Below are 55,070 nucleotides of genomic sequence, written 5' to 3'. Positions count from 1 at the left end.
CAGGCTATTCTGGACCATGCAGCCGGGCTTTCTGCAACCGCGCGCGCAATCGCCGAAATTGACCTTGGCACAGCCTTCGCCGATCTGGCCGCCGAAGAAAACTGGGCGGAACCCATGGTAGACAACAGCCGCGCCTTCAAAATCGAGGGCGGGCGGCACCCCGTGGTGGAACGCGCCCTGCGCAAACAAGGAAATACGCAATTCGTCGCCAATGATTGCGATATCTCAGCAGGGGAAACCGCTGCAATATGGTTGCTGACCGGGCCTAACATGGCGGGTAAGTCAACTTTCCTGCGCCAGAACGCGCTGATTGCCCTGCTGGCCCAGGCGGGCAGCTTTGTGCCAGCAAAAAGCGCCCATATCGGCCTTGTCAGTCAACTTTTCAGCCGGGTTGGGGCCTCGGATGATCTGGCACGTGGACGGTCCACTTTTATGGTGGAGATGGTGGAAACGGCAGCGATCTTACATCAGGCAGATTCGCGCGCCCTGGTGATTTTGGATGAAATCGGGCGGGGCACGGCCACCTATGACGGGCTTTCGATTGCCTGGGCAACGCTGGAATATCTGCACGACAAGAACCAATGTCGCGCATTGTTCGCCACACATTACCATGAAATGACATCGCTGGCTGGCAAGCTTGCAGGGGTTGAGAACGCCACAGTCACCGTCAAGGAATGGGAAGGTGATGTGATCTTCTTGCACGAAGTTCGCAAAGGGGCTGCAGACCGGTCTTATGGCGTTCAAGTTGCCCGGCTTGCGGGGCTGCCAGAGGCAGTTACCGACCGCGCGAAGGTGGTATTGGAAGCGTTGGAGGCAGGCGAACGCGAAGGCAGCGGCAAGCAACGGGCGTTGATTGATGATTTGCCTCTGTTCCGCATTGCCCCGCCTGCCCCGGCAATAAAGCCCGTAAAGCCCTCGGATATCGAAGCGCAATTGCGCGCGGTGTTGCCCGATCAACTGACGCCGATGGAGGCTCTAAACCTTATTTATACGCTGAAATCACAGCTTTAGCGTTTCGACCTTAGCTTTAAGCACAGATCATTGTAAATTATTGCTGAGGTCAGGTCCGGCATTGGCTCGGCCGCCCTGGGTGATCCGGTCGAACTGGCAGCCACCGGCGCTTTTCAACTGCCGAAAGCCTCCACTGCGGTTCTGACAGTCGGCGCACGCCTGGCGTGGGACAACACGGCCAAGACCCTGAACCTGCCGGGCACAGGACGCTTTTCCGCAGCGATCTGGATGCCGGAAGCTACCCATTTCAGAACAAACGCGGTTCTGCCGTTGTCACGCGCAAGAATCGCTGTGTCAGACGGCACGGGTCAAGCCTCCATCAATTCGCAGGTTTTGGCCGGTCATGTAGCCACCCTCGGCAGAAGCCAGCCAGCCGATCAATGAGGACACTTCCGCCGCGCGCCCATATCGGCCCAGCGGGATTCGCGCGCGGCGATCTTCGGCTTCCGGCAGGCTGTCGATAAATCCCGGCAGGACGTTGTTCATCCGGATGTTATCGGCGGCATATTTGTCAGAATAAAGTTTGGTGAAAGCAGCGAGGCCAGCGCGGAAAACGCCAGAGGTCGGAAACAGGGGATCAGGCTCGAATGCCGCAAAGGTGGAAATATTGATGATGGCCCCACCGCCCTGCGCTTGCATGATTGGCGTGACCAGTCTTGCGGGGCGGATCACATTCAACAGATAAACCTCCATGCCGACGTGCCAGTCATCGTCAGAAATCTCCAGTACCGGCCCTTTCGGACCATGCCCTGCCGAGTTCACCAGGACATCGACGCGCCCCCAGCGATCCTTTGCGCCCTGCACAAGGGCTGCGATGTCATCAGCAGAGCGGTTCGATCCTGTTATCCCAAAGCCGCCAAGTTCTGCGCCAAGCGCTTCACCCTTGCCAGAAGAGGATAGAATCCCGACGCGGAAGCCATCCGAGGCCAGTCGACGTGCGGCATCTGCCCCCATGCCACTGCCACCTGCGGTAATGAGTGCGACTTTTTCTACAGACATTGAAGCCTCCTTTTATGCTTGCTCCCATATTTACAGCTTTTAATCTGAAATAGCGCATCAGGATTGATGTGTCGTGACAATAGGAATACTACTGGCAGATGACCTCACTTCCACCTCTCAATGCATTGCGCGCATTCGACGCGGCAGGCCGTCATCTCAACTTCCGGGCTGCGGCAGATGAGATGGGCGTGACCCAAGGGGCTGTCGCGCAACAGGTCCGTCTGCTGGAAGCACATCTGGGTATTCCGCTGTTTGAGCGGCTGCCGAAAGGTCTGGCATTCACGGCAGCCGGGCGTGGATATCACGCAAGAGTCACAACCGCCTTCGCTGATTTGCGATCAGCGACGAACATCCTGAAGCCCGAACCCGGAAAAGTTCTTGTCAGTGTGACGCCTACCTTCGCCGCGAAATGGCTTATTCCGAACCTGCCGGAGTTTTCGGCGACGCACCCGGAAATAGATCTGCGCATTCTGGCAACAGAGAAGGTTTCCAGCTTTCATGGAGACGGGATCGACCTGGCGGTGCGGCAGGCACAACCGCCCTTTGGTGCGGCCATAGACGCAATTCGCTTGTTTCGCCAAGACATCGTTGCGGTGGCCTCTCCTCAACTTGTCGAGGGGCTCGATTTGCCAATAGGCGCGGCGACCCTGTCGCATTTGCCAAAACTTCACGATGCGCATGATCTCTGGCCTAGATTCCTGAAAGCTGTAAACACAGAGGATCGGAGCGGGCATGGGCTTCATCTGAGCCAGACTGCGCTCGCCATAGATGCAGCCCTCTCTGGCCAAGGCGTTGCACTTGTCAGCAAGTTTCTGGCAGCCCGCGACATCAGCTTGGGGAACCTGGTGCAAGTCAGCGCTGAGGGGCTGTCGGGGAACCAGGACTTCTATCTTTTGGCGCAGCGGCAATCAAAGCGAAGCCCGGCGACGGAAGTTGTGCTGCAATGGTTCTTGGCTAAGGCGGGGCCGGACGCATAGCACCTTTCAGCGAAAAAGGCTGAGGTATTCGGTAACATGCTGAATGTCTTTCATCACCCATCAGCCCGCAAAAACACCATTACAAAAAGCCGATAACCGCCCGGATTGATACCTGAACAGGTGCGAACGCCGCGACTGCTGTTGTGCCACCATGCAATCAGAGGTCACAGGTGAACAGCACCGGCGAAATCGTCCTCGCCGCGCTTTACGCGCGGCTGCAAGCGCTTACCGCCCGCGTTCTGCGCGATGGCCAACAGGCGAGCCAGAGGTCACGTTGTCGCCATTACGCGACCATTGCCCCCTCTCACACATGCACGCATGTGGTGCCGGGCTGCGGGTGTTCCTTCAGACAGGTAAGTGCCCCTGTAGCTGTTGCAGCTTTGCGGTCGGTTTCAGGACAGGTCAAAATAATTCCAAGTAAAACCATCAGGAATTGACATATATCAAATCAAAGCACGAATTAAGGCGTTACCAGCGCCATACCCCCTCATACTCAGCCTTTCGCCAGGGAACGGGTCCACACGATACCGGCGAAAAGGACTGAAACGATGACCCCCTCGGGCAAGATTTTGCTGCGCGTGCTGCTATTGGGCACAGCGCTTACCACCGCAACGCCACTCCGGGCCGAAACCGATTATCTGAATCTGGGTTCGATTACCCTGATCGGCACCGGTCTTCCGACCGAAGTCATGGAGAATCCAGCTTCGATCGCTGTGATTGAAGGGGGCGACCTGAAAAAGACCGCGCCCGTATCAGTCGCCGGCCTGTTGCGCGATGTGCCCGGCGTCCAGATCAGCGAGGAAGGCATCGAACGGGTGGCCATCCGGGGTGAGACCTCGCGGCGCGTGGCGATTATGATCGACGGGCAAAAGCTGACGGACCACACCAATTATGGCCAGCCTGTCATGGTTGACCCCACCCAGATAGAGCGGATTGAAGTGCTGCGCGGGTCTTCATCGGTCGTATCGGGCAGCCGCGCGATTGGCGGGGTGATTAACATCGTGACCAAGAAGGGTGGCGACAAAGCGTTCTCTTTGACGACAACCGCCGGTTACATGTCGGCGACAGAGGGGTATCGCACCTCAATCTCTGCCGGGGGTATGGTTGATCTGGGCGCAGGCAAGCTGGATTATCGTGTATCCCTCGGCAAGATGAACCAAGGCAACCGCGATACGCCCGACGGAGTGCTGGCCCCCTCGGGCGTGGCCGATCAAACCGCAGCACTTGATCTAGGTTACCAGTTGGGCAACCATTCGTTCGGCATGAAAACGCAGGCCTACGACCTGTCGGCGGATGTCTATACCGGCGACCCCGATTTTATCATTTCCTTGCCACACCGCGATCTGCGCAAGGCCTCGGCTTTCTATGAAGGCACCAATCTTACCCCATGGCTGGATACGCTTCATCTGGATGTCTATCACCAGACGATTGATCGGGAGTTCAACAACGATGTGACGGTCGCATTCGGGCCAAGCGCAAGTATGAATGTGCTATCCACCTCGCTGGATGCGCAGAAAACCTCGGGGGTAAACCTGAGGGCGGAACTGCATTTCTCGGAAAATTCGCGCACGCTTGTGGGGCTGGAATATGAAGATGACAGCCTGACCTCGGATAAAACAACCGTCACCACAATCATGAGCTCTTCCACAGCACGGCGCTATGACAAGGCGCAAATCAAAACGATGTCAGCTTACGGTCAGCACGAAATGGACCTGAGCGACACATTGACCGCAACGGTCGGCGCCCGCTGGTATGACGTGACGGCCGATCATCTTGCCTCTACGACGAATGGGGTGGCAAACGCGCTTTCGTCCAATACAGACAGTCTGGTGCTGGGGTCGGCCGGGTTGGTTTGGTCGCGCAATGAAAACCTCGCGCTACGGGCCAATCTTTCGCAAGGCTATATCTACCCGACCTTGGGACAGCTGTTCCTGACCACCACGGGCGGCGGCGTGACTTTGACGGGAAATCCCGACCTGAACCCTGAAACCGCTACCACCTTCGAAGTGGGTGCGCGCTATCAAGAAGGCGGCAGGGTACTGGACGCAACGCTCTTCTATACCGACGCCAAAGACTACATTGCCACAGTCATTTCCGGCCGCAGCGGCACCTATCAAAACGTCGATGCAGCAAAAAGCTGGGGACTAGAGGTTTACGCCGAACAGGACCTGAACCTTTGGGGCCTTACGGCCTATGGGTCGGTTGCGGCGATGCGGCGCAAACTGGGCTATGCCAATGGATATGAGACGTTTGACAGCGGCACTCCGGCAATGGCGGGCAAGATCGGTCTGCGCAAGGGCTGGGAACGCGGCGATATGTCGGGCAGCTTTGATGTGTTTGTGCGCGGGGAAAGCGGTGTCGATTTCCGCAATGACGGCGGCACCGTTATCGGCTCGGCTGGGGGCTACGGCACCTTGAACATGCGCGCCGATATGGATCTGGGCCATGATCTGAGCCTTGTGGCCGAGGTCAACAACATCACCGACCGCAGCTACACATCATACGAAGAAATGAAAGGGGCAGAGCGTTCGATCAACCTGTTCCTGACAAAGACGTTCTAAGGGGGATGGCAATGCTGAAAACAGCTCTTTTGATTTTGACGATGGCCGGGGGCGATGCGACACGCGTCACCCTGACCGAAACCGAAAGCCTTACTGATTGTGAGGCGACTCTGGATGTGCTGGCGCAAATCCTGACCGAGGCAGGCACTCCACCTATCGCAGCACTGTGTGGCGAGACGGCTTTGCAATTGACACCCTTTGTCCATGGCACCCCAGCCGAGGCAGAGATTTACCGCTACCGGGTGGAATTGCCAAGCGCTGGGGGCTATCAGATTGTCCCGTTGGCCAAGGGCGAAACATGCACCCCAACTGCCGCCGATCCGGTGATCTATTGCGCCCGGTCGGGGCAAAGCGTTCTGACCGATGGCTGAGGTTGCATCCCCCCTGCACCCGCGCGGCGTTGCGGCGACTGTGCCGCCAACAGGCCGCCCAGCAGATGCTGGCCTGCCGGCTTTGGAAACCTTCTTCGCCGCACCCGGCGCGGATCCACTCTCGGGGGCCTTTCCCGGCAAGCGTGCCGTCCATCCGTTTTCCGGCATGGTCCCTATCCCCGAGGCCGAGATCGCAGAGCGCTGGACCGCGCTTCATAGCGTGCGGCGGCGCAACAAGGCCGTGGCCTATCTGCATGTGCCGTTTTGCGAAAATCACTGCCTGTTTTGTGGGTTTTATCAAAACGCATGGCGCAGTGGCGATGGCGCGCCCTATGTCGATGCTGTCATCGCGCAAATGCGGGCCTTTGCCGATACGGCCGCGCATGAAGGGCCACCTTTGCAGGCCGTCTATATGGGCGGTGGCACGCCCACCGCGTTGGCCGGACGCGAGCTGTCGCGGCTTATCACCGCGATCCGCACCTATCTGCCACTCGCCCCCGATTGCGAAATAACGCTCGAAGGTCGCATCCATTCCTTCGGGCTGGATAAGGCCCGCGCGGCCTATGATGCGGGCGCGACCCGAATATCTTTGGGCGTGCAAAGCTTTTCGGATTCAATCCGTCGTCCCTTGGGGCGCAAAGCCACCCGTGCCGAGGTCATAAACTTTCTGCGGCAATTGGTGGCGTTGGATCGGGGGGCCGTGGTTATCGACCTGATGTATGGCCTGCCGGGCCAACACCCCAAAGATGTGGCAACCGATGTCGCCCTCTGCGCGGAATTGGGGCTGGATGGCTTGGATCTTTATTCGCTGAACCTGATCGCCGGCACACCGTTATTGACCGCGATCGAAAAAGGCAAAATGCTGCCGGCTGGCCCCTCGGATCTGGGCCGTTTCTTTGCCGCGGGCGAGGACGCGGCCGAGGCCGAGGGGTGGGCCCCGATTTCGACAACCCATTGGCAAGGCAGCCTGCGCGAACGCAACGTCTATAACCTTGCGGTCAAGACAGGCGCCGATTGTCTTGCCTTTGGTGCCGGTGCAGGTGGATTTTTGCAAGGCCTCAACTACCGGATCACCAGCGATCTGCGCGACTTCGCGGCGCGCGGCGGTGATCCTTCCCACTGCCTGACCCGCGGGATGATGCAGTCGGGGCCAAGCGCGCCGATTGGCAACGCGCTGAAACAGGGGATGGAGCGCGGGCTGCTCGACCTCGCCCCGGCCGAGGCGGCTTTGTCGGCGCTGTGCCCGGCCACAAAATGCAGCATTGCAGACCATCTGGGCCCGCTGCTCGTGCAATGGACCTCTGCGGGGCTTTTGGCGCCGCATCACCGTTTTCACCGTCTGACCCGTGCAGGCCGCTTTTGGCAAGTGGCAATGACCGGGCGACTTCTTGGCTGGCTTGGCCAGCACCCTGACCTTAAGGACATGAAATGACGACAGATATGCTTGACGCACCCGTTGCAACGCCGACCACCCTTGCCGAGGCACTGGCGGCAAACCCCACCGCCGCGCTGGAAGATATCGCCCGCAGTGCAGGCACCACGCCTTTGGCCGTGTTAGAGGCCCTGCCCGCAGATGAGGTGACCCACCTGCCCGGCCACCAAATGACCGCCGCATTGGATGATATCGCGCATTGGGGCGAAATCACCTTTATCGTCAATACCGGCCCCGTGATCCTGGAGGTCAAGGCCCCCTTCGGCGGCGGCACCATAGCGCAAGGCATGTATAACCCCAAAGGCAAGCCAATCAGCGGGCATCTGAATATTGCGGCATGCGCGCGCGTGGCCTTCGTGCGCCGCAAACTGTTTTCGATGGAAACCCGCTCGGTCCAGTTTTACGGACAGGACGGAAGGTGCCTGTTCAAGGTCTATCTTGGCCGTGACGAAAAGCGTCAACTGCTTGCCGATCAGATGGCCGCGTTTGACGCGCTTGAGGCACGGCTGATGGCGGGCGCTGAATGATTGATCGCTTTGCGGGGCGGCATCTGCTGCTGATGGGGCCGGGCTATGCAGCCCGCGCGGTGGCTCTGCGGTTTCTGGCAGCGGGGGGGCAGGTCAGCGCGGCGCTGCGTGATCCTGCCCGCGCGCCGGTGCTGGCGTCACGCGGCCTGCACCCTGTTTTGATGGATCAGCACGGCGAATTGCCCCGCGGCGCGCTATCGGGTGTGACCGATCTGCTCGTCTCGGCGCCGCCGGGGGCAACAGGATGCCCGGCGCTGGCATCAATGGCGGGGGCCAGCGCCGGGGTGGGGCAAAAGGAAGGCTTGCGCTGGGTCGGTTACTATTCATCCACCGCGGTTTATGGTGATTGCGGGGGGGCGTGGATCGACGAATCCCGCGCCCCCGCCCCTGCAACAGTAGATGCCAAGGCCCGGCTGATCGCCGAGGCCGCGTGGCAGGCGGAAGCGGCGCGTATCGGGGCGGGCTTGGATATTTTTCGGATCGCGGGCATCTACGGGCCAGAAGGGCGCAATGTTCTGGCGCAGCTTCGCAGTGGCAAAGCGCGGGCCATTTTGAAGCCGGGACAAGTGTTCAACCGCATTCACCGCGACGATATTGCCGGCGCGACACTGGCAGCGATGACCGCACAACAGCCGCATCGTTTGACCAACCTTGCCGATGGCGTGCCCTGTCCCGCCTCTGACATCCTGATCGGCGTGGCCGCGATGCTGGGCCTGCCGCGCCCGCCAGAAATTGCTTTTGACGCGGCGGGCCTGCCTTCGGGTGCGGCCGCATTCTATGCTGAAAACCGGCGGATCAGCAATAAGGCGCTGCTCTCTCTTCCCGGTTTCGAACTGCGCCACAAGGACTGGCAGGCCGGCTATCGCGCGATGATCAAGGCCGAAACCATTTAGGTCCGGCCTGTGCTTTGTGGTGCCAGCATCAGCGCCGCCCCTATTCGGCGGCGGCGACATTTGGCAAAGGGGCCACGCGCGGCGCCTGTGGTACGATCGGTGTGACGGCTTGGGGAACCGAAACGCCCGACACATAGCGCCAAAAGACGGAAAGCCAGATCAGATAGCCCCCCGCCCAAGCCAATGATGCAAGCCCGTGCAGCGGGCCGGGAATGGCTACGCCAAGGTCGGGTGCCAGACGCATAACGACCGCCAGCGCCAAAACCAGCGCACCCAGCCGCACAGGCCGGCTTAGCCCCAGCGGGCGATTGGTATGCATCAGCCCTGCGATACAAAACACCGCATAAACCCCCAACCCCAAGCCCCCCATGAAGGCGGCATGCAGCCCGGTCACCTCTGACCAAGGGGCACCAAGCGCTGCGGCACCTGTCATCAGCAGGCCCGCCCCCGCGAACGCACCAGACCCCGCCAGCAAAAGAACCTCGGCGCGAAAGGCCTCACGGCCAATGAAGGCCTCGGCCACGCGATCCATAAAGGCGGCCCCCGCAGCCAGCAGCAGATAGCCATTGACAGCCGGTGACAGGTTCCCCATCTGGCCCGCAATCTGGCCGCCCATCGCAATCAACACCATGCCGGGTGCAAGGTTCATCCGGCCGGGATGGGGCCGAAAGCGCGAGCTGCTCTCGGACGGGTCAAGCACAAGGTTGGTCACCGGCACGGTAATCCGCGCCAACGCAAGCCCAAGCAGGCCCAGAAAGGCAAAGCCCACCAGATGCACCCAAGCCTGCGCCGCCGCAGGATCATCCACCAAAAAGTGATACCGCGTGGCGGCGGTGCAAACGGCCAGAAGCGCCAGCCAACACACGAACGTCAGCAACCGGTCGCTACGCTTTGCCCATGACAGCCGCAACATATAGACGATCAGCCCCCCCATCCAGGCCAGATCAGCAAGCGCGCCCATGGCACTCATCCCGTCCCAGCCAAGAAAACCGATCATGCGGCCCAGCGCCCAAAGGGCGGCAAGCAGCCAAAGCGGTCGGCCGCGCAGCGGCTCGGTATCGGTCCATTCCGGTGCGGCGGTGGTCAGAAACCCGATCAATGCAGCCCCGAAGGCCCCGATCAGCATTTCATGTGCATGCCACAGCGACGGCGGCACGCTGCGCGCCAACGGCAGATCAAACCCCATCGCCAACACCCAAAACAGCGGAAAAACCGCCGCATAAAGTGCTGCCAACGGAAAAAACAGGCGAAAGCCTTCGTCAGCAAGTATCCCAGGCAGCTGCGTGGCGCGGGGCCGTTCAGGCCCCAAAATGGCAGCAATGATCATGCGATTTGCCTTTCGTCAACGTCATGGATGTGGCGAAACAGCGGGTCGCGGCCAAGGGCTGCATTGACCCAATCTTGCACCATGGTTTCGCTGCGCGCACCGGGGGCACCCGGCACCACGCGGTGCCCCCGCACGCCCGCGCCATGCGTATCAAGCACCGCCACGCGATGCGCGATCCGGGCGGCCTCGAACAGGTCATGGGTGATGAACAATCCCGAAAGCCTGCCGCTGGCACAGGTTTCAATCACCAGATCCTGCATCCGGCGACGCAGTGCCACATCAAGCGCGGTAAACGGCTCGTCAAAAAACAGGAAATCCGGGCGCACTGCCAGGGCGCGGGCAATGGCAACGCGTTGCCGCATCCCACCCGACAGCTCAACCGGATATTTCGCAAGATCGCCCGGTTCCAGCGCAGCGGCGGCGGCGGCCTGTGCAATGCGGGCCGGACGCTCGGCCCGTGGCACCCGTGCAAGGCGCAGCGAGAAGCCGATGTTGCCTGCCGCCGTTGCCCAAGGCAGCAGCGCGGGATCCTGAAAAATCATCGCATGGCGGTGATAGCCCGCCACCACATGCCCTGATTTCGGCGTCATCAACCCAGCCGCGACATGGGCAAGCGTGGATTTGCCGCAGCCTGACGGGCCGACCAGCGCCACGATTTCCCCAGTGCCAACCGTCAGGTCAACGCGCTTGAGCACGGAACGACCCAGATAGGCATATTCCAACCCCGTTATCTGCAAAGCAGTCATCGTTTCACCCCCCACGGCTGTGCGGCGCGTCGCCAACGCTCAATCTCTCCCTTGACCGGATGCACCAGCGTATATTCCACCGTAATCAGCAGCCCTACCGCAATCAGCACCCACGCCAGCGCGGTTGCGATATCCAGATTGATCCGCGCATTGGCCAGCGCCCCGCCGATACCACCGGCATTGGCCAAAAGCTCGGCCATCACCGCGACTTTGAACGAGGTGCCAAGTGCAAGCACCAGCGCGGGGAACAATGTCGTTGTCGTCTGGCGCAAGCCCACCGTTAAAAACCGCCGCAGCGGCCCGGCGCCAAACGCCTCGGCCATGCGATCCAAGCCGCGGTCACGCGTGGCAATCCCTTGCGCTGCCCCCAGAAAGACAACGGGAAGGGCCGAGACGACGATCACCATGCGCACCGTAGCGTCAGAGCCGCCAAACCAGATCATCGCCAGCACGATCCACGCAATCGGCGGCACCCCCATCAGCACTGTGATCAAGGGCTGCACAAGGCGCATCGTGGCGGGTGAATACCCCGCGATCAGCCCCAATGCGATGCCAATCACGCTGACCAAAGCAAAGCCCGTCACCGCGCGCTGCAACGTCACCCCCGCCACCGTCCAGGCCGAAGGATCACCCGTCAAACGCCAGACGGCGGCGATCGTATCTTGGGGGGAAGTCAGGATGAACGGGCCGTAAGCCTCATGCCCCGCCTGCCAGACCGCTGCCAGCAAGAACAGCCCAGCCAAACCGGCCCAGCCGGACCACAGAAAATCCAGCACGCGCCCGGCACGTTCGGTCAGGCGGGCTGTAATCGGGCGGGCTGTGATCGGCGGTCTAAGAATGGTCGTCATGGCTGGCACTTTCTCGCTGGCATTTTCGGGCAGAATGGGCCGGGCGGCAAACCCGGCCCGAAAGGTCAAAGATAAAAACTGTCATCCGGCAGTTTGCCATTTATGGCGGCCATATCGGTGCCGGTCATGGCGGCCAGCATCCGCTCAATATCCGCGCGGGCCTCACCGGCCGCGCGCGCGACAAGGTTGGAATGGGGCACTGACGCGGCCAAAAGCGGCGCGGGCATTCCCAGCACCTTTGCCGCATTGCCCGCGGCAGTGGCAGGATCAGCCAGAACCTCATCATTCGCGGCCTTTAACGCCGCCAGAAGTGCGGGAATTGCGTCATTATGTTCGGTCAGGAACGCCCCGGTAATCGCCAAACCCGCCTGCGGCAAGACAGCGGCCGCCCCCGTCATTTCACCCCAGGCAGCCTGAAGGTCGATGGCGCGGCGAACCTGCTTGCCCGCCTGCTGCCCCGCAATCACAGCAGCAGTGGTCGATGGCTCGGCCGTCAAAGCCGCATCAACCCGCCCCGCCAGCAAAAGCTGCATCGCCTCGATCGGCGTGCCGGCATAGCTGATCTCTAGATCCGTTTCGGGGTTCAGGCCATGATGGGCCAAAAGCTGGCCAAACAGGATTTCAGGTGTATCGCCACGGAACGGAACAGCAACGCGAAGGCCCTTTAGATCAGGCATCGCAGTGATGCCATCATTGGCCGTGGCAACATACAGCAGCCCGTTTGTCATCACGTTGGCCAGCCGGATCGGGAAGCCGCGATTGTAAAGGTTTGCCGCCGCCTGCACCGGCACAACCGACAAAAGAATGCTGCCCGAGGTCAGCCCCGCCCGCAGCTCATCGGGCGTGCGCCATGCCGTCATACTGGCGGTATCTGCGATATCGGCAAAACGGTTCGTCGCCACCGCATGCGCCAATGTCACCGACGGCCCGGCGGGCGGCCCGTAAAGCGCCAGCGTTTCAATGCGTGACTGTGCCCGCAACAGGCCGGGGGCTGCGAGCATCGGCAAAGTGGCAAGCGCCCGAAACAAAACGGTGCGGCGGTCAGGTCCAAGAGGCGAGGTCATAACAAATTCCTTTTATGATGCGGTTTTTCCGTGCGAACAGTGCCAATGGTTTTCAGGCCAGCCCCTCGCGCAACGCCGATCCAAAAAGGATCGGCACTGCCGTAGGAATGGTGTAAAGTTTCAACGCGCCCGCCAACCCAAGCGCGCCCAGCGGCATGAAGCCCAGCGCCGTGCCAAACCCCCAATGAATTGCCATCATCACCGACACGGCCAATGGCCAAAACGCCAGCCGCCAAAGAGCCCTTGGCAGCAAAGCGGAAATCACGGCAAAAGCCAGCGCGGCGGGCCACCAGGCAATCGCCAGCATCGCCAGACCGGCCCCCGTAATCAGCGCAGAAAACCTCGGATCAAACGGCCAAAGACCACCCGAAACCGTGGCCAGAGCAATCGCCGCCACCAGCAGACAGATCAGCGCCAGCAGGTGCAGGCCAAATCGCAAAGCCTTGGCCGTTTGTTTGCTATTTGTGGTTGTCGTGCGTTCCACCTGCCAGCCCTCTGTTTACATCAGCAAATCAGCGATGGCTGGAACCGGGCCATCATCATCAAGGCCGATCCATTGCAGGCGCAGCGCCCCACCCCGGCCGGGAAAGGCTGCAAGCGCGGCCAGAAATGCGGTCTTCATAGGTGCTTCCTTATTGAAAGTCGGTTGGGTTTTACTGAACCGGATCGGCCCAGCACAAAAAGCGCGGGCGTGGCGATGTTGGGCAAAAATCAAATGACACAAAACGGGCTGCTTGGGGTGTCGGTGTGCATCACGATTCGTCCTCTTGCCTTTATTTCCTACTGTTTAAGTCAGAAATATACTGCGAGCAATATAAACCTAGTTAAACACTCAGGTTTCAGCGAGGGCAAAAATGACCAATGCTGATCAGCGCCGCCAAAACAGCAGGATGATATATTCAAGCCAAATCATAGTGTTGAACCCAAAATAACCAGAACGATTGCAGGGCAGATCTGTGTTGCGACCTGCAATCTGTGGCTGCATCCGATCCGACAGGCGAACAGCGGCAAACCGTCGCGCCCAATGACAAAAAAGCATAATGCCAACAGCGCCGACAGCTCAGTTCTTTCCTATGAATTCAAACGCAAAATTCCGTTTGGCTGAGGGCGGCGGCGCGGGGAATGGGGCGGCGCGGCGGATGTGATCTAATGCCACCTGATCAAGCCTTGCATCGCCAGAAGATTTCGCGATGCGCGCAGATTGCAATGTGCCGTTTCCCGATACTGAAAAACTGACAACCACGCGCCCTTTCGCCGGGGATTTCGCTTTGCGAGTTCTGGAAATCTTGCGCAACACAGACGAGGCATAGCTTGCCGCAGCTTTGCCCCCATCGCCCTGCTGGTCTGCGGCCTTGCCCTTGGCAACGGCGGATTTTCCGGCGATCTGACCAGACACACCCCCTTTTGTCCGGTTCTGATCTGAATTCCCGACCGCTTGCGGCTTGGGCTTGGGCGCTGGCTTTGTCTTTTGGGGTCGCGGTTCTGGACGCACCGGAACCGCCTCGGGCACGAGCACGGGGCTGATGGTCGCGTGCGTTTCGGGTTTGGTAGTATTTTGCGGGGCGGGTCGGGGCGTTTTCGCTGGCTCAACCGGCCGCGCGACCGCAACCACGGGCTGCGCTTCCATGGCAGACACCTCTAGCGGGGCCAAAGGCGTTGCTAGCGCTTTGGGCGAGATGATTGGCGCCACAGGTGCCGCCGCCCCCCCCGCTGCCATATCGGCAAAACTATCCCCAAGCAGCGGGATCGCCTGCCCGCCACCCGCGCTGAGGTCCGGCACAGCGCCTTTGGAAAGTGCCAGATGCCCCACAACTGCGGCATGAAGCGTGCCAGAAAGCGCAATCGTCGCCGTAGCAAAGACCAATTTGCGAAGGCTCATTCTGTCGTCCTTTCCGTCATCAGCCGCACCTCACGCGCGCCCGCTTGCCGCAAGGCCCGTGCCACGGCGATAAGCTGTTTGGCGGGCAGATCGCGGTCTGGCATCACCCGCGCAATACCTGCGGCATCGGCGGGCAGCGCCGCGACAAATGCCGCAGCGTCCATTGGCCCGTGTTGCGAAAGCGTCTGTCCCGTTGCGTCGATCACCAATATATTGGGGGGAATGGCGGCCTTGTTCCCCGCGACTTGCACCAAGCGTACTTCGGTTGGCACAGGCGGCGCGATGGTGCCTGCAACCAGAAAGAAAATCAGCATCAGAAAAACCACATTGATCAGGGTGATCGTCGGTTCCGGCTTTTTGCGTTGGAAACGGGGGGCGCGCATCTGCTAGCCCAACACATGCAGTTGCGCGCCGGCCAGCCCTTGCAGGGCCGTCAGCACATCGGCCAAACGCTGCGCGGTCACGCCGGGCTGCGGGCTGATAAGAACGATGGGGGTTGGGGACAGCGCGGCAATGGCGGTTGCGACCTGACCCAGCGGGATTGACGCGCCATTGACCGACACATCATCAACCGCCAACCGCAGGAAAATCGGGGCTTCGGCAATCGTACCCCCTGCCCCACCCACGCTGAGTGCCAAGTCACCCGTGCGGGTGAAGGTGGTTGTCAGCATGAAAAACAGCAGCAGCAGAAAGATCACGTCGATCAGTGATGTCAGCGACAAGGCCCGCCGCCGCAGAGGGGCTGCGCGGCTAGGCATGGGCCAACCGCTCCACGGGATGCGCCGTGGTGTTTGCCTGCGGCAAGGCGGGGCCGCACAGGGTTTCAACCATCGCCTCGGCCAGCCGCCGCTGTGCCGCCACCCGCGCCTCAAACCATGTCAGGATCAGGGAAACCGGCATCGCAATCGCCAACCCAACTGCCGTGGTCAAGAGCGCAACCCAGATGCCCCCCGCCAAAATCGACGGATCGACCGAGGCCCCCGCGCCTTGCAAGGCCTGAAACGCCTCGATCATCCCCAAAACAGTGCCGAACAGCCCCATCAGCGGCGCGATCTGGACAATCGCATCCAAGGCGCGAAAGCCCGACTCCAACCGCACCATCAGCGCTTCGGTTTCCGCATAGAGCCTGTCGCGCAGATCGGGCGAAGGCGCGGCCATCGCCTGCGCGGCCAGTTGCCCTAGCGCGCTTGGCGATCTGGCCAAGCTGGCGCGGGCGGCCGGTTGTTGGCCCGCATCCCACAGGGCCAAAGCCTCGCGCAGCATGGTATCACGGCCAAGCCCCTGAAACTGCCACAGTTTCCACAGCACCAGCGCCCCCGCCAGCACCGAGAGCGCCAGCAACAGCCCCACAACCCACCCCCCAAGCGCGATAAACCCTTGCACTGCGATGGCGGTTTGATGCAGCCAATTTGTCATCCTGATACCTCTGTTCCCGCGACGCGTGATGTCACCGCAAGCCCTTTCATACAGGCGCCGGGGTCCACCCCCTCGCCCGTGCAGGTGTTGGCCGCGTTGATCAACAGTTGGGCCACACTGTCACAGGCCACGCCCGGCAGATCAAACTGGCGCACTCGCTTGCGCCCCTGTGGCAGGTCTTGGAAATCCAGCAAGGTCAGGCGGTCAACCTGTCCCTGAGCGTTCAGCACGACCACCTCGAACACCACGGCTGACAGATCCGCCCCCAGCTTGTTTTCGGCCAGAAAGCTGAGGCGGCAGGCCATGCCGGTTGTGGCACCCAGATCCTCGGCGGTGTTCAACTCGACAGCCAAGGATTGCAAGGATTGCGCGGCGGCAGGCCCCGCAATCAGCACACAAAACGCCGCGACCCGCATCACCATGAAAAGCTCTTTCCGATAGACAGTTTCGCGCTGCGTCCGGGGGCGGCATCCAGTGACAGATTGTTGCGATAATCAGCATCAAAGACATTGGTCAGCGATAGGTTCAAATCCAGCCCCGCCAAAACCCCATCCTGCGGCTTCCACGTCACGAAAACATCATGCGAGTCATAGGCAGCCCCCGATGTTGTGGCGGATGACGTTGTGATCTTGTCGAAATAGGCCGCACGCCAACCGATGGTCAGGTTCTGGTCGGGCAGCTTTGCCCCCAGTGTCAGCGCCACGTTTTCGGCCGGCGTATCGGCCAGCGTTAGCCCGGTGCTGCGGTCTTTGCTGCGGACATTGGAATAGGCAAGCTGGGCAAACCATCGGTCGGCATCATAATCGGCCTCAACCTCCACCCCCCACAGCTTGGCCGCCGCGATATTGCTGAAATACGGCACCGCCGCGCCACCCGCCACGCGCGGGGTTGTGGCGATCATGTTGGTGACATCGTTGTGAAACGCCGTTGCCTTCAACTGCAACCTGTCATCTGCTGCAAACAGGCCAGTGCGTTGATAGGTAAAGCCCAATTCGATCGTATCGGCGCTTTCCTTGGCAAGGTTCAGACTTGGCGTGCGCGCCGGCAGGCTGCTTGCCGCTTCGGATGAATACAGCTCATCCATGGTTGGCATCCGTTCGGTGCGGGCAACCGAGCCAAAGACAGACCAGCTATCATTCACCTTATACATCACAGCCAGTTTTGGCGAAATCGCGCTGTCTTTTTGCGCCGCGCCCCCTGCCGCGATTGCCGCTGCACTGGGGGTCACATCACCAAAATCCACCCGCACGCCGGGGATCAGGGTCAGCCGGTCATTCCAGACAAATTCACCCTGCACATAGGCGCCCAGCTTGTTATCCTTGCCTTCGGGATGAAAGGCCAGCGGCCCGGCGATAGAGGACGCGCTGCGGGTTTGCTGCGAGACTTGCACACCAAAGGTCAGAAAATTCTCCCACGCGCCCGCCGACAGATCGGCAGTGTTTTCCAACCGCAGGCTGGTGGTCTTATACCCATAAGCGCTGTCACACAGAACAATAGACCGCCCCGGCGCGCACATGGACCCGAACGAGAAGTTGTCTTTTTCAACCCGTGTATTGGTAAAGGACAAGGCGGCGCTGACATCCCAGAACGTGCTGTCACTGACCGGGTTTTTCCACGTCAGCGCGACAGTATCATCAATCGTATGCACATCTGCCGTGCCAAAGCCCGCCACAGCCGCGCCGCCCGTTTGGGCCACCACAGTATCATCCAGATCGCTATCGGTGCGCGACATGGACAGGGTCAACGATTGTTCCTCGCCCAAGGCCCAAGTGCCCTTCAGCAGCCCCGACACATTTTCATGCGCGGTGCCGGGCAATACCTTGCCAGCACCGTCCTTGACATCCTTGCCGGTGCTGTAATTCAGCGCCCCCAAATACGCAGCCCCGCCCTGTTTGGTCGCAAAGATCAGGCTTTGCTTGCTGCCATTTCCATTGCTGTCATAGGCCGATTTGAACCGCAGGGTCGTCGTCTTGTCCTCGGGGATAAAGTCGCTGGCGTCCTTGGTGGTAAAGGCCACCGCGCCGCCAATCGCGCCCGAGCCGTAAAGCGTGGAGGACGCAGGCCCACGCAGCACCTCGACCCGCTTGAACAGCTCCAGATCGCCAAAGAAAGACCCCATGCGGTATTGCTCAAAGAATTTGGGCGCGCCGTCTACAGTCACAATAATCCGGCTTTCGGATGCCGTTTGTTCGGAATTGCCGATGCCGCGAATGTTGAACGCCTGCCCCAATGGCCGCGCAGAAGCACCGGCACCTTGCACCCCCGGCACGGTTTTGAACAGCTCGGTCAGGGTTTCGGGCTGGTCACGGTCCAAATCCTCTTGCTCCACCAAGGTTACGGCCTGCGGTGTGTCCATCGCCACTTTTGGCTGGCCAGCGCCAAGAATGATCCGCCCCAGCAGCGGCACCTCATTGGCCGTTTGCGCGGCCAGGGGGCCAGCGGCCAAGGCGGCAATGGTAACGGATGCCATCAGGCGGGCAGACATGGATATACGGTAAGTGCGATGTGCAAGCATGGGCGTCCCTTGACGTGTTATCTGCGAAAGGGGGCTGGCCTGCGGCCCAAGACAGGGGCGGCATCATGCTGGCGGGCAGAGCGTTTTCATTTTCTGACTTGATCTGTCAGGAAAAGGCTTTTAGGTAAGCTGACAATAACTGTCAAGTATTACAGTTTTGAAAAACCGCTCCAGCCACCGCCTTTCTGCGGCCGCCAGACACAGCCCCCCTTTGACATAGAGAGGACCGCCGCGATGGCCATCCAACCCGCAGACCTGCGCGCATTGCGCATCGAAAACCCCACAGCCCGCGCCCGTGATTTCGCCCATGCTCATGGTATAACCGAGGCCGATCTGGTCGCCGCCCATGTCGGCCATGGCGCCACCGCGATCAACGCCACATTGGACCGTTTGATGCCCCTGATCGAAGGTTTGGGCGATGTCATGGCGCTGACCCGCAACGACTCTGCCGTGCATGAACGACGCGGGGTTTACGCGCCCTATCACGGCGGCGCCCATGCCCAAATGATCGTGGGTCCGGAAATTGATATGCGGATGTTCCCGAAACATTGGGTCTTCGGTTTTGCCATGGATGAAACGGGGCCAGATGGCCGCAAATGCAGCCTGCAAATTTTTGACGCGGCGGGTGATGCTGTGCATAAAATCCACCTGAAACCCGAATGTGATTTTGCAGCTTTTGATGCGCTGGTTGCGACCCTGCGCCTGCCCGACCAGTTGCAGACCTTGACGCTTGCACCCCGCGCGCCTGTTGAGGGGCCAAAGGGCGATGCGGCCCGCGCCGATGCCCTGCGCGCCGATTGGGACGCCATGACGGATACACATCAGTTCTTTTCGATGACAAATCGCCATAAAATGAACCGCCTTGGCGCATATCATGTTATCGGCGCGCCGCATGTGCAACGGCTGGACGTGTCGGCCGTGACACAAACCCTGACCACCTGCGCCACCAAGGCCATTCCGGTGATGATTTTCGTCGGCAATGCGGGCTGCATTCAAATCCACGGCGGTCTGATCGAAAAAATCGTGCCGATGGGGCCGTGGATCAACGTCATGGACCCGCGTTTCAACCTGCATCTGCGCGCCGATCACATTGCCGAGGCCTACTGCGTATCCAAGCCCACCAAGCGCGGAACCGTCCACAGTGTTGAGGCATTTGACAAAGACGGCGCGCTGATCTTGCAAATCTTTGGCTATCGCAAAGATGCCGCCCCCGATGCGTGGGACGCGATGACGGCACGCTTGCCCCGATTGGTGGAGGAAATGGCGTGATCCGGCCCAGCCTTGCCAGCCTGCACCTTGGCCTGATCGCGGGTCTTGGGGTGGCGGCGCTTGCCACCTTTGCCCTTGCCGACACCCCGAAACCCCGCATCGTCTCTTTGGGCGGTTCAGTCACGGAAACAGTTGTCGCGCTTGGCGCGGGGGATTTGCTGGTTGGGCGGGATTCGACCTCGAACTACCCCGAAAGCGTTTTGGCCCTGCCCGATGTCGGCTATATCCGCGCGCTTTCGCCCGAAGGGGTGTTGTCGCTGACGCCGGATCTGATCTTATCCGAGGAAGGCGCGGGGCCGGTGGAGGCGGTGGCGGTATTGCAGGCGGGCGGCATTCCCTTTGTCACCATGCCCGGTAGCTTTAGCGCCCAAGGGGTGCTGGACAAAATCACCTCCGTCGCAGCCGCGCTGAACCTTGAGGCAGAAGGCGCAGCCCTTGCCGATAAAACCGCAGCGGGCTTTGCCAAGGCCGCCACGCGCGCCGATGCCGTGACCGCCCCGCAATCGGTATTGTTTGTGATATCGCTGCAGGGTGGCCGTGTGATGGCAGGGGGCGAAGGCTCATCGGCGGCTGGCATCATCGCGCTTGCGGGCGGGGTGAATGCGGTATCAGGCTTTGAAGGCTATAAGCAGATCACGGATGAGGCGGTGATCGCCGCCGCCCCCGATGTGATTTTGATGATGGATCGCGGTGGCGATCTGGCACTTTCGGCCGAAGATGTGCAGGCCACGCCCGCGCTTGCCGCAACGCCTGCCGCCAAGGCCGGGCGCATCATCCGGATGGACGGGATGCTACTGCTGGGCTTTGGCCCGCGCACGCCCAATGCGGCACTGGCATTGAACGCCGCGCTTTACGGGGGCTGACATGGTTATGCTGGCCGAAACGGTGGATGTGCAAGACCGGTCGCTCCGCGCGGCGCGTGTGACGCAAGGGCTGGCCTTGGCTCTGGTTGTGGCCGGGCTGGCCTCAATCGGGTCGGGGGCGACGGGGGTGTCGCTCTTCGATATGCTGGATGGTTTGACTGCGCGTGAAGCGTTAATTCTATGGGATATTCGCCTGCCCCGCTTGGCAATGGGCGCATTGGTGGGTGCTGCGCTGGCAGTGTCGGGGGCGTTGATGCAAGGGCTGTTTCGCAACCCGCTGGCGGATCCGGGGATTGTGGGAGTAGGGGCCGGTGCTGGCCTTGGCGCGGTGCTGGCGATTGTGCTGGGTGGGCTGCTGCCTGCAACCCTCAGCGCATGGATCGGCCCGCAACTGGTGCCGTTTGCAGCGTTTCTGGGCGGCTGGGCGGCGACCCTTGCACTGTATCGTTTGGCCAGCCGCGGCGGCAGCGTATCGGTGGCCACGATGCTATTGGCAGGCATCGCGCTTGGCGCCTTGGCCGGGGCTGTGACGGGCGTGCTGGTTTATATGGCCGATGACCGCCAGTTGCGCGACCTTACCTTTTGGGGCATGGGGTCGCTGGCGGGCGCAAGCTGGGCCAAGATCACGGCCAGCTTGCCCTTGATCGTGCCGGTTCTGGCGCTTTCGCCGCTGCTGGCACGCGGGCTGAACGCGCTGGCCCTGGGCGAGGCGCAGGCCCGCCATATCGGCATTGATACCGAGCGTTTGAAACGCATCACGATTCTGGGGGTGGCCGCCAGCGCCGGGGCGGCCGTGGCGATTGCGGGCGGCATCGGCTTTATCGGCATCGTCGTGCCGCATCTATTAAGGTTGGCAACCGGGCCGAACCACCGCTTTTTGCTGCCCAATGCGGCCCTGTTGGGGGCAAGCCTGCTGGTGCTTGCCGATATCTTTGCCCGCACGCTTTTGGCCCCGGCCGAGCTGCCCATTGGCATTGTCACCGCCCTTGTCGGCGCGCCGGTGTTCTTATGGATATTGCTGCAACGGCGCGGTATCGGGGGGATGTGATGCTGGAAATAAGCGATCTTTGCGTTTCACTCGCAGGAAGTCGGGTCTTGCATAGCATCTCCTTAACCGCGCAGCCGGGGCAAATCACGGCCATCGTTGGGCCGAACGGGTCGGGCAAGACAACCCTGCTGCGCGCTATAACCGGCGATGCCCCATTTCACGGTCACGCCCACCTGAACGGGTTAGACGTGGCGCAGGCAAAGCCGTGGCAACTGGCTGCCATCCGCGCCGTATTGGCCCAAGCGACCCAGCTTGCCTTTCCCTTTACCGTGGCCGAGGTGGTGCGCCTTGGCCTGCAGTCAAGCGTGATGGATGCCCAAACCGACCTGCCTGCGCGCGCCTTGGCTATGGTCGGGCTGGCATCCTATACCAACCGCGCCTTCCAGGACCTATCGGGAGGCGAACAGCAACGCGCCCATCTTGCCCGCGTTTTGGTGCAAGTGTGGCAACCGTTGGGGCCAGACGGCCCGCGCTGGCTGTTTCTGGATGAGCCGGTGTCCAGCCTTGATATCGGGCATCAACTGATGGTGATGGGCATCGCACGGCGTTTTGCCGATGCGGGGGGCGGAGTGGTGGCGGTGATGCATGATCTGAACCTGACCGCGATGTTCGCCGACCAGATGGCGCTGCTGCACAGCGGCCGCCTTGCAGCATTTGGCAACCCGCATCAGGTGATGACGGACGGCACCTTGTCTACGGCCTATGGCTGCCCCGTGCGCGTGAACGCCACCCCGGATAATGGCCCGTGGCTGGTGCCGCAAGCGATGCCGGTTTAGAAGGCGATAAGGTGGTTATCCCATGCCGCAGGGGGCTGTTCCAGCAAGGCCAAATCCTGATCCGGCCGCCATGTCACGCCTTGCCCATCGGTCACGACAAACCCCGCCCCCATCGCCGCCACGCCGGACAGATCCGCGCGGTTATGGCTGGCAATCGGGCGGCCTGTATCATCCACACCACCCGCGCCGATGTCACAGCAATCCGCCCCGCAGTGGCCGCAATCGACCCGGCATGGCCTTTCATCGCATCCGCAGCCGGGCAAAGCCGCGCCGCCTGCCCCGGTTGCCACAGACCCAACAGCGGCACAGGCTCGGCGGGGTCACCCTCCGATTGCATGGCAAAGGCGGTGCGGTCAGGCAACAGCGCAAGGTGACAGATCAAGTTTTGGTGGTATTCTGCCGCCAATTTCATCTGACCCACAATCACGCCATCTGCCAATACCGTCAGGTTCGGGCGCATGGTATCAACGTTCAGTTTGGTTCGGTCGCTCGGGTCGGTCACGATGCCCCCATTGACCACAACCAAGCAGCCATCGCTCAACAGCTTGATATCATGCGGTAATGCCGCCGAAACCCCACCCCCATCCGGTGAAAATCACGTGCATCCCACAGGCCAGGGGGTAATCCCCCCAAAAGTAAGGGGCTGGGCGTCTTCGTTGCGGGAAGTGAAGGCGCGGATGCGACCGTTGTTCACGCAGGAGCGTGTGGCGGCATCAGCAGGACAGTTTCTAGATGGCTTGCTGGGGGACGAAAGACGCAAGACGGGATGGATGCGTGCGGAAGCGGCGGGCGATCTCGGCCCTTGGCGGCAACAGGCGATCCTGGGACGCGGATTTCTTTGCGCGACATCATGCGTGATTACGCGCTTGAGACGCTGGCCGATCCCGATGCCGTTCTCGTGCTTGATGAGACCGGTTTTCTCAAGCAGGGCAAGGCATCCTGCGGGGTCGGTCGGCAGTATACAGGTTCGGCCGGCAAGATCACCAATTGCCAGATCGGTGTGTTCGCATCCTATGTCTCCCGGCATGGTCATGCCATCATTGATCGGGCGCTCTATCTGCCAAAGGGCTGGGCGGATGCCCGCGACGACCTGCCCCCGCTGGACCCGACAGACGCCGCGCAAAGCCGGGTTTGGCGCATTGAAGTTCGCGCAGGCAAAAAGCAGCTCAAAGACCGTTGGCAGGTCAGGACTTGGGCTGAGCTCGATGCCCTCTTTGGCGATATCGTGGCCGAGGCATTTCAAAAGGTCCGCTATTGCGACCCGCACCCGACCGACACCAACCGCGCCCGCTGGCCCAATGCCGCAATCTGGGACTTGGCGCAGTTTGAGGCGCAAGGCGATCTGGACGAAATGCGCAGCCATGTTGACCCCGACAAGGTGAAATACGTTCACCGCCAAGAGCATATCCGCCTGATGATGGCCCAAGTGATTGGCAACACCACCACGTTAGCGGCGCTGGAAGGGGTGCAGGAGTCCGATCTACCCGATTATGTCAGCGGACTGGCCGACCGCATGGCAATGGCCCTCAGCGACGACCCTGAGCGGGCAGGCTTAAAACTGGAAGCCGCAAGGGCTAGGTATCGGTTTATTGAGGCGTGAAGAGTGGAATGCGGACTTTCTCTAAGGGTGCAAAGTCGTTTGGCAATATGCGAGCAAGCTGGCATTCGAATTTTCTTTGAAAAACTAGGGCTTGTTGAGATTCAGGATTCACAATTTGGCTGACTTCTGATTCACTCCTTCAAAAAAGGAGGTTTGGATGTTGAGCGAGCGTTTTGTTATCAACGATACCCAGTGGGCTTTGATGGAGCCGCATTGTTTTGGCAAAAAAGGTGACCCCGGTCGCACGGGTGGGGACAGTCGCGTTTTCATGGAGGCGGTTTTGTGGATTGCCCGAACCGGTGCCCCGTGGCGTGATCTTCCAGCTGAATTTGGCAACTGGAACACCATTTTCAAACGCTTCCGACATTGGGTCAAAGCCGATGTTTTCAAACGGATATTTGACGCCGTGTCGGGTGATCCAGACATGGAATGCGTCATGATTGATGGCACAATCTGCAAGGTTCACCGCCACGGACAGGGCGCAAAAGGGGGACTCAAAGCCAGGCTATAGGGCGATCTCGCGGTGGAATTACCACAAAAATTCTGGGCCTGACTGATGCGCTCGGCAATCTGGTTTCATTTCGTCTGATGCCGGGGCAAGTCCATGATCTGCGCGAAACGGCGGAGATCATTGAGGGTATTTCCTGCAAAATGTTCCTTGCGGATCGCGCATTTGACGCCAACTGGCTGCGCGAAACCCTGAGTGTTTCAGGAATTATTCCGGTCATCCCGCCAAAATCCAACCGAAAATTCCCGCCAGAGTTCGACAACCATAGTTACAAATGGCGGCATCTGATTGAGAACTACTTTCAAAAACTGAAGGAATTCAAACGTATAGCCCTGCGGGCCTGTAAAACAGACCAGAGCTTCGCTTCAATAATCTATCTGGCCGCCGCTATCATCAACTCTCGATGAATCTCAACAGGCCCTAGGTCTAGGGATAAATTCTGCTCACGACAATCTTTTATTTATAATCAATGCATTACATCTATCTATGCGTTGCTGTGGGTTGCAAGGAAGGGATAGGCTGCGTAGAGGGCGCTCAAACATCTTCAATCCCTCAGCGCAGGCCTTCAAAACAGGCATTCACAAGGCTACCTTTGGGCTGAACGCTTTTGAAAGATATTCGCTTAAAGAAATGCGACAAAGAAAATGACAAAACAGGCAACAGTATCCGCAGCTCTATCTAGGCTGTTTTCGGCTGGAGTATTCCATGAACTAGCTAGCGTTGGTCGTTCGCCGCTGTTTGCTAGACTTGTTGAACAATCTGAGCTGGGAGCCATTGCTGGGAGCGCGCTGACTGTTGGTGAAGTGTTTAACGAAGCATTCGAACGCTTACGGAAAACCAACCTTCGAAACGAATATGTGTATCGAGCCGCGTTGGTGCGCAACATCCTAATGGGAACACACTCTCTCAAGACGGCAAGTATGCTAACAGAATTCAGAGCTGGAAAAAGCAAGGCGGATTTGATCATCCTGAACGGAACGGCAACTGTTTATGAGATCAAGTCCGAACGGGATACGCTCTCACGATTGGAAAAGCAGGTAACAGACTACCAGAAGGTATTCGCTAAAATCTATGTGATTGCTGGCGCAGATCACGTCGAAGGCATTTCTGATTTGGTACCCGATAGAGTTGGGGTGATGTGTCTGAGACGATGGAACAGAATTAGCACTATTCGCGAGGCTATCGATTGCCCCCACTTGGTTGAGGCTGCTGCTGTGCTTGGTTCGCTTCGTTCAAATGAGGCCGCTTCGATCCTGAAGGCGCTCGACATCAAAGTACCCGATGTCCCAAATACAAGATTGCGCTCAGCGTTATTGACTGAATTTGAAGCTCTTGATCCGACTTTGTTGCATCGGACTATGGTGAGCGTACTAAAAAAAACACGCGACATGTCTTCACTTAATGATTTTGTCGGAAGCTTACCGTTCTCATTGCAAGCCGCAGCTCTTACGTACAAGATCAAGCAAGGCCAGCAGCATAACATTCTTGCCGCCGTTTCTTCACCTATGGATGTAGCACTGACTTGGAAGTAGGGAAATCTAATGTACTATCCATATTTTAGAGGCAAGCAATTCGAATTGATTGCTATTCGGGACACAGCTGAATTGATGGCCGGAGCAGGATTTACGCCAATTATTGAGCCAGTGAAAGCGCAATTAAAGGGGCTACAGCGCGCATTGGATGCGGTTTGTACCGCTGGCGGTACCGTAATCGTGGTCGTAAACCCTGAATATGGCGACCACGCAGACGATGGAGAAAAAATATCAACGCTCTTGAGAGATGAATATCTTGAGTTAGAAAACGTGTACGCAGGACTTTTGTTAACAGAAACCACGAGCTTGGGCGACGCGGTCAAACTTTACAACAACCACAAAGAACACCAACCAGTCTTTATTCATGCTGGGTTCATGGATGCAAAAGCGCTTGCCGAGAAAATTGGCGATAAGCTTGAGAAAACACGCCATGTCTTTTTTGAACAAAACTGCAAAAAACTTTATCGAAAACACTTTGATGGGGCGCATCGCGTCCTGTTGCGGGATGGCTTTACGAAACGGCGCAACGCGGATCATTTATCTATTCCTATCGAAGTATTTTCAGATTTACATATCACCTATACTGATGAAGGCATGGATGGATTTGGCGACTTCCTAACCGTAGGTTCCGAATTCACTGAGGGCGGCGGTCCAGCCTATGCCGTCGCTATCCACCTCACGTTTATTGACGCTGCTAAGGACGACGAGATGTATATCCATCACTTCGTTTCTGATAGCAAAGATACGCCCACTGACCCTGCTGGAAAGTTTGCCGAAGCATTACTAAAACTTAGAATAACGTACGATACAGGCAAATCTGGATTATTCCTTGGAAAGGCGTTGACCCAATTTCTTGAGTTGCAAGAAAAGGAACACTTTCCGGGGTTAGGGCAAGCTAAGAAGCTTTCGATGATCCATCATATTGAGACCATCAACAATTTTTTGCATTGAGGAAAAGCCGTGCCACGTAAATGCTGCCCGAACTGTTTCGGGGACAGAGGGCTGAGAAATAACATTTTCCCTACCCTCTCCCTAACTGAAGGCAGTTGCGGCTATTGCGGACTTCATAGCAAGAGCCTAGGGCCTGTTGGGTTTATCAGAGCGGTTTATGATAGCGGGCGGCCAGATAGATTATTGAAGCGAAGCTCTGGTCTGTTTTACAGGCCCGCAGGGCTATACGTTTGAATTCCTTCAGTTTTTGGAAAGGAGTTCTCAATCAGATGCCGCCATTTTGTAACTATGGTTGTCGAACTCTGGCGGGAATTTTCGGCGGGATTTTGGCGGGATGCACCCGGGATATTCCCGAAAACACCCCAGGGTTTCGCGCAGCCAGTTGGCGTCAAATGCGCGATCCGCAAGGGACATTTTGCAGGAAATACCCTCAATGATCTCCGCCGTTTCGCGCAGATCATGGACTTGCCCCGGCATCAGACGAAATGAAACCAGATTGCCGAGCGCATCAGTCAGGCCCAGAATTTTGTGGGGACTCCACCGCGAAATCGCCCTATAGCCTGGCTCTTCGAACCCCCCCTTTTGCGCCCTGTCCGTGGCGGTGAACCTTGCAGATTGTGCCATCAATCATGACGCATTGATTTGACACCCGACACGGCGTCAAATACCGCTAGAAAACCGCTTACCCATGTCGGAAGCGTTTAAAATGGTGTTCCAGTTCCAAATCACTGGAAGATCACGCCACGGGGCACCGGTTCGGGCAATCCACAAACCGCCTCCATCGCGACTTCCCCACCCTCGACCGTCCCCTTTTTTCCCATCCCCTCCCCCTTCTTTCCCCCCCTCCACCTCCTTTAAGATAATTATTCATTTCCCATCCTACAACCCTACTACCTCCAATTCCTTTCCACACTACAAGAGGACATACCGCAAACACAATATTAATGCTATTAGGATTGTTTATCAAATATTTACCCGCTGCCAACCACTCTTAGCTCTGACATTCTTGATGACGGCGAAATAATCAAGAGAAGGGCCTTCAAACCACTCAAGCCCCCAATGCAACTGAATCTACTGTGGTTGCAAACTGGGAAACTCTTAGAGACGAGCTTCGTTACAAAAATCGATATTTTTTAGATGAAGAGCTTAAGCACGACCGCTTAAGAGAATTGCTCGACTACCTTATATCCGATCCTCTGCCCACTGAATGGTTCCGTGCGCGCATAATGGCGAATGATACCATTTTCGAGCTTGGAGAAATGGGCGCCCCTCCAAAGGGCGTAGCTTCGCATGGGAGAGCTAACCCATCTGGAATTCCCTACCTGTATGTCGCATCAACGCCGCAAACAGCCGTAGCCGAGGTGAGGCCACATACTGGCGAGCAAGCAAGTGTTGCAACTGTTCGTATCCCAAAGGACACTAAAGTTGTCGATCTAAGAAATCCGAAGAAGCTGGTTTCACCCTTTCTTTTGGCGGAAACGAGTGATGTGGCCAAACTGAGAGCAGATGTTCCGTTTTTGGCGAAGCTTGGGGAAGAACTGACTAGGCCCATCTTACCAAGAAGCGCCGCTATCGACTATGTTCCCAGCCAGTTTCTTTGCGAGTTTATCAAGAAGCAGGGTTTCGCTGGGGTCCTCTACAGCAGTTCCGTAAGCGACGGCATTAACCTTGCTCTATTCAATGTCGATAGTGCCGAAAGGTTGAGCGTTAGGAAGTTCCTGATCGACAAAGTTTCGGTGGATATCTCGGAAGTTGATGCATAGAAAACGAGCCGTTTTACGCACCAAGGTGCATTGCAGCGCCAGAGACTTCGCAAATGTCCTCGGGCCGCAAGCTGCGCTTCGCTCCAGAAATGGCAAGGGCCTAGAGTTACATTTACATCACACCCCATTTTACGCCCTTGCCTGCTTCCACAGTGCTTCCACGGCTGGATTTGGAACGCCAAAAACCTCGCGTGTGTTAATTGCCACTGAGAATTGACCCGGCATTTTCACCGAGATCTGACCCACCTAGTTGAGAGGTGGTCGCGGGAATTCGGACCAGTTGTTAAGATGGATTTCTTAATGAGCGAGATGATCCAGAATGACGAAGAGAAAGAACCACGCGCCCGAGTTTAAGGCCAAGGTTGCGCTTGTGTCAACGGCAGAGTAAAAGTGAGCCAAAGGGCAGCGCAAAATGTTGCCACTTTGGGGTTGCAAGATTGCCGGTTAGGCGTGCGCCAGCATCCGGGCGACCGCGCTTATCACAGAGCTGGCGGTTGCCCGGATGCTTTGGCCCGTGAGGGCCAACTGCTTTCGATGTGCGTGTGGGTTAAGCCTTGTCTTGTCGCGCCTTGCTCTGGCCCAAGCGATAGCTTTCGCCGTTCATCTCAAGGATGTTCACATGGTGGGTCAGGCGGTCGAGAAGTGCGCCGGTGAGGCGTTCTGACCCGAAGGTTTCGGTCCATTCGTCAAATGGCAGATTGCTGGTGATCAAAGTTGCGCCGCGTTCATAGCGTTGCGAGATCAGCTCGAACAGCAGCTCAGCGCCAGTTTTGCTGAGCGGCACGAAGCCCAATTCATCGATTATCAGCAGCTTGTGGCCGACCATTTGCTTTTGAAGCCGCAGCAATCGGCGCTCATCGCGTGCTTCCATCAATTCGTGGACGAGTGCTGCGGCGGTTACAAAGCCGACAGACAGGCCTTTCTGGCAGGCGGACAGGCCAAGACCGAGGGCAATGTGGGTTTTGCCGGTGCCCGATGGGCCAAGGGCGATGACATTCTCGCGTCGCTCGATCCATTCGCAGCGTGCCAATTCAAGCACCTGCATCTTGTTCAAGGCCGGGATTGCCTTGAAGTCAAAGCTATCAAGGCTTTTGACGGCCGGGAACTTCGCCGCCTTGATCCTGCGCTCGATCATCCGGCGTTCCCGGTCGATCATCTCCAGCTCAATGAGGCGTGCGAGAAACTGAACATGGTCCAGCCCTTCCGCCGCTGCCTGCTTGGCCAGTTTGCCGTATTCCCGCAGAACGGTCGGCAGCCGCAGCGATTTAAGGCGGTGGTTCAACAGGATTTGGGGCGCGTCGCTCATGCTGCCTGCCCCTGCTTCATTAGGGACATGTAGCTGGCCGCCGATGTCGTGCCCACATTAGCCTTTGGCAGAAAAGGGTAGACATCCAGATCCAATTTGGGCGGTCGCCTCTCGACCTGACACAACACGAGGTGTTTGACGGCATCGAACCCGATCGCCCCCATACGAAGTGCATTTTTGACGGCAACCTGCAGGTCTGCCATCTCGAATGTCTCCAACAAGCGCAAGACCTGCACATACTCGCGCCGACCCGCCTTTATCATCCTGGCCTCCATCAGGCGGCGCAGGGTCGCAAACTCTGCCGGCGAATCCCAACTGGCCAAAGGGGCTGCCTGATCAAGGGCCCCCACTTTTTGCTCCAGCAAGGGCAGATAATGGACGGGGTCGAAGACCATGTCTTCGCGATCCCAGCATCTGGGGTGGCGGGCGATAACATCACCGCCACAGCCAATGACCACCAGATCGACATAACCGCGAAGCCAGACGTCACGATGACCATAGGCAACCGGCACCGAGTAGTCGTTGGTCTTGTAGCGCACCAAGGACTGCGAGTTCACCTGACCGGTGGCCTGATCGCAGGCGTCAAACGGTGATGCGGGCAGATCCATCATGGCCTCAAGATCACGCGCCAAGCGCTGCCCGATTGTCTCGGCATGACCGCGCAAACATCTGATTGGCGCTTGCGGCATTGCTCTTCCAGCCAAAGATTGAACGCTGCCCACGTCGCAAAATGAGGAATGGGCACCATGAAGTTGCGCCGCGCGTATCCGACCAAGCCCTCGACAGCGCCTTTATCGTTCCCCTTGCCCGGGCGACCATAGCGATCATGGATGAAGTAATGCGACAGGAACCCGCTAAACAGTTTGGTCCGCTTGCGCGACCCGTCCGGCAGGATCTTCGCGACCAAGCATCGGTCATTGTCATAAGAAACCGACTGCGGAACCCGTCCGAAGAATCCAAAAGCATGGACGTGACCGTCAACCCAAGCTTCAGACACCGCCGCAGGATAAGCCCGCACAAAGCAGGCGTCACTGTGGGGGAGATCAAGTGCGAAGAAATACGCCTTCTGCTCAACACCGCCGATCACAACCATTGCTTCGCCAAAATCAGCTTGGGCGTGGCCGGGGGAATGCGCCAGCGGCACAAACATCTCCCGACTGCGGCGCCCATGTTCCCGGACATAGTTCTTGACCGTCGAATAGCCCCCTTGGAATTGATGCTCATCCCGCAGACGCTCAAAAATGCGCTTGGCGGTATGGCGCTGCTTCCGGTTCCGGCTGAGATCGTCCTCAGCCACTGATCAATGAAGCCGGTGAACCCGTCCAGCTTGGGCCGCTTGATCTGCGCCGTTCGCTGATAACCGGGCGGCACCGAAAACATCATCATCTTCTTAACGCTTGCACGAGATATACCGAAATGGCCTGCTGCCACCCGTTCGCTCATACCGCCCCGACGCGCGAGGCGGACCTTCAAATATAAATCCACGACTAAAATCTCCCGCCCTCCCTGCAAACAGAAAGGGCCAAAGTGGCAACATTTTACGCTGCCCGCAGCGAGATTATCACGCCACTTCCGTGGCTCACTTTTGCATTGCCGTTCTCAGTCTCGACGCAGCCTGTCGACTTCAGGAAAGGCCATGATGGCCTGGCAGCAATTGTGTCGTCTGTGCTACGCAAGGATCCGTTCACCGGCACGGTCTTTGTGTTCCGCTCGCGTAAGGCGGACAGGTTGAAGCTGCTCTTCTGGGATGGCACTGGCTTGGTGATGGCCTACAAGCGGCTGGAGGATGCGACATTCACTTGGCCCGCGATCAAGGATGGGTGATGGCGCTGAACCACGCCCAGTTCGAGGCGCTGTTTGCGGGTCTCGACTGGCGCAAAGTAAAGGCATTGGAGGCACGCCCGCCAGCTGCGGCAGAGTAAATCAACCGCTTGGTTTGGCGTGTTTTTGCGGGGGTTTTTATGGTAGCTTCAGCCCATGCAAACCGCACCCGTCATCGACCTTTCCGCCATCCCGGCCGCGCAACGCGCGGCGGTGCTGGCGTTGATGGAAACGGTGGCGACACTGACAGAAATCACCCGTCGGCAAGAGCATCTCATCGCCGAGCTGAACCACGCCCTGCATGGCAAGCGGTCAGAAAAGCTGTCTGAAGATGAACGCCAGCTGGCGTTCGAAGACCTGTCCATCGCCTTGGCCGAGGTTGAGACAGAAAAGAAAACGCGGGCCGCCAAGGCGGACAACGGGACGACCAAGCCTACGCCCAAGCGCACCATCGGCAACCTGCCAGCCGCGCTGCCGCGGATCGAAGAGATCGTTGAGCCCGCCAGCCTGATCTGCCCCTGTGGCTGCGGTGTCATGCACAAGATCGGCGAAGACCGCAGCGAGCGGCTGGACATCGTGCCGGCGCAGTTGCGCGTCATCGTGACCGTGCGGCCGAAGTATGCCTGCCGGACCTACACCGACGGGGTGACCCAAGCCCCAGCACCCAGCCATCTGATCATGGGCGGCCTGCCGACCGAGGCCACCATCGCCCATGTGCTGGTCAGCAAATATGCGGACCATCTTCCCTTGTATCGCCAGAGCCAGATCATGGCACGGGCGGGCCTCGATCTGCACCGCGCCGTGCTGGCCGACTGGGTCGGCAAGGCTGCGTTCCACCTGAAACCCATCGTTGACCGGCTGGCCGACCACCTGAAGCGGTCATCCAAACTGTTCATGGACGAGACAACAGCCCCGGTGCTGGACCCGGGGCGCGGTGTGACAAAGACCGGATATCTCTGGGCGCTCGCCCGTGATGACAGGCCGTGGGGCGGCGAGGACCCGCCCGGCGTCGTCTACTTCTATGCCCCCGGCCGCGCGGGCGAGAATGCCGAAACCTTCCTCACCGGCTTCGATGGCATCCTGCAGATCGATGGTTACACCGGCTACAACCGCCTGACCAAACCCGCGCGCAAGGGAGGTGCGCCCATTCGGGTGGCGCACTGCTGGGCGCATGCCCGACGCAAACTCAAGGAGGTCTTCGATCGCGACGGATCGGAGATCGCCGCCGAGGGTCTGCGCCGCATCGCTGAGTTCTATGCCGTCGAGGCCGACATCCGCGGCGTCTCGCAAGGCCAGCGCCTATCTGCCCGCCAAGCCCGCACCGCGCCGTTGGTGGCCGCATTCGGTGACTGGCTGCAGACCCATCGCCGCAAGATCTCCGCAAAATCCCGCCTGGGCGAAAAGCTGACCTACATCCATAACCACTGGGACGGGCTGCAAACCTTCCTGCAGGACGGCAGCGTGGAGATTGACTCCAACAGGGTTGAAAACCTGATCCGCCCGATAGCCCTTAATCGCAAAAACGCGCTCTTCGCCCCCTCTCGGGATTTTGGCCTTGCCAAAACCCTGCCGGGCAACGGGGCATGACGAAGGCGGCATCGCCTGGGGCCGCATCGCCTCGCTCATCGAGACCTGCAAGATTAACGGCATCGAGCCCTTTGCCTATCTCAAGGCAACCCTGACCGCGATTGCCAACGGCCACCCACAAAGCCGCCTAGACGACCTGCTGCCGTGGAACTTCACGCCGCCAAGATAAGGTGACAGTGCTACCCAGCGACCGCTTACATCAAGCCTACAGCGGATAGCAAAAGATTGCATTGCCCCAAACAGCCGCCATCCGCCAGTTGGAAATGCTGCGCGATGCAAGAACGGCAGAAATGCGAAAACTGCGCTGCGGCGTCATTACACCGTGGCAATGGCCGGTTTGGGCCGGCCGCATCTCCAACATTTTCTCAGGCGCTTGCCAGGTTCCCTGCCGTTCTTCCCGATAGCAGCGCGTCGACGAACGTAACCAGGCCATTGATACCGCAGCTTATGCGGCTTGACTGTCCGTCACGGATGCCAATGATGCCCAATTCCACGGCAGCAATTCATCCAGCCTGTTGATCTTGTGATCGTGGATGCGGTCGAAGATGTCAGCCAGATAGGCCAGCGGGTCGAGACCGTTCAGCTTGGCGGTTTCAATGACGGTCATCGCACGAGCGAGGGTTTCTGCACCGGTATCCGCCCCTGCAAATAACCAATTTTTTCTGCCGATTCCAATCGGGCGCAGAGCGCGCTCGGCGGGGTTGTTGTCGATGGCCACGCGGCCGTCAGACAGAAACAGGCTGAAGGCGTCCTGCCGGGCGATGCCATAGCGGAAGGCCTTGGCCAGATCGCTTTTGCCTGGAATGCGCAGGAGCTGCTGTTCGGACCAGGCAAAGAAGGCCTCGACCTTTGGTCGGCTCAGCTTTTGCCGCGCCGCATAGCGGACGTCAGCGGGCTGACCGTTGATGTCGCGCTCGACATCGTAGAACTTGCCGATCCGGTCGAGAGCCTCACGGGCGATCTCGGACTTGGTCGAGGTCCAGAAGTCATGGAAGTCGCGTCGTAGGTGGGCCCAACAGGCCGCCTCGCGCAAGCGCGATTTGCCATCGGGTTCAGGCGCATAGAGCTTGGCATAGCCCTTGTAGCCATCGGCCTGGAGGATGCCGCGCGCATCGGACAGGTGGTCAAGAACGTGCTCTTCCTTCCAGTCTGGCGCAAAGCGATAGACAGCGCCCGGTGGCGATGACCCCGCCCAAGGGCGTTGATCGCGCACATAGGCCCAGATACGGCCTTGTTTGACCCCTTTGCCAAGCCCCTTGTCGCGCAAAGAGCGATCCAGCACCCGGATCGGTGTATCATCCGCATGCAGCAGGTCGCTGCCCATAATATCGGCCTCAATCCGCTCTATCAGCGGCGACAGGGTCTTCATGGCGCGACCACACCAGCCCACCAGCGTAGTCTCGGGAATGTCCGCGCCCATGCGGGCGAAGATCTCGTGCTGGCGATACAAAGGAAGGTGGTCGTCAAACTTCGAGACCAGCACATGCGCCAGCAGGTTCGGCCCCGCCATACTGCCCGGAATCGGGCGGCTGGGGGCTGGTTCCTGCACCATTTTCTCGCAGCGGCGGCAGGATTTCTTGATCCGGGCAATCTGGATCACCTTCATCTGTGCGGCGATCATGTCCAGCAACTCGCTGACATCCTCGCCTACCACGCGCAGGTCGCCGCCGCAGTCAGGGCAGCAGGCACCAGGATCAAGCTCACGGCGCTCGCGGCGAGTTTCATCCGGGACACGCGGCCGACGGCGCAAAGCGGGCGCATCGGCAGTGCCTGGTGACGGCTCATCACGCCCTTCGTCGATGGGCGCATCATCTTCCTCGGCCACCGCAACCAGCAGGTCTTCGAGCGCCAGTTCCAGTTGCTCGATCTCGCGCTCGATTTTCTCCGAGGATTTGCCAAAAGCCAGTTTCTGTAACTTGGCGATCCGCAGGCGCAGGGCCTGCACCAACTGGTCATGAACCCGCAGCGTGGCCGATATCTTGGCGTTCTCCGCCGAGATCCGCGCGTTCTCGGCCTGCAATACCGCGATCATCGCGCGCAATTCAGCGGGATCATCAGGCAGATTTTCAGCAGGCTTTGACATGCGGCTGATTACCAAAAATCAGGCCGAAGCACCATATGAATAACGTAAATCCCGGCGCAAAATCACCCCACCCTCGCAGGCGGAGCACCCCAATCCGGACGCCGCCAGTCGATACCCTCCCAGAGCATCGCAAGCTGCGCCGAGGTCAGCCGCATCGCCCCATCCTGGGCATTTGGCCAAGGGAAACGGCCCCGCTCAAGCACCTTGTAATAGAGGCAAAACCCTTGCCCATCCCAGAACAGAAGCTTGATCCGATCACCCCGACGGCCTCGAAACGCAAACACCGCCCCACTGGTAGGCTTTTGTCGCAACACGTCCTGGGTCAGCGCCGCCAGCCCTGCGATCCCCTTGCGCATATCCGTGACACCGCAGGCCAGATACACACGCACACCGGTGCCCGGGCCGATCATGCAGCGTCAACCACACGGATCAGCGCCGACAGCGCAGCAGGATCAATCGTGCTTTCAAAATGCAGACTACGCCCCCCACGCAGGCGCAATTCAACAGCAACTGGAGGCGGCAGCTCAGCGACCGGTGCCTGCGCCACCGGCACTCCTGCAGTCACGGGCATGTCCAGCGGCAAGAAAAGCGCCCCGGCATCGGGCGACCACAAGCCTTTCTTCTTCAGCTCATGCCGCCACGCGTAAATTTGTTGTCGCTTAATCTCATGGCGCTGCGCAACCTGCGTCACACTCGCCCCGGCAATCCCAACCGACGCGACAATCTCAAGCTTTTCGTCGTCATGCCAAAAGCGTCGCCGCTCCGCCCCAAGAATTTCGCCACGCATCCCAGACCCCGTATAAGAGACGTCGCTAAAGACGTCATTAACGACGTCTCTTAGATCATCGCACGAGCATCAGGCAGGCGGTGCCAATGGCGCGGTTACCGACGAACCGTTGCGGCTTTCGCCCGGGGCCGAACCAGACAACCGTAGCGTTCTTCGGGTGCCGGTGTTTCGCAGGGGCGGGCGCTAGAGTGGCTTTCACTTCGGCACTGAAGAGGTCAGCCAGGGAGTAGTCCAGTTCTCTGGCGAAGGCTTCCACCTTTGTGCGGGCCGTTGCCCGCTGCCGATCCTCGTAGGTGGAGATAACCGAGCCGACGCCCTTCTGCATTACTTCAGATCCTTGAGTGACAGCGCCGCGAGACCGCAATCAGCCATGCAGAGCCTCGTGTCTTGAATGCTCCGGTATCGATGCCTGAGTCGGCATAGCCCACAACTCCGGTTAGACGTGGCCACGGTTGGCGGGGGTTGATTATCAGCAGTCGCCGCCAAAGAGGTGCAGTGATTAGGTTCAGACAAATCCGACTGGCACGATGACAGGATCTGGCATGGGCTCCCCGCGCCTCTCTGTCCTCTGGGCCATCTCTTCGCCTGACAATCCCCTAATCCCGTTCGGTCTCCTGCGCGCAACCCCGCGTCAGTCCGGGCCGTGTTGACCTGTGCCAGGCCCGCCCGCTCCACCCCGGTCCTCTGGGGGTTTCCGGCGTCCATGCTGTCCACCGTGCACGCGTCACCCGACGGGCTTTTTCAGGGTCTTGTCGAAGGGACGGTCCCGAAGACAGGAAACACAGGAGCTTACCATGCAGAACATCGTCATCCTCGCCGGCAACATCGGCCAGAACCCTGAAGCGCGCACCACCCAAGGCGGCACCCAGATCACCAACTTCAGCCTCGCCACCTCGCGCCCCCGCCTCGCGGAAGGCCGCGTGCTGCGCGACGACAACGGTTACCGGGTCATGGACACGGAATGGCATCGCATCACCTGCTTCAACGGTCTCGGCAAGACGGTCGCAGAGCATTGCGAAAAGGGCATGAAGGTCCTCGTCCACGGCCGTATCCACTACAGCAAGTGGATCGACAGCTTGGGCAATGACCGCTACGGCTGCGAGATCATCGCCGAGAAGGTCGACTTCCTCAGCCGCCCGAAATCAGCCGAGGGTCAAGACCCCGAGCTGGTCGACCGCGACGACGAGATCCCGTTCTGAAGAACGGGGTCTCCCCCCTCAGGCCCGGCGGGACAACCCGCCGGGTTCGGGGTGCGCCGTAAACGGTTAGGTCCAGTCTGGCGCTGGCGCACTTATTGACAAACTTTGGCAATCTATGCCATCCTCATGAGAAAGGAGATCAAGATCATGGCCACGATGAATGTCTCATTGCCCGATCCGATGAAGACCTGGGTCGAGGCGCAAACCAAGGATGGGCGCTACAGCAACGCCAGTGACTACGTGCGCGATCTGATCCGCCGGGACCAGGACCGCCATCAAGCCATTGCGGAGCTGCAGCAGCTCGTCGATGAGGGCATCGCCAATGGTCCCGCGCGGCATTTGGATGTCGAAGCATTCCTTGCCCGCAAGCGAGATCAGAATGCCGACACCAACGGTCACTGAATACCGACTGTCTCCTGCAGCAGTAAGCGATCTGGACGCGATCTGGGATTACACCGTACGTATCTGGTCTGTTGGCCAGGCCGAAACCTACATCCGCGCGATTGCCAGTGATATGTCCCTGCTGGTCCGACACCCTGAAATTGCGCGCGAACGGCTCGAAATTCGCCCACCGGTGCGGGTGTACCGCTCAGGGTCCCATCTCATCATCTATCGGATCGAAGACAGCTGGCTGGACGTGCTGCGTATTGTGCATGCGCGGCAAAATTGGACGGCTTATCTCAACGAATGATCCTGTCCTTATGTCCCACAAGCCGACAGCCGATATTTATCTACCACATGAGGATTTGACCATGAAGCCCGCTGACGAAGACCGCATCGCGGCCAATCTTGCGAAGATCATGGCCATGATCTGCATCCGCAATTCGTGCCTCGAAGACCTGCACGCAGGCACGGTGCCAACAACCAGGACGGGGGATTATACCGATGTCCTCGTGATCGATGCGGAGGGCCGCGAAATACCATGGCTTGAGGCCGCCCATATCGACGACGCCCAGATGGCAAGCCTGATGCGGGACATCGTCAATCGCCTGTTCACGTTTCACATCAAGAGCGACGATCCGGGTTTCCGGGAGGACCTGGATCGTTGGATGGCTGTCGCTGGAAAATGGGACGATCCGGTGCTGGATCAGGCCTTCCTTGATGCGGTGGCTAGCTTGAAGTCTAGCTCCAACAATTAGATCAGCGCCCGGTGTCACTGTGCCTGCGCCGGGCTGCTTGGCAACAGGCGGTGCTCCCACATCAGCCTGCGTTTGAGAGTAAGAGCGAGGCTGGTTGCTTTCGCGATGGGTTGAAGGCTGGGAGAGTGGCTTCCAGCGCCTGTCACGGAGGAATAGCCAATGGGCATTGTGGAAGTTTTGGACCCTGTGCAGCCCGCACGGACGGGTGGCTACAAGGTGGATGTGAGCCGGGGTGAGCGGAACGGGCGTGTGTCGTCCGAATGGTTCAACCGACCCGATGACGAGCGGTATCTGTCGCTCGACGATCTCTGGGCGAGCGTAAAGGGTCGCTCCGAGCGCAGCCGCAGCCGGGTGGTGCAGACCGCCGATATCCGGGTCGAGGCCGCCCGCGACAGCGCCGACCGGCTGCATCTTGTGCTGCCAAAAGCGCAGGAACCGGTGGCCCCGACGCATTGGGCCTTTGGTCAACTCGCGAGTCTCGTTGGCGCGCCGGCCTCTTACCTGCGGCAGCTGCCCGCGCCTTTGGCGGGGATCAACCTGCAATACGGTCTGACCAATCACCGCGCCGAGCAGGTGAAGACCTTCGAGACCGAGGATGGCCGCACGGAACTGCGTGCTGTCACCGGCCCCGACTATGGCCGCATCCATGATCACGAGTTGGTTGAAGCGGTGCAGCGGATTGCAGGCAATGGCACCGGCGACACGCGCTGGAAGGTACCGGGTGTCCTCGACTGGTCGACCGGGGTCTACAATCCCGATGTCGAGATCAGCCGCGACACGACCACGCTTTATGCCTCGGACCGGGACGTCTTCCTGTTCCTGTTCGACGATCGCAACCCGATCGAGGCTGGTAAGCTGCCCGATGGCTCCCCCGATCTATACTTCCGGGGCTTTTATTGCTGGAATTCCGAGGTGGGTGCCAAGACGCTCGGCATGGCCAGCTTCTATTTGCGCGCGGTCTGCCAGAACCGCAATCTCTGGGGCGTTGAGGATTTCCAGGAGATCAAGATCCGCCACTCGAAATACGCGGCTTCCCGCTTTGCCCACGAGGCAGCGCCCGCGCTGACCCGGTTTGCCAATTCCTCGCCGCAAAGTTTCATGAATGGCATCAAGGCGGCGCGGCAGCAGATCGTGGCGCGCAGTGACGAGGATCGCGCGGATTTTCTGCGCAAGCGAGGCTTCTCGAAGGTGGAATCCGGCAAGATCATCGAGAAAGTGCTGATGGAAGAGGGCCACCCGCCCGAGAGCATCTTCGATTTTGTGCAGGGGATCACACGGCTCGCGCGTGAGAAAACCCAACAGGGTGCCCGTCTCACCCTGGAAGGCCACGCCAAGAAGCTTCTCGACCGGGTCGGCTGACGCGGCTCGATTGTCAGCGACCGCCAGCATCTGCGGCGGTCGCTGACCTTACTTCCATTTTCGCCGATGGTCTCGCCCCGCGAGGGCAGGGGCTTCAGCGCACTCATTTTCAGCGAGAGCCCTATGACCCCACAGGAAGAAACAATCATCCTCAACGCCCGCGAGATCCTCGGTCGTTACCTCAGCCAAAACCCGGTCATCGGCAGCTGGCAGGCGGTGCGTGACTATTGCGCGCTGACCGTTCGTGGGCCGGTCGAGCGGTTCCATGTCCTCTACCTTGACCGCAAGAACCGCATCATCTCTGATGAGCAGATGGCGGTCGGCACGGTGGACCACGTCCCGGTCTACCCGCGTGAAGTGATCAAGCGGGCACTGATGCTGAACGCCAGCGCCCTGATCCTGATCCATTATGTGGCGCGCCACATAATGCACCTTTTGTGCCCCGTTTTCTTATGTGCCCCGAAGTCAAGATCGGTAGCTCTATCAATGGCTTCTGAGGCAAGGCTGGGCACATAACGGTGCATGCTTGTTGGCATCAGGTGTTTCTGGTTTTGGGCGACAGATGATTGTCGAGACACTGGGCGGCCAATCATGCCGCCCAGTGTCATATCGCTACAGGGATGAGAGCCACGCCAGCATGGCCGCGTCATCTCGCCATGCGGATTTTCGTGCTTTGCCACCAGCAACCGGCTCAAGCAGTTTCAGGGCTTCCGCCTTCATGCGTATGGTTATCTCGGCGTAGCGATTGGTCGTCTCCAGATTGACATGCCCCAACCAGCCCCGAATGACGTTAACCTCCACCCCTGAACTCGAGGAGATGGACCGCCGTTGTGTGCCGAAACACGTGGGGCGTGATGTGGGTGCGTGAGGCTTGTACGCCCGCCGCCTCCCAGAGTTTGGCGTAATGGCGAATACGCTTGTAGATGCCGAAACGGGTCATCCCGCCGCCTGTGCCGCCGACGAACACAATGGTATCTGGCGAAAGAACTGTGGCGCGTTCATCCAGCATGTCCTGCAACGCCTTGGCGGTCTGGCTCCAAAGAGGGCAGGTTCGCCACTTTGACCCTTTGCCGAGCAGCCTGACCCGCGCCGGTGAGGCTAAATCGAGTTGGCCCACCTTCAGTTGCGCGACCTCTGAGACGCGCGCACCGGTGTTGTAGAGCAGCATGAGGAGCGCGCGGTCGCGCAGCGAAAGACGATCCTGGGCGGGGATGCAGGCAAAGAGCGCCTCGACCTCATCACGTGCCAGAAACTTCATCTCTGGGCGCTGATGGCGCTTCATCGGTATGGCTGCAACCTTGGCGCTGACCGGCAACATCTCTGGTGCGGTCCGGCAGAGATATTCGAAGAAAACGTGCAGGGCCGTCAGGCGCTGGTTGCGCGTACTGATGGCGTTGCCGCGCTTGACCTCCATGTTGTTTAGGAATGCCTGCACAGCAGAGTAGTCCAAATGCTCGAACCCGAGGCCACTGACCCCGATCCGATTGGCATCCGCAACGAAGATCAGGAATAGACGCAGGCTGTCTCGATAACTGCGGATCGTGCTGGATTGCAGGCCTTTGTGGCGCGGCAGATACTCCAGAAAGTAATGGTGAACGGCGGTGGGAAGGTTCAGCTGTGTCATGCTTGGCCTCCACCGCTCAGCGTCGGTGCGAAGGCCTCGAAACGCTGATTGGCGGCATCGAAAAGATCGTTAGTGATGGTCAGATAAACTGCGGTGCTGCTGGGATTGAGGTGCCCCAGAAATGTGGACAGATGATGGAGGCGGTCTGCCGGCGTGATCCCTTGGCGGTACCAGTTCAGCAGGGTGCGCACCGCGAATGAATGGCGCAGGCCATGAACGTGGGGACCGAAAACTCCAGGCGGGATCACAAGGGCGAGTTGCGGCAACAGGTCATCGCGAAAAGTGTTCCGGATGCTGTTGGTGCTGATCGGTGTACGGCCATTCCAGGAAAATAGGTAATTGGTGCCCGAGCAGGCGAACCCATGTTGCTCGCGTTGCGTCAGGTAGCTGCGTAGCCTGGCGGCCAACTTGGGGCCAAAGGGCACAAGTCGATCCTTGCCAAACTTGGTATTGCGGATCTCCAACACTTCGCGGGTCAGGTCCACATCGCCCCACTGAAGGCGAGCGACCTCCCCGACCCTCAGCCCAAGGCCAGCGAGCAAGGCAAAGATCATCTCGTAGAGAATGCCGCGCTGTGGTGCGCGTGAATTATCTGGCAATGCTGCGGCCAAAGTCAGCAGTAGCCGGATAGTCTTGTCAGAAAACAGGTAAGGCAGCTGTCGCGCTGTTTGCGGCTGAGGCTTGATCGTTACCGGTGAGGCACCAAGGATTTGTTGGCTGGCGATCCAGTCGAACAACCGTCGAACATCTCCGAGCAGATTATTGTAGCTCCGCGGGTTGGTTCGGTTGCGGGAATCCAAGAAGTCCTGCAGGCACTGTGCGTCAATCGCCTCAATGCTTTCCACGCCGCGGTTGTTGAGAAATCGATCGAGCAGCCGAAGTTGGCGATCTTCGCAGGCGAACTTGCATCCCATGGCGCGTTTTGCACGCAGGTATTGTTCGATCTGAGGGGCCAGGATGCTTTGAAAGCTGTTCCAGGGGGCGGTCATAGCACGTCCTCCCCTTGGGCAATGACCATCTCTCGCAGCTTGTGCACCGCCACCTTGCCATAGACCAATGTGGATGCGGGGTGGCGATGACCGACGTAATCGCCAATGACTTTGAAGGGCAGGTCGGCTTCTACAAGGTGCTGAACGCAGGCATGGCGCAATGTGTGCGAGCCGGCACGTGCAACCTGAATGCCAATACTGCGCATGCGGCCAGAAACCATGCACGACACCCCCGTATGCCTCATAGGTGTATATGGCGATCTTGCGGCCAAGAAGACTTGGCGATCGGCGATATCCGTGCGCCGAACGTGCAAATAGGCGATTATGGCTTCGCCGACGGTCGCTGACAGCGGATATCGGGTCGAATGGCCGCCTTTGCGCATTGGGATGCTGATCTGGTCATGCACCCAATCAATATCATCGAGGCACAGGGCCGCGATCTCTCTTGCACGCAATCCGTAGCTGGCCAGCAATGTCAGAATGGCATAGTCGCGTTTGCCCACGTCGGAGCGGCAATCGACGCTGGCCAGCAGGCGCTCGACATCAGGCCATGAAATGGCACGTGGAATGGATGCTTGTCGATAGGCGCGGCCGCGCGGAAGACTGCGTGTGAGATCGTTCGCAATGATGCCTTCACGGTGCAGATAGGCGAGGAAGACGCGCAAGGCGCCGGTCGTGCCGAGCATGCCGGACTTGTGCAACGTCTCCGCGCGGGTGTTAATGAAATCAGTGATGGACGCCGGGGTAAGCGCCGACAGGGTTATGCCCGTCTGCGCCAAGTATAACTCGAACGGGCGCAGGGTGTAGGTGTATTTGTGTAGCGTGGCTTGGCGCAGTCCTTTCTCGTTGAGAAGGAAAGGGAAAAAACCAGGTGCGCTGACACAGAAGGGCATGCGGGGACGATGGCTCGGACGTGTGAAACCAGGCAGAGCTAGGCAAAGCATTCGCTCCACAGGCAAACGGCTTTGGGAAGCGATTGCCGCCCGGTCCTGTGCGCTCTTGCACCACTTGCCGTGTTTAGCAAACCAGTGGCTTACAAACGCATCTACGTGATCTGGAAGCTGATCAAGGCGTTGAACACCACGTCCAACGACGAACTCGTTGAAGTGTCCGAGGGCCCGAACATTCTGCTGAATAGTAGCGGTACCGGTATGTAACTCATCAAGCGATTGAACGTAGCGCTCGATCTGCGGCCCAAGCCACTGGGCTCTGATACGGTCGATCACCTTGAGCGACCTGAAATGGCGTTCCAACATGACAAGCATCCTTCTGGAAAATTGCAGGAGCTGTCATGTTGCACGACGTTTGCCGTTATGTGCCGGGCTTTAGCTCAGAAGCCATTGAAAGAGCTACTGATCTTGACGGCGGGGCACATAAGAAAACGGGGCACAAAAGATCCACAACCACCCCTCGGGTGATCCGAGCCCGTCGGAGGCCGATCTCAGCATGACCAAGGAGATCCAGAAGGGCTGCAAATACCTCGGCCTGACGCTGCATGACCACATCATCGTCGGGGCCGGAACGGAGTTAAGTCTGCGGGGTCTCGGCAAGATCTGACGTCTCGCATTGAACAATCGCTGTCGCCCCTTTCGAGGAAGAGGGCGGCGGTTTGGTTTTTGACGGATGAGGTGGGGAGAGAGGCTTCCCGCGCCGTCGGAGATATTTATATGTTTGACCTTCCCCTCCCAGTCCCGCCGACCACACGCCAAACCGGCTTTACACCGAGCTTCCCGAGTGCGGTTGCAGATCACAGCTTGCCGTTCGCCCTGACGATGGCAGCCCGAGCACCTGCCGCCATGATGTCGGGGCAGGCGCGTCCCAAAGTTCTGGGACGTTTCGCCACGCTGGCCGAGGCCATGCGGGGTGCGATCGATTACGCAGAGCAGCTCGCGCCCGATAATGCGCTGCAAATCCTGGCGATCCTCGACCGCGACGAACGCCTCGTTCTGGCCGGGGCTGCCACTGACGGTGCTGTAGCATGGCGTCATCCTGTCGCGAACGCCGCCGAGGCACGGGCGGTTGTGACCGAGGCAAGCCAGTTGCGGGCGCAATCCCTCCGCGCCGCTGACTGGCGCGAGGCCGATCTTGCGCAGCGGCTGCGTCACCGCGCCGATCTCTTTGAGGCGCGTCTTGTCGATCCGCTCTGGCGTAGCTTTGCAGCACGGGCTCTGCAGATTGCCGCGTGACGCCCGAGAGGCAGAGGAGGGCAGGGGGAGGGTTTGAGCCTTCAGGGGGCGAGAGAAAGCCCCCGGTTCACACCCTTCCACCTTTCCAGGAGAAACCCCATGACCCAGACTGAACCCACCCTCGCCGCCCCGATGGCGCCGTCCAGGATCGATTTCGCCGCGATGCTGGCACAACAGGCAGAACGCGATGCGCAGGTCGCGGCCCTGCGTCCGGCGAACAAGGAGCGGCTTTTTGACGGTCTTGCCGCGGCGGGCATCACCCATGTCACTGTGGTCTTCGACGGTTACGGCGACAGTGGCCAGATCGAGAGCATTTCGGCCTGGGCCGGCGAGACGACCGTCGACTTCCCAAGGACCCAGATCCCCTACGCCGCGCTGACATGGGATGATCCTGAGGTCGAGATGCGGCAGCTCTCGCTCGAGGATGTCGTCGAGCAGCTGGCTTACGATTTTCTCAGCGACACCCACGGAGGATGGGAAAACAACGACGGCGCCTGGGGCGAGTTCTGTTTCGACGCCGCGGCGCGCTGCATCCATCTGGAGTTCAACGAGCGCTTCACCTCGTCCGAACTCTACACTCATGAATTTTGAGGGGGCGAGCATGGCACATCCCTATCACCACGCCCTGTCCTCCGTGAAGAAATGGGGGGCACGGTCGGCGATACCTTGGCCGTGCACGCCTGGTTCGATGCCTCCAAGGAGATCACCGCAGATTTTCGCCACCGGGCCCTGCGCCACCATGCCGAGGGCATTTTTATGGCCGAGACGATTTTCGGCCCTACGCTGACCCTTTCGACGGGGCGCGTGATCCCGACCCGTTGGGTGGGCGAACAGCACGTGAAGGAAGACCTCGGCTTCATCCCGTCATTTGCCGATTGGGTGAAGGCGATCCGGCCCGAGCCGTGGATGGGTCGGACGGAGAAGATCGAGGCACAGGTTGATCCGCATAGGACCTCACCCGTGGTCGGAGGGCACCTGAAATGAGCGACCCCGCCTATCTGCGCCTCGACGTGCCACCGACGGCTTCCGCCTGCGCCGTCGTCCGCGCGGCGGTCCGCGCCCTTCATCCGGACACGTTGGCGGTGCGCAGCTTTCGGGAGGCGCGCAAGCGCTTCTACCGCGACATGCTCCGCCAGCATGCGGCGCGGCAAACATCTGCGGAACCCCGGTCCGGCTGACCGTCGGGTCCAACCGCATCAATACAGTTCATCCCCAAACCTTGCCCGGCCCCTCGGCCGGGCTTCTTTCCATCTGGAGACCCCCATGGCTGACTATTTCAACCGCTTCTCGTGCCCCATCGATGTGGGCATATCTGCAAACGCCATCCGTGCGATGGACCTCTTTGGCCAATTGCGCGACGAGGATGATTTGACCGACGATCCTCGGTTCAGCGGCTTTGATCTGTCACGACAAGACGGGCTAGAAAGCAGCGTCCTCTGGATCCACGACGAAGACAGCGGGGACGTCGAAGGCGTTATCGCCTTCGTGCTGCGCCTTGCAGAGGACCTCGGTCTGACCGGTCTCTGGGGATTTGAGTATGCCAACACCTGTTCCCGACCCCGATTGGATGCGTTCGGCGGTGGCGCACATGTCATCGATCTCGGCGCACGCACGACCATCGGCTGGACCAATACCAATGAATGGCTTGCCGCAGCGCTAAACGGGGAGGAGGTCGATGCCTGAGATCATTTGCACCACGGTCTACCAGTTCCCGGAACTGTCCGACGCGGCCAAAGACCTGGCCCGCAGTTGGTATCGTGAACTCGGGCCGCATGACGACTGGTGGGATGCGGTCTATGATGATTTCGAGCGCATCTGCGAAATCCTCGGCATCCGCCTGAAAACCACGCCCGTTCGGTTGATGGGCGGCGGCACGCGCCAGAAACCCTGCATCTGGTTCTCCGGCTTCTGGAGCCAGGGGGATGGCGCGTGCTTTGAAGGGTATTTCCGCCATGCCAAGGGCGCGACCAAGCGCATCCGCGACTATGCCCCGACGGATGCGACCCTGCATGGCATCGCCGACCGGCTGTTGGCTATCCAGCACCGGAACTTCTATCAGCTCCGCGCTGAAGCGAGCCACCGGGGCCGATACTATCACGAATATACTATGTCCGTGGACGTCACACGCGACAGCGCGACCTGGCAGCCGCCAACTGAGGACGCCGACGAGATCGTCACTGAAGCGCTGCGCGATCTTGCACGCTGGCTCTACCGCCAGCTTGAGATCGAATACGATCACCTCACCTCCAACGAGGCCATCGAGGAGGGGATCATCGCCAACGAGTACACCTTCACCGAAGCCGGGCGGCGATTTGGGTGAAGCAGAAGTTTCGAAGATCTTTCCAGATCGAACACTTGAAGTGTACGTCAATTCGGCGTACATAGTGAGCAACGTAACAGGAGGTAACCATGCCTGGTTTCCACGACACCACGCGCGCCATAGATGAGCGTAATGAGGCCCGAATGAATTTCCGGACCAAGCCGCGGATCAAGAGCGCGATCCAGCAGGCTGCGGCGCTGTCCGGAGTTGATGATTCCGTCTTCACGATGAACGCGGCTTATCAGGCAGCTCTGGCAACCATTTTCGGCGCATGAGCGCACCGTGTTGCAGCCCGTCGATCATGACGCATTTTTCATGGCCCTCGACGCGCCCGCAGCGCCCACTGATGCTTTGCGCGCGGCTTTCCGCAGGCACAGCGAAACCGTCACTTCGAAATAATGGCGTCCGCAGAGCCTGTGGCATTGTAATTGAGCCGTTCGATCCCTCAAAGCATGATCGAGCGGCTTTTTCTTGTGGCGTCGAGCAGGTCGATAACTACTTCCAGAAGACGGCCAACAAACTCGCCAAGGCGGACAATGTTCGCCTCTATGTCATGGTTGCCGCTGACGGTATGGTGATCGGCTTCTATGCCCTCAACGCCCATGCCGTTGACTATGAGGATTTGCCCGCGAAATACGCCCGCACCCGCCCCGCGCACGGCAACATCCCGGCCGCATACATTTCAATGATTGGCCGCGACCAGAACTTCCGCGGTGGTGGCTATGGCGGTGATCTGCTCGTTGATGCCTTGCGCCGGATTGCTGCTGCGGCGGACGCCATCGGCGTCGCGGTCGTCATGCTGGATGTTCTGGACTGCGGTGATCCAGACCGGGTCGCGCGCCGCAAGGCACTTTATAAAAGTTATGGATTTCAGTCGCTGCCATCAAGCCCGCTGAGGATGTTCTTGCCCGTCAGCGTCGTGCGCAAACTGATTGCGGAATAGACGCCCCTGGTTCAGCAATTATTTGACTCACTGACCGGCGAGTGCCGAGCAGAATGTCACCTGTTCCCGTCGATCCACTTCGACATCAGCCCCTTGTCGCGAAAGCACTCATCCGGCACGGAGCGGCGTTTGATCCGGGCAAGACGCTCGGCGAAGGCCACCTGCTTTGATGACGGCAGGCTGTCGAATGTGGAGGTGGATTTCAGCTGCGCCTGTGCCTCGATCCAGGCACTCAAGCTGCGGCGATCCTGCTGAACCTCCCATGGCAGGAGGGTCTGATTCCGCAGGGCCAAAGAGCGCGCATAGGAAATCTGGCGCGGCGTGGCGGGCAGGGCAAAGGTGGTGCTTTCCATGAGATGCCTCCCTATTCTGGGCTAACTTCATATATAGAACATAACAGGAACAAAATCAAGATACCCGTCGGGAGTATGAGGATCTGAGAGGTGTTAATTGCCACTGAGAATTGACCCGGCAACTGCCAAAATTGTCACTGAGAACTGACCCATGTGCAACCTTGCCCCAGCTTAAACCAGTTGGGGGCATATGGAGTGATCGAGATGGGATTTTTGAAGGTTATCAGGACATGGGCGCTGCGAGACAAGATGCCCATTCGCGAGATTGCGCGGCGCACGGGCATTTCGCGTAACACAATCAAGAAGTATTTGCGGGAGGGGATTGTTGAGCCTGCGTTTCAGACGCCGGATCGTGCGAGCAAGCTGGATCCGTATGCCAGTCAGCTGACAGGATGGCTGGTTTCGGATCAGCGCAAATCACGCAAAGAGCGCCGGACGGCGAAGCTGATGCATGCCGATTTGGTGAAGCTGGGATATGAGGGTTCCTATGAGCGAGTTGCGGCCTTCATTCGGGAATGGAAAGGCGAACGGCAGCGGGCGCATCATACGACGGATCGGGGAACTTTCGTGCCGCTGGTGTTCGCTCCGGGCGAGGCATTCCAGTTCGATTGGAGCGAGGACTGGGCCTATGTTGGCGGCGAGCGCATCAAGCTGCAGGTTGCCCACATCAAGCTGTCTCACAGCCGCGCCTTCCTTGTGCGAGCGTATCTTCTGCAGACGCATGACCCTCTCGTGACATTTCCTGCAGAAATGCACTGCCGGGCAATGGATGCTGTTCGACGCGCATTGGCATGGCTTCCGCTTCTTCGAGGGCATCCCGCGCCGCGGCATCTATGACAGTGAGGCTTGACCGCCATGGGTCCGAGGTCAGGCCGAACGAAGACCGCCGTCGACAAGGTCGGCATTGGCAAGAAGCGCGATGTGAATGCGCGGTTCACGGCGATGACCAGCCATTATGTCTTCGATCCCGAGTTCTGCAATCCGGCCGCAGGATGGGGCAAGCCATTGGTGCGCCATTGGTTCAAGCCCAATGGCGGCGGGCAAGTCGAGAAGAATGTGCGCGATGCTCGTCACCGCATGTGGCAGCTGATGCCGGCCTTTCCTGATCTGGATGCGCTGAACATCTGGTTAGAAGATCGCTGCAAACTGCTGTGGACTGAGACGGCCCATGGCAGGTTGCCTGGAAGCATCGCCCCTCTCATGTTTGCATCCCCCCGCATGGATGTGTGGGAAGCTGAGAAGCCTGCGCTGATGCCGCTCCCCACAATGTTTGATGGCTTTGTCGAGGAAAGAAAGCGCGTCTCGCCGACCCGCTGCCCGGCAGCGCATGCTTGCATGCGCGAGAGGGGGCTTGATCAACTTTGATCGCACCCGTTATTCTGTGCCCGCCAGTTTTGCGAACCGCCCCGTCAGCCTGCGCATTTACCCTGAGCGGTTGATGGTTGTGGCCGAGGGGCATGTAGTCTGCACGCATGAGCGAATTATTGATAGATTCCACCGTCAGCCGGGGCGCGTGATCTATGACTGGCACCACTATCTGGCGGTAGTGCAGCGCAAGCCCGGGGCGCTGCGCAATGGTGCCCCCTTCGTGGAAATGCCCGAACCTTTCCGCGTATTACAGGCAAAGATGCTGCGCCAACCCGGCGGGGACCGCGAAATGGTCGATATCTTGTCACTTGTCTTGCACCATGATGAGCAGGCGGTGCTCTGTGCCGTGGAAATGGCGCTCGAAGCAGGTGTGCCGACCAAAACCCATGTGCTGAACCTGCTCCACAGGCTGCTGGATGGCAAGCTGACCGACCAGCCGGATGTGAACCCTCCAGCCGCCTTGTCGCTGAGCAAGGAGCCTGAGGCCAACGTCGCGCGCTATGATGGGCTGCGCACCCAGAAAGGAACCCGTCATGCGTCATGATCCCGCGGGTGCTGCGCTGATCATCATGTTACGCAGCCTGAAGATGCCAGGCATGGCGCAGGCCGTGCAGGATCTGCATGAGCAAGGCTCGCCTGCATTTGAAGCTGCCATGCCGATCCTGTCGCAGCTGCTCAAGGCCGAAATGGCCGAGCGCGAAGTGCGCTCGATCGCGTATCACATGAAGGCCGCCCGCTTCCCGGCATACAAGGACTTGTCCGCCTTCGACTTCGCGGCCAGTGAAATGCGTGAAGCTCTGGTCCGCCAACTTCATCGATGTGAATTCCTGGATGCCGCAGAGAATGTGGTGTTGATCGGCGGCCCTGGCACAGGGAAATCCCATGTTGCGACGGCGCTCGGCATTCAGGCAATCGAGTATCACCGTAAGCGCGTGCGCTTCTTCTCAACGGTCGAATTGAATAGCCCCTAGATTTGTAGACGCCTTGCTTGGTAATTTTGGAAGCAAGGAGGACGATATGTCCACGAACAAATTCACAGATGAGTTCAAACGCGATGCGGTCGCACAGGTCGAGGATCGGGGCTATCCGGTGCGCGAGGTGGCCGAGCGATTGGGGGTCAGCACCAAGTCGATCTACACATGGCAGAAGCAGTTTTCGCGGCCCGCAAAGGTGATCCAAGAGGTCGATGCGCAAGCTGATGAGATCCGCCGGTTGAAGCGAGATCTGCTGCGGGTCACGGAGGAACGGGACATCCTAAAAAAGGCGACCGCATACTTCGCCAGGGAATCCCGGTGAGGTATGCGTTTATCGCCGAACACCGGCCAATCTTTGCCGTCAGGGCTATGTGCCGGATGCTGGCCGTTCATCCGAGCGGCTTCTATGCATGGCTGCGTGAACCTTTTTGTCAGCGTGCGCTGGAGGATCAGCGCCAAACGGTGCTGTTGAAGCAGGCTTGGGATGACAGCGGAGAGGTCTATGGGTACCGCAAGTTGCACGATGATCTGTGCGACATGGGCGAAGACATCAGCCCCAACAGGGCTTGGCGTTTGGCGCGTCTAGCAGGGATAAGGGCCCAGATTGGTTACAAAAAGAAGCCCGGCTCTTATGGCGGCAGCCCTGCGGTCGTGGCCGACAACACCTTGAACCGAGAGTTTGATGTCGACGCTCCGGACCAGTTCTGGGTCACAGATATCACCTACATCCGCACCCACGAGGGCTTCCTTTATCTCGCAGTTGTCATCGATCTGTTTTCCCGGCGCGTTGTTGGGTGGTCCATGCAAGGCCGCACATATACCGATCTGCCGCTGCAAGCCCTGCTGATGGCTGTCTGGCGGCGCAAACCAAAGACCAAAGTTCAGGTGCATTCCGACCAAGGCTCACAATTCACCAGTTACGAGTGGCAAGAGTTCCTCGAACAGCACAATCTGACGCAAAGCATGAGCCGTCGCGGGAACTGTTGGGATAATGCAGTGGCAGAAAGCTTCTTCAACCTGCTCAAACGCGAACGCATCCGACGCAGAAAGTATAAAACGCGCGCTGAAGCCCGTCAGGACGTGTTCGACTACATCGAGTTTTTCTACAACCCACAGCGCAAACACGTTAGGAATGGCATGCTGTCACCGATTGACTTCGAACAGCAGCAAAAACTGAAGCTGCAAGGTGTCTAGGAAACTCGGGGCTATTCAGTTCGCGGAAAGCAAACCTGCGGCGTAGCGCCGTGTCCAAGAGCGCAATTGAACGGTCTGCCGTGTTCATCGTACCGATGACGTGCAGGTTCTGAGGCACCCCAAACGATTTCTTCGAGTAAGGAAGCGTAAGCCGGATTTCGTTGTCCATCCCGAGCCGCTTGTCAGGCTCAAGGAGCGTGATCAGTTCGCCGAATACCTTCGAGATATTCGCCCGGTTAATTTCATCGATGATGAGGACATGCGGCTCGGGTGACACGGGTTTATTGATGGATTGAGAGTTCATGTACCGTTCGACAAGCGCGATGTTCAGCTCTTTCTTGCGCAGAGGATAGATAGTGCGCTGAGAGATGGCCATGTCATAGAATTCGTTAGCAGGCATTCCGGCTTCGTCCACCCAAAGCCAGCGCATCGCCCGGCGGTGCGGGTAAGTTTCGGAGCCTTCCCGCGGGTGGAATTCGTAGTCGCCTTCGACCATCCCGATGGCGCGGATCAGCAGGTTTCCCTTGCTGACTAAGACGACGTCTCCCTGTTTCAGGTTGTTGCGGAAAATATCCGTCATTTGCACGGCTGAGGTGAGCGAAAACCCCAGATCCTCGTCGGTGTAGTCTTGCTCAACTCGAGCTTTGATTGCGTTTCGTTCGGTGAATTCGTCGCCTGAGAAGTCGGAGCGGAAGAAGCCGAAGATGGCGCAGTTTTCAGTGATCGCCTCGTCGAAAATTCCGGCATCCTCTGGAATTGCCACAGCGCCGATCGACATTTTGAAAACATTGCGCCCCTCAAGCGAAAGCCGCTCACCCTGTCGAATTCTGACCGCGGCTAGCATCAGCGCGGCGGGCTATCCTTTTGAAAACCCCGTCTTCGACCCGCAGACGGAAGCCACCCGTCGCGCTTGGATCAGTCGTAGAGTTGGAGGTTTCATCCCTTACCGTTTCCGGTCGCAGCCCTTCGACGAACTCTTCATAGGACATCGACTGGTGAAAGGTTACGAATTCGACACGCCCCTCGCTCACAAGCTTGCGATAAAGACGGATCAAGGCAGCTCGCTGAGCGCTGCCTTTCAACCCGGATGCGCGATCTGTTCGCCCAAACAGAGCCGAACTGCTTCCCATGCGGTTCGATACGTCTTGCCCGTGCCTGGTGGGCCATAGAATATCAAGTTCACTGCAGAAGGCGCTGGTGCTTTGGTTGTGTCGGTCACGGCGTCCGCCTCCGGTTGAGAATTGAGCGTATAGGTAAAAACGGTAGAGCTACTTGGGTTTGGTTCTGGGCTCGGGGGCGGCGGTACTTGTGCAAGTTTTTGGAATTTTTCCTTGCCGAGAGCGTCGCAAATGCTTGGGAAAACGTTTTTCAATCCCATCGCGGCCGCGAGATCGCCGGCGCGGATAGAGACCTCCCTTGCTGCTTTTTCCCGGGCGGGTTCGATGAAATAGTTCAGAGCACAAAGCCTGATCCGGTCAGCGCCTTCCATTAGGTGCTCATAGCGTTCAGGGCGCTCGATGGGCTGATCGTCCTGATCCACGATGATGAAGCCAGCGTTGTGAAGACGTGCGGCAGCATCCGCCTTCTGTCCCCAGCCACCGTTGAGTTCCTTCTTGCTGAGGATGAAGCCAATAAGCGGTTTAGTTGGGTAGACTCGATTTTCGCGTTCACGCGATGAGCGCACCCAATAATCTCGCGGCTCGCCAAAAGCGTTGAAGATTTCGCTATGCAACCCGCTCTTGCGGTAGCTGTCGTGGGCATCCATTGCTGCTTCGATCTGAGCTCGATCAAGCGCTTGGCTCTTGTCGGGCTCCTCGATCGCATAGTTATGGACGACCCACAACGCACTCTGAATGTCGATCATATCGCGGGGGGGCAAGGCCGCGCACTTCGAAGGCCTGACGAACCGCATGCATGAACCGCATCTCGTCGGTGTAGGACTGAGCAAGGGTCTCGTGCTTGGGAAATGGCGTTCCAACGGCTTCGCGCCAAGATCTTGTCGGACCGTGTGGCGTATGTAGACCGCATTCTCCGGCCACAGATGGAAAAAGAGGAACTCACCGATCTGTCTTGCCGCGTCTTCGGTACCTTTTGGCACGGCTTCTCTCCAGACCCGTGCGAATGTGTCTAGTGCCTCAGCGTGTCCCTCGGGTGAAGTAAGAGCAGCACGCACCAATGAGGCAACCGCGGGATCAAGAAGCGCGTGGTCGGCAGTGCTTTTTGCGCTAAGCGGCTCGCTGGTGCGCCAATCCAGAAGGTTATTGGAGTTGGTCGCGGCGGCGAAGACCGCTTGTGTTATTGAGCTGTCATCGCGTGCGCTTTCCAAAGTAGGACGCAATCGACTGATCGTTGCAAGCTTGTACTCGCGTTCCGCCTCATCAAAAGCTGGATCCGGACGATCGAAGCGATCGAGATTGGGGAAGAAGTGGCGCAGGCGGTCAATCCAGCGAGTTACGGCGTTTGGGTCGAGTTGCAGGTCTCCGATTAGTCCCAAAACGACTAAAGCAGCTCGAGTCCTATCTGGATCGAGATCACCCAGCTTCCATGCATCGATGTCCTGAAAGCCTTTCGACTTGAGACCGCTATGGCGACCCTCGCTGTCGTCCTGACGGAGGTTTCCTGCTGGGATCGAGGCCCGCATTGCGCAGAGCGGGCACATGGCTCTCATGAAACCATAAGTTGGGACGATCATTTGTATATTCGAGGCATAGCGGGCGGCCCTGCGGATCGATCAACGGGCCAAGATAGAGGCTTGCATCGTAATCCGGATTTGGCCGCAATTTCGAATCCTCGAATAACTTCAAACACCGCGCGACGATTAGCTGATGGCTTTCTCTTTTTTATTTCAAGTTCTGAAATACGGTTTGTGAAACTGCTCCAGTCCATTTTCATCATCTCTTTGGGTTCCGGTTGAAAGCATTGCAATGCGCAAAGCGTATTGACCAGCTGCATTTGTTCAACC

61 protein-coding genes and 6 pseudogenes (1 of these 67 running past the window's edge) are annotated in these 55,070 nt (G+C 59.0%); 38 read left to right on the top strand and 29 right to left on the bottom strand.

Annotated elements, in window-relative coordinates; genetic code table 11:
* Together mutS and VDP61_RS08295 are read left to right on the top strand one after the other, a co-directional pair.
* A protein-coding gene (gene mutS, locus VDP61_RS08300; RefSeq protein WP_323006465.1) for a DNA mismatch repair protein MutS crosses the window boundary here: on the top strand, positions 1-1,011 show its final stretch. The gene continues 1,611 nt to the left of window position 1, outside the view; the window shows 1,011 of its 2,622 coding nt (coding positions 1,612-2,622); the start codon falls outside the window, past its left edge; its stop codon occupies positions 1,009-1,011.
* A gap of 36 nt (positions 1,012-1,047) precedes the next feature.
* Positions 1,048-1,395, top strand: coding sequence for a DUF2190 family protein (locus tag VDP61_RS08295; protein ID WP_323006555.1), 348 nt, complete (start codon positions 1,048-1,050; stop codon positions 1,393-1,395).
* Here the strand turns inward: VDP61_RS08295 and VDP61_RS08290 are convergent.
* Complete coding sequence (locus tag VDP61_RS08290) at positions 1,306-2,010, bottom strand: SDR family oxidoreductase (RefSeq protein ID WP_323006464.1); 705 nt, start codon at positions 2,008-2,010, stop codon at positions 1,306-1,308. The two genes, VDP61_RS08295 and VDP61_RS08290, sit on opposite strands and share 90 nt — an antisense overlap.
* Positions 2,011-2,108: 98 nt before the next feature.
* On the opposite strand from VDP61_RS08290, the gene VDP61_RS08285 reads away from it, so the two are divergent.
* The 6 genes from VDP61_RS08285 (at position 2,109) to VDP61_RS08260 (ending at position 8,771) form a co-directional block, all read left to right on the top strand.
* Entirely contained in the window at positions 2,109-2,987 is an 879-nt protein-coding gene (locus VDP61_RS08285; protein ID WP_323006463.1) for a LysR substrate-binding domain-containing protein, read from the top strand.
* Positions 2,988-3,535: 548 nt separating this feature from the next.
* Positions 3,536-5,548, top strand: coding sequence for a TonB-dependent receptor (locus VDP61_RS08280; RefSeq protein WP_323006462.1), 2,013 nt, complete (start codon positions 3,536-3,538; stop codon positions 5,546-5,548).
* Positions 5,549-5,559: 11 nt separating this feature from the next.
* Positions 5,560-5,919 (top strand): hypothetical protein, encoded by a 360-nt coding sequence (locus VDP61_RS08275; RefSeq protein ID WP_323006461.1) that lies wholly within the window; start codon positions 5,560-5,562, stop codon positions 5,917-5,919.
* Positions 5,912-7,351, top strand: coding sequence for a heme anaerobic degradation radical SAM methyltransferase ChuW/HutW (hutW, locus tag VDP61_RS08270; protein ID WP_323006460.1), 1,440 nt, complete (start codon positions 5,912-5,914; stop codon positions 7,349-7,351). The genes VDP61_RS08275 and hutW overlap by 8 nt, the downstream gene beginning before the upstream one ends.
* On the top strand, positions 7,348-7,878 hold the full coding sequence (gene hutX, locus VDP61_RS08265; protein WP_323006459.1) for a heme utilization cystosolic carrier protein HutX: 531 nt from the start codon (positions 7,348-7,350) through the stop codon (positions 7,876-7,878). The genes hutW and hutX overlap by 4 nt, the downstream gene beginning before the upstream one ends.
* Complete coding sequence (locus VDP61_RS08260) at positions 7,875-8,771, top strand: SDR family NAD(P)-dependent oxidoreductase (protein WP_323006458.1); 897 nt, start codon at positions 7,875-7,877, stop codon at positions 8,769-8,771. The genes hutX and VDP61_RS08260 overlap by 4 nt, the downstream gene beginning before the upstream one ends.
* A 40-nt stretch (positions 8,772-8,811) precedes the next feature.
* Here the strand turns inward: VDP61_RS08260 and VDP61_RS08255 are convergent, their stop codons facing one another.
* From VDP61_RS08255 to VDP61_RS08200, 12 genes are all read right to left on the bottom strand, one after another.
* Positions 8,812-10,098, bottom strand: a complete 1,287-nt coding sequence (locus VDP61_RS08255) for an NnrS family protein (protein WP_323006457.1) — start codon at positions 10,096-10,098, stop codon at positions 8,812-8,814.
* A complete protein-coding gene (locus VDP61_RS08250; RefSeq protein ID WP_323006456.1) occupies positions 10,095-10,844 on the bottom strand; it encodes an ABC transporter ATP-binding protein in 750 nt (249 codons plus the stop codon). The genes VDP61_RS08255 and VDP61_RS08250 overlap by 4 nt, the downstream gene beginning before the upstream one ends.
* Positions 10,841-11,692: an ABC transporter permease gene (locus VDP61_RS08245; protein WP_323006455.1), complete on the bottom strand. Its 852-nt coding sequence runs from the start codon at positions 11,690-11,692 to the stop codon at positions 10,841-10,843. The genes VDP61_RS08250 and VDP61_RS08245 overlap by 4 nt, the downstream gene beginning before the upstream one ends.
* A 65-nt stretch (positions 11,693-11,757) precedes the next feature.
* A complete protein-coding gene (locus VDP61_RS08240) occupies positions 11,758-12,756 on the bottom strand; it encodes an ABC transporter substrate-binding protein (protein WP_323006454.1) in 999 nt (332 codons plus the stop codon).
* A 52-nt stretch (positions 12,757-12,808) separates the two neighbouring features.
* Positions 12,809-13,240, bottom strand: coding sequence for a hypothetical protein (locus VDP61_RS08235; protein ID WP_323006453.1), 432 nt, complete (start codon positions 13,238-13,240; stop codon positions 12,809-12,811).
* 15 nt (positions 13,241-13,255) lie between these two features.
* The gene (locus VDP61_RS08230) at positions 13,256-13,378 is read right to left on the bottom strand and encodes a hypothetical protein (protein ID WP_323006452.1); all 123 of its coding nucleotides are present in this window, start codon (positions 13,376-13,378) and stop codon (positions 13,256-13,258) included.
* Positions 13,379-13,816: 438 nt separating this feature from the next.
* Positions 13,817-14,635, bottom strand: coding sequence for a TonB family protein (locus tag VDP61_RS08225; protein WP_323006451.1), 819 nt, complete (start codon positions 14,633-14,635; stop codon positions 13,817-13,819).
* Positions 14,632-15,018, bottom strand: coding sequence for an ExbD/TolR family protein (locus VDP61_RS08220; protein WP_323006450.1), 387 nt, complete (start codon positions 15,016-15,018; stop codon positions 14,632-14,634). The genes VDP61_RS08225 and VDP61_RS08220 overlap by 4 nt, the downstream gene beginning before the upstream one ends.
* A 3-nt stretch (positions 15,019-15,021) precedes the next feature.
* Positions 15,022-15,393 (bottom strand): biopolymer transporter ExbD, encoded by a 372-nt coding sequence (locus VDP61_RS08215; RefSeq protein ID WP_323006449.1) that lies wholly within the window; start codon positions 15,391-15,393, stop codon positions 15,022-15,024.
* Entirely contained in the window at positions 15,386-16,051 is a 666-nt protein-coding gene (locus VDP61_RS08210) for a MotA/TolQ/ExbB proton channel family protein (protein WP_323006448.1), read from the bottom strand. Before VDP61_RS08210 ends, VDP61_RS08215 begins: the two co-directional genes overlap by 8 nt.
* Entirely contained in the window at positions 16,048-16,473 is a 426-nt protein-coding gene (locus tag VDP61_RS08205; RefSeq protein ID WP_323006447.1) for a hypothetical protein, read from the bottom strand. The genes VDP61_RS08210 and VDP61_RS08205 overlap by 4 nt, the downstream gene beginning before the upstream one ends.
* Complete coding sequence (locus VDP61_RS08200; RefSeq protein WP_323006446.1) at positions 16,467-18,566, bottom strand: TonB-dependent receptor domain-containing protein; 2,100 nt, start codon at positions 18,564-18,566, stop codon at positions 16,467-16,469. Before VDP61_RS08200 ends, VDP61_RS08205 begins: the two co-directional genes overlap by 7 nt.
* A gap of 234 nt (positions 18,567-18,800) precedes the next feature.
* Here VDP61_RS08200 and VDP61_RS08195 point away from each other — a divergent pair, with 234 nt between their 5' ends.
* The 4 genes from VDP61_RS08195 to VDP61_RS08180 are packed head-to-tail and all read left to right on the top strand — an operon-like array spanning position 18,801 to position 22,522.
* Entirely contained in the window at positions 18,801-19,835 is a 1,035-nt protein-coding gene (locus VDP61_RS08195; RefSeq protein WP_323006445.1) for a hemin-degrading factor, read from the top strand.
* Positions 19,784-20,698, top strand: a complete 915-nt coding sequence (locus VDP61_RS08190) for a heme/hemin ABC transporter substrate-binding protein (RefSeq protein ID WP_323006444.1) — start codon at positions 19,784-19,786, stop codon at positions 20,696-20,698. The genes VDP61_RS08195 and VDP61_RS08190 overlap by 52 nt, the downstream gene beginning before the upstream one ends.
* Position 20,699: 1 nt before the next feature.
* Positions 20,700-21,746, top strand: coding sequence for an iron ABC transporter permease (locus VDP61_RS08185; protein ID WP_323006443.1), 1,047 nt, complete (start codon positions 20,700-20,702; stop codon positions 21,744-21,746).
* Positions 21,746-22,522, top strand: a complete 777-nt coding sequence (locus tag VDP61_RS08180; protein WP_323006442.1) for a heme ABC transporter ATP-binding protein — start codon at positions 21,746-21,748, stop codon at positions 22,520-22,522. The genes VDP61_RS08185 and VDP61_RS08180 overlap by 1 nt, the downstream gene beginning before the upstream one ends.
* Here the strand turns inward: VDP61_RS08180 and VDP61_RS08175 are convergent.
* Positions 22,519-22,635: a hypothetical protein gene (locus VDP61_RS08175; protein WP_323006554.1), complete on the bottom strand. Its 117-nt coding sequence runs from the start codon at positions 22,633-22,635 to the stop codon at positions 22,519-22,521. The two genes, VDP61_RS08180 and VDP61_RS08175, sit on opposite strands and share 4 nt — an antisense overlap.
* Complete coding sequence (locus tag VDP61_RS08170) at positions 22,614-23,072, bottom strand: DUF1513 domain-containing protein (RefSeq protein WP_323006553.1); 459 nt, start codon at positions 23,070-23,072, stop codon at positions 22,614-22,616. The genes VDP61_RS08175 and VDP61_RS08170 overlap by 22 nt, the downstream gene beginning before the upstream one ends.
* A gap of 73 nt (positions 23,073-23,145) precedes the next feature.
* On the opposite strand from VDP61_RS08170, the pseudogene VDP61_RS08165 reads away from it, so the two are divergent.
* From VDP61_RS08165 to VDP61_RS08145, 5 genes and pseudogenes are all read left to right on the top strand, one after another.
* Positions 23,146-23,615 (top strand): annotated as a pseudogene (locus VDP61_RS08165) (transposase); the annotation flags it as partial.
* Between the two features lie 664 nt (positions 23,616-24,279).
* Positions 24,280-25,037 (top strand): IS5 family transposase gene (locus VDP61_RS08160; RefSeq protein ID WP_323006441.1). Its coding sequence is split into 2 segments (ribosomal slippage): positions 24,280-24,616 and positions 24,616-25,037, totalling 759 coding nucleotides; the frame shifts between segments, so codons are not numbered across the junction.
* 237 nt (positions 25,038-25,274) lie between these two features.
* Entirely contained in the window at positions 25,275-26,162 is an 888-nt protein-coding gene (locus VDP61_RS08155) for a sce7726 family protein (RefSeq protein ID WP_323006440.1), read from the top strand.
* Positions 26,163-26,171: 9 nt separating this feature from the next.
* Positions 26,172-27,113: a sce7725 family protein gene (locus VDP61_RS08150; RefSeq protein ID WP_323006439.1), complete on the top strand. Its 942-nt coding sequence runs from the start codon at positions 26,172-26,174 to the stop codon at positions 27,111-27,113.
* Between the two features lie 1,076 nt (positions 27,114-28,189).
* Positions 28,190-28,876 (top strand): RES family NAD+ phosphorylase, encoded by a 687-nt coding sequence (locus VDP61_RS08145; RefSeq protein ID WP_323006438.1) that lies wholly within the window; start codon positions 28,190-28,192, stop codon positions 28,874-28,876.
* Positions 28,877-29,423: 547 nt separating this feature from the next.
* On the opposite strand, the gene istB is transcribed toward VDP61_RS08145, so the two are convergent.
* Positions 29,424-30,182, bottom strand: coding sequence for an IS21-like element helper ATPase IstB (gene istB, locus VDP61_RS08140; protein WP_323006437.1), 759 nt, complete (start codon positions 30,180-30,182; stop codon positions 29,424-29,426).
* Positions 30,179-31,667, bottom strand: a pseudogene (gene istA, locus VDP61_RS08135) (IS21 family transposase). The gene istB and the pseudogene istA (VDP61_RS08135) overlap by 4 nt, the downstream one beginning before the upstream one ends.
* Positions 31,668-31,709: 42 nt before the next feature.
* On the opposite strand from istA (VDP61_RS08135), the gene tnpB (VDP61_RS08130) reads away from it, so the two are divergent.
* Together tnpB (VDP61_RS08130) and tnpC (VDP61_RS08125) are read left to right on the top strand one after the other, a co-directional pair.
* Positions 31,710-32,006, top strand: a complete 297-nt coding sequence (gene tnpB, locus VDP61_RS08130) for an IS66 family insertion sequence element accessory protein TnpB (protein WP_323006436.1) — start codon at positions 31,710-31,712, stop codon at positions 32,004-32,006.
* 222 nt (positions 32,007-32,228) lie between these two features.
* Positions 32,229-33,759, top strand: a pseudogene (gene tnpC, locus VDP61_RS08125) (IS66 family transposase).
* A gap of 276 nt (positions 33,760-34,035) precedes the next feature.
* Here tnpC (VDP61_RS08125) and tnpC (VDP61_RS08120) read toward each other — a convergent pair.
* From tnpC (VDP61_RS08120) to VDP61_RS08105, 4 genes are all read right to left on the bottom strand, one after another.
* A complete protein-coding gene (gene tnpC, locus VDP61_RS08120) occupies positions 34,036-35,673 on the bottom strand; it encodes an IS66 family transposase (protein WP_323006435.1) in 1,638 nt (545 codons plus the stop codon).
* A gap of 62 nt (positions 35,674-35,735) precedes the next feature.
* Positions 35,736-36,083: an IS66 family insertion sequence element accessory protein TnpB gene (tnpB, locus tag VDP61_RS08115; RefSeq protein WP_108693086.1), complete on the bottom strand. Its 348-nt coding sequence runs from the start codon at positions 36,081-36,083 to the stop codon at positions 35,736-35,738.
* Positions 36,080-36,460, bottom strand: coding sequence for an IS66-like element accessory protein TnpA (gene tnpA / locus VDP61_RS08110; RefSeq protein WP_108693087.1), 381 nt, complete (start codon positions 36,458-36,460; stop codon positions 36,080-36,082). Before tnpA ends, tnpB (VDP61_RS08115) begins: the two co-directional genes overlap by 4 nt.
* A gap of 55 nt (positions 36,461-36,515) precedes the next feature.
* Positions 36,516-36,785 carry an H-NS histone family protein gene (locus VDP61_RS08105; RefSeq protein WP_323006434.1) on the bottom strand — a complete coding sequence of 90 codons (270 nt, stop codon included), beginning with the start codon at positions 36,783-36,785 and terminating at the stop codon, positions 36,516-36,518.
* A gap of 469 nt (positions 36,786-37,254) precedes the next feature.
* Here VDP61_RS08105 and VDP61_RS08100 point away from each other — a divergent pair, with 469 nt between their 5' ends.
* The 6 genes from VDP61_RS08100 (at position 37,255) to VDP61_RS08075 (ending at position 40,673) form a co-directional block, all read left to right on the top strand.
* Positions 37,255-37,659 carry a single-stranded DNA-binding protein gene (locus VDP61_RS08100; protein WP_323006433.1) on the top strand — a complete coding sequence of 135 codons (405 nt, stop codon included), beginning with the start codon at positions 37,255-37,257 and terminating at the stop codon, positions 37,657-37,659.
* Between the two features lie 147 nt (positions 37,660-37,806).
* On the top strand, positions 37,807-38,061 hold the full coding sequence (locus VDP61_RS08095) for a type II toxin-antitoxin system ParD family antitoxin (protein WP_323006432.1): 255 nt from the start codon (positions 37,807-37,809) through the stop codon (positions 38,059-38,061).
* Entirely contained in the window at positions 38,039-38,350 is a 312-nt protein-coding gene (locus tag VDP61_RS08090) for a type II toxin-antitoxin system RelE/ParE family toxin (RefSeq protein ID WP_323006431.1), read from the top strand. Before VDP61_RS08095 ends, VDP61_RS08090 begins: the two co-directional genes overlap by 23 nt.
* A gap of 61 nt (positions 38,351-38,411) precedes the next feature.
* A complete protein-coding gene (locus tag VDP61_RS08085) occupies positions 38,412-38,798 on the top strand; it encodes a hypothetical protein (RefSeq protein WP_323006430.1) in 387 nt (128 codons plus the stop codon).
* Between the two features lie 159 nt (positions 38,799-38,957).
* The gene (locus tag VDP61_RS08080) at positions 38,958-40,157 is read left to right on the top strand and encodes a DUF932 domain-containing protein (RefSeq protein WP_323006429.1); all 1,200 of its coding nucleotides are present in this window, start codon (positions 38,958-38,960) and stop codon (positions 40,155-40,157) included.
* 123 nt (positions 40,158-40,280) lie between these two features.
* Complete coding sequence (locus VDP61_RS08075) at positions 40,281-40,673, top strand: JAB domain-containing protein (protein ID WP_323006428.1); 393 nt, start codon at positions 40,281-40,283, stop codon at positions 40,671-40,673.
* 96 nt (positions 40,674-40,769) lie between these two features.
* Here VDP61_RS08075 and VDP61_RS08070 read toward each other — a convergent pair whose 3' ends face one another.
* From VDP61_RS08070 to VDP61_RS08055, 4 genes are read right to left on the bottom strand one after another with little or no spacing between them, the layout of a single operon-like run.
* Entirely contained in the window at positions 40,770-40,958 is a 189-nt protein-coding gene (locus tag VDP61_RS08070; RefSeq protein WP_323006427.1) for a hypothetical protein, read from the bottom strand.
* On the bottom strand, positions 40,948-41,781 hold the full coding sequence (locus tag VDP61_RS08065) for a tyrosine-type recombinase/integrase (RefSeq protein WP_323006426.1): 834 nt from the start codon (positions 41,779-41,781) through the stop codon (positions 40,948-40,950). Before VDP61_RS08065 ends, VDP61_RS08070 begins: the two co-directional genes overlap by 11 nt.
* Entirely contained in the window at positions 41,778-42,770 is a 993-nt protein-coding gene (locus tag VDP61_RS08060) for a tyrosine-type recombinase/integrase (RefSeq protein WP_045682666.1), read from the bottom strand. Before VDP61_RS08060 ends, VDP61_RS08065 begins: the two co-directional genes overlap by 4 nt.
* Positions 42,767-44,026 (bottom strand): tyrosine-type recombinase/integrase, encoded by a 1,260-nt coding sequence (locus VDP61_RS08055; protein ID WP_323006425.1) that lies wholly within the window; start codon positions 44,024-44,026, stop codon positions 42,767-42,769. Before VDP61_RS08055 ends, VDP61_RS08060 begins: the two co-directional genes overlap by 4 nt.
* A gap of 139 nt (positions 44,027-44,165) precedes the next feature.
* Between VDP61_RS08055 and VDP61_RS08050 the strand changes: the two genes are divergently transcribed.
* The 10 genes and pseudogenes from VDP61_RS08050 (at position 44,166) to VDP61_RS08010 (ending at position 48,219) form a co-directional block, all read left to right on the top strand.
* The gene (locus VDP61_RS08050) at positions 44,166-44,327 is read left to right on the top strand and encodes a JAB domain-containing protein (protein ID WP_416236515.1); all 162 of its coding nucleotides are present in this window, start codon (positions 44,166-44,168) and stop codon (positions 44,325-44,327) included.
* A gap of 110 nt (positions 44,328-44,437) precedes the next feature.
* Entirely contained in the window at positions 44,438-44,956 is a 519-nt protein-coding gene (locus VDP61_RS08045; protein ID WP_323006423.1) for a DNA repair protein RadC, read from the top strand.
* Positions 44,957-45,055: 99 nt separating this feature from the next.
* Positions 45,056-45,547, top strand: a complete 492-nt coding sequence (locus tag VDP61_RS08040) for a DUF6878 family protein (protein WP_323006422.1) — start codon at positions 45,056-45,058, stop codon at positions 45,545-45,547.
* Positions 45,548-45,557: 10 nt separating this feature from the next.
* Positions 45,558-45,940, top strand: a pseudogene (locus VDP61_RS08035) (DUF6915 family protein).
* Complete coding sequence (locus tag VDP61_RS08030; protein WP_323006421.1) at positions 45,937-46,134, top strand: hypothetical protein; 198 nt, start codon at positions 45,937-45,939, stop codon at positions 46,132-46,134. The pseudogene VDP61_RS08035 and the gene VDP61_RS08030 overlap by 4 nt, the downstream one beginning before the upstream one ends.
* Positions 46,135-46,219: 85 nt before the next feature.
* Positions 46,220-46,639, top strand: coding sequence for a hypothetical protein (locus VDP61_RS08025; RefSeq protein ID WP_323006420.1), 420 nt, complete (start codon positions 46,220-46,222; stop codon positions 46,637-46,639).
* Positions 46,632-47,276, top strand: a complete 645-nt coding sequence (locus tag VDP61_RS08020; RefSeq protein WP_323006419.1) for an antitoxin of toxin-antitoxin stability system — start codon at positions 46,632-46,634, stop codon at positions 47,274-47,276. The genes VDP61_RS08025 and VDP61_RS08020 overlap by 8 nt, the downstream gene beginning before the upstream one ends.
* An 89-nt stretch (positions 47,277-47,365) precedes the next feature.
* Positions 47,366-47,551 (top strand): DUF1778 domain-containing protein, encoded by a 186-nt coding sequence (locus VDP61_RS08015; protein WP_323006418.1) that lies wholly within the window; start codon positions 47,366-47,368, stop codon positions 47,549-47,551.
* A 40-nt stretch (positions 47,552-47,591) separates the two neighbouring features.
* On the top strand, positions 47,592-47,675 hold the full coding sequence (locus VDP61_RS17840; RefSeq protein WP_416236514.1) for a hypothetical protein: 84 nt from the start codon (positions 47,592-47,594) through the stop codon (positions 47,673-47,675).
* Between the two features lie 22 nt (positions 47,676-47,697).
* Positions 47,698-48,219, top strand: coding sequence for a GNAT family N-acetyltransferase (locus VDP61_RS08010; RefSeq protein WP_416236513.1), 522 nt, complete (start codon positions 47,698-47,700; stop codon positions 48,217-48,219).
* Between the two features lie 56 nt (positions 48,220-48,275).
* Here VDP61_RS08010 and VDP61_RS08005 read toward each other — a convergent pair whose 3' ends face one another.
* On the bottom strand, positions 48,276-48,572 hold the full coding sequence (locus tag VDP61_RS08005; protein ID WP_323006416.1) for a hypothetical protein: 297 nt from the start codon (positions 48,570-48,572) through the stop codon (positions 48,276-48,278).
* A gap of 204 nt (positions 48,573-48,776) precedes the next feature.
* Between VDP61_RS08005 and istA (VDP61_RS08000) the strand changes: the two are divergent.
* The 3 genes and pseudogenes from istA (VDP61_RS08000) (at position 48,777) to VDP61_RS07990 (ending at position 52,108) form a co-directional block, all read left to right on the top strand.
* Positions 48,777-50,484: pseudogene (istA, locus tag VDP61_RS08000) on the top strand (IS21 family transposase).
* Positions 50,474-50,899 (top strand): annotated as a pseudogene (locus tag VDP61_RS07995) (ATP-binding protein); the annotation flags it as partial. The pseudogenes istA (VDP61_RS08000) and VDP61_RS07995, both read left to right, overlap by 11 nt.
* 58 nt (positions 50,900-50,957) lie before the next feature.
* Positions 50,958-52,108 (top strand): IS3 family transposase gene (locus tag VDP61_RS07990; RefSeq protein WP_416236508.1). Its coding sequence is split into 2 segments (ribosomal slippage): positions 50,958-51,207 and positions 51,207-52,108, totalling 1,152 coding nucleotides; the frame shifts between segments, so codons are not numbered across the junction.
* On the opposite strand, the gene VDP61_RS07985 is transcribed toward VDP61_RS07990, so the two are convergent.
* The 3 genes from VDP61_RS07985 to VDP61_RS07975 all read right to left on the bottom strand — a co-directional run.
* Positions 52,041-52,952: an AAA family ATPase gene (locus tag VDP61_RS07985; protein WP_323006414.1), complete on the bottom strand. Its 912-nt coding sequence runs from the start codon at positions 52,950-52,952 to the stop codon at positions 52,041-52,043. The genes VDP61_RS07990 and VDP61_RS07985 overlap by 68 nt on opposite strands.
* A 234-nt stretch (positions 52,953-53,186) precedes the next feature.
* Positions 53,187-54,800, bottom strand: a complete 1,614-nt coding sequence (locus VDP61_RS07980; protein WP_323006413.1) for a hypothetical protein — start codon at positions 54,798-54,800, stop codon at positions 53,187-53,189.
* Positions 54,797-55,070, bottom strand: a 274-nt coding sequence (locus tag VDP61_RS07975) for a hypothetical protein (protein WP_323006412.1), incomplete at its 5' end; no start/stop codon positions are given. The genes VDP61_RS07980 and VDP61_RS07975, both read right to left, overlap by 4 nt.

It is taken from the genome of Pseudorhodobacter sp., assembly GCF_034675685.1.
Classification (GTDB): Bacteria; Pseudomonadota; Alphaproteobacteria; order Rhodobacterales; family Rhodobacteraceae; genus Pseudorhodobacter.
Note: the sequence above shows the minus strand (reverse complement) of the source record. Positions and strands in the feature narration are given on the sequence as shown.

Bases quoted from the DNA above. Each gene is read 5' to 3' on its own strand.
- tnpA (WP_108693087.1), bottom strand. From the start codon at position 36,460: ATGCGTGGCGAAATTCTTGGGGCGGAGCGGCGACGCTTTTGGCATGAC.
- VDP61_RS08030 (WP_323006421.1), top strand. From the start codon at position 45,937: ATGAGCGACCCCGCCTATCTGCGCCTCGACGTGCCACCGACGGCTTCC.
- VDP61_RS08090 (WP_323006431.1), top strand. From the start codon at position 38,039: ATGCCGACACCAACGGTCACTGAATACCGACTGTCTCCTGCAGCAGTA.
- VDP61_RS08195 (WP_323006445.1), top strand. From the start codon at position 18,801: ATGGCCATCCAACCCGCAGACCTGCGCGCATTGCGCATCGAAAACCCC.
- VDP61_RS08065 (WP_323006426.1), bottom strand. From the start codon at position 41,781: ATGACACAGCTGAACCTTCCCACCGCCGTTCACCATTACTTTCTGGAG.
- tnpB (WP_108693086.1), bottom strand. From the start codon at position 36,083: ATGATCGGCCCGGGCACCGGTGTGCGTGTGTATCTGGCCTGCGGTGTC.
- VDP61_RS08095 (WP_323006432.1), top strand. From the start codon at position 37,807: ATGGCCACGATGAATGTCTCATTGCCCGATCCGATGAAGACCTGGGTC.
- VDP61_RS08105 (WP_323006434.1), bottom strand. From the start codon at position 36,785: ATGCAGAAGGGCGTCGGCTCGGTTATCTCCACCTACGAGGATCGGCAG.
- VDP61_RS17840 (WP_416236514.1), top strand. From the start codon at position 47,592: ATGGCCCTCGACGCGCCCGCAGCGCCCACTGATGCTTTGCGCGCGGCT.
- VDP61_RS08015 (WP_323006418.1), top strand. From the start codon at position 47,366: ATGCCTGGTTTCCACGACACCACGCGCGCCATAGATGAGCGTAATGAG.
- VDP61_RS08060 (WP_045682666.1), bottom strand. From the start codon at position 42,770: ATGACCGCCCCCTGGAACAGCTTTCAAAGCATCCTGGCCCCTCAGATC.
- VDP61_RS08100 (WP_323006433.1), top strand. From the start codon at position 37,255: ATGCAGAACATCGTCATCCTCGCCGGCAACATCGGCCAGAACCCTGAA.
- VDP61_RS08005 (WP_323006416.1), bottom strand. From the start codon at position 48,572: ATGGAAAGCACCACCTTTGCCCTGCCCGCCACGCCGCGCCAGATTTCC.
- VDP61_RS08175 (WP_323006554.1), bottom strand. From the start codon at position 22,635: ATGGGGGCGGGGTTTGTCGTGACCGATGGGCAAGGCGTGACATGGCGG.
- VDP61_RS08185 (WP_323006443.1), top strand. From the start codon at position 20,700: ATGGTTATGCTGGCCGAAACGGTGGATGTGCAAGACCGGTCGCTCCGC.
- VDP61_RS08275 (WP_323006461.1), top strand. From the start codon at position 5,560: ATGCTGAAAACAGCTCTTTTGATTTTGACGATGGCCGGGGGCGATGCG.
- VDP61_RS08085 (WP_323006430.1), top strand. From the start codon at position 38,412: ATGAAGCCCGCTGACGAAGACCGCATCGCGGCCAATCTTGCGAAGATC.
- VDP61_RS07980 (WP_323006413.1), bottom strand. From the start codon at position 54,800: ATGATCGTCCCAACTTATGGTTTCATGAGAGCCATGTGCCCGCTCTGC.
- tnpC (WP_323006435.1), bottom strand. From the start codon at position 35,673: ATGTCAAAGCCTGCTGAAAATCTGCCTGATGATCCCGCTGAATTGCGC.
- hutW (WP_323006460.1), top strand. From the start codon at position 5,912: ATGGCTGAGGTTGCATCCCCCCTGCACCCGCGCGGCGTTGCGGCGACT.
- hutX (WP_323006459.1), top strand. From the start codon at position 7,348: ATGACGACAGATATGCTTGACGCACCCGTTGCAACGCCGACCACCCTT.
- VDP61_RS08180 (WP_323006442.1), top strand. From the start codon at position 21,746: ATGCTGGAAATAAGCGATCTTTGCGTTTCACTCGCAGGAAGTCGGGTC.
- VDP61_RS08245 (WP_323006455.1), bottom strand. From the start codon at position 11,692: ATGACGACCATTCTTAGACCGCCGATCACAGCCCGCCCGATTACAGCC.
- VDP61_RS08240 (WP_323006454.1), bottom strand. From the start codon at position 12,756: ATGACCTCGCCTCTTGGACCTGACCGCCGCACCGTTTTGTTTCGGGCG.
- VDP61_RS08225 (WP_323006451.1), bottom strand. From the start codon at position 14,635: ATGAGCCTTCGCAAATTGGTCTTTGCTACGGCGACGATTGCGCTTTCT.
- VDP61_RS08080 (WP_323006429.1), top strand. From the start codon at position 38,958: ATGGGCATTGTGGAAGTTTTGGACCCTGTGCAGCCCGCACGGACGGGT.
- VDP61_RS08285 (WP_323006463.1), top strand. From the start codon at position 2,109: ATGACCTCACTTCCACCTCTCAATGCATTGCGCGCATTCGACGCGGCA.
- VDP61_RS08205 (WP_323006447.1), bottom strand. From the start codon at position 16,473: ATGGTGATGCGGGTCGCGGCGTTTTGTGTGCTGATTGCGGGGCCTGCC.
- VDP61_RS08045 (WP_323006423.1), top strand. From the start codon at position 44,438: ATGTTTGACCTTCCCCTCCCAGTCCCGCCGACCACACGCCAAACCGGC.
- VDP61_RS08220 (WP_323006450.1), bottom strand. From the start codon at position 15,018: ATGCGCGCCCCCCGTTTCCAACGCAAAAAGCCGGAACCGACGATCACC.
- VDP61_RS08200 (WP_323006446.1), bottom strand. From the start codon at position 18,566: ATGCTTGCACATCGCACTTACCGTATATCCATGTCTGCCCGCCTGATG.
- VDP61_RS08255 (WP_323006457.1), bottom strand. From the start codon at position 10,098: ATGATCATTGCTGCCATTTTGGGGCCTGAACGGCCCCGCGCCACGCAG.
- VDP61_RS07985 (WP_323006414.1), bottom strand. From the start codon at position 52,952: ATGCTAGCCGCGGTCAGAATTCGACAGGGTGAGCGGCTTTCGCTTGAG.
- VDP61_RS08040 (WP_323006422.1), top strand. From the start codon at position 45,056: ATGACCCAGACTGAACCCACCCTCGCCGCCCCGATGGCGCCGTCCAGG.
- VDP61_RS08230 (WP_323006452.1), bottom strand. From the start codon at position 13,378: ATGAAGACCGCATTTCTGGCCGCGCTTGCAGCCTTTCCCGGCCGGGGT.
- VDP61_RS08150 (WP_323006439.1), top strand. From the start codon at position 26,172: ATGTACTATCCATATTTTAGAGGCAAGCAATTCGAATTGATTGCTATT.
- VDP61_RS08250 (WP_323006456.1), bottom strand. From the start codon at position 10,844: ATGACTGCTTTGCAGATAACGGGGTTGGAATATGCCTATCTGGGTCGT.
- VDP61_RS08215 (WP_323006449.1), bottom strand. From the start codon at position 15,393: ATGCCTAGCCGCGCAGCCCCTCTGCGGCGGCGGGCCTTGTCGCTGACA.
- VDP61_RS08075 (WP_323006428.1), top strand. From the start codon at position 40,281: ATGACCCCACAGGAAGAAACAATCATCCTCAACGCCCGCGAGATCCTC.
- VDP61_RS08155 (WP_323006440.1), top strand. From the start codon at position 25,275: ATGACAAAACAGGCAACAGTATCCGCAGCTCTATCTAGGCTGTTTTCG.
- VDP61_RS08025 (WP_323006420.1), top strand. From the start codon at position 46,220: ATGGCTGACTATTTCAACCGCTTCTCGTGCCCCATCGATGTGGGCATA.
- istB (WP_323006437.1), bottom strand. From the start codon at position 30,182: ATGAGCGACGCGCCCCAAATCCTGTTGAACCACCGCCTTAAATCGCTG.
- VDP61_RS08055 (WP_323006425.1), bottom strand. From the start codon at position 44,026: ATGTTGGAACGCCATTTCAGGTCGCTCAAGGTGATCGACCGTATCAGA.
- VDP61_RS08290 (WP_323006464.1), bottom strand. From the start codon at position 2,010: ATGTCTGTAGAAAAAGTCGCACTCATTACCGCAGGTGGCAGTGGCATG.
- VDP61_RS08020 (WP_323006419.1), top strand. From the start codon at position 46,632: ATGCCTGAGATCATTTGCACCACGGTCTACCAGTTCCCGGAACTGTCC.
- VDP61_RS08280 (WP_323006462.1), top strand. From the start codon at position 3,536: ATGACCCCCTCGGGCAAGATTTTGCTGCGCGTGCTGCTATTGGGCACA.
- VDP61_RS08210 (WP_323006448.1), bottom strand. From the start codon at position 16,051: ATGACAAATTGGCTGCATCAAACCGCCATCGCAGTGCAAGGGTTTATC.
- VDP61_RS08260 (WP_323006458.1), top strand. From the start codon at position 7,875: ATGATTGATCGCTTTGCGGGGCGGCATCTGCTGCTGATGGGGCCGGGC.